Below are 57671 nucleotides of genomic sequence, written 5' to 3'. Positions count from 1 at the left end.
CGTAATCCAAAGAATACCAACGATTAGGTAGATAATGGTGATGCGCACCTCAGTTTTTCCCCTCACCTTGCGCTTTTCATTGGTTGGTTGCTGCATACATTCACTAAACTGGTTAAGACGTCTTTAACCCAACATTTAATTCCGGTTACCCAATCCGTTGATTCGCGTTTCCCCAATAGACTGCAAACCTGGAGTATTCGGGTAATATTGTTTGTTTAAAAGTTTATCGTCTTGACGCATTGAAATTTAGATGATCTGACAAAGACTAAAGTTTAACAGTCAGATGTGGCTAAATGTTTATCAGCCAACGGTAACAATGCTGAGGCGAAGTAAGGAAAACTTTTCTATTATAAATGATTTTGCTGTTAAAAAGATAAACAAAACTAAATTTTAGTTGTATTCTTAGAAACAACAATACAGCGATATCGAACGCTAATATTATCTGATTAAACCTGTTACTCATGTCGTTGATCTGGATTGTCGGTTTGGTTTTTTTCCTGGCATTTCTTGCCCCTTTTATCGACAAAAGGCTGGGTAAGGTCTCAGGCTACCTGTATGCCTTGCTACCGGCTGCCCTGTTTGTGTTATTAATCAGATTGCTTCCAGCTATCATCGATCGCCATTTCATTGTCCGGTCAATCGATTGGTTTCCATTGCTGCACGTCCGTTTATCCTTTTATCTCGATGGGCTCAGTTTGCTTTTCGGTTTACTGATAACCGGAATGGGAACATTGGTATTGATCTATTCGGGGTACTATATGCAACATTATCCCATGCGGGGAAGATTCTATTTCTACATTCTTCTTTTCATGGGAGCGATGCTGGGGCTGGTCCTTGCGAATAACCTGATAACGCTGTTTGTTTTCTGGGAAATTACCAGTTTTTCTTCGTTTCTGCTCATTGGTTTTAACCATGAGCGACCGGAAGCCCGGGCAGCGGCTTTGCAGGCATTGTTGATTACCGGCTTTGGTGGTTTGGCCATGTTGGCAGGATTTGTTTTGCTGGGCAATGTTGGCGGAAGTTACGAGTTGACGGACTTGTTGCAAAACGGTGCGGTGGTGAAGAGCAGTAAAATGTATGTGCCGCTGGTGCTTTTGATAATGGTAGGAGCTTTTACCAAATCGGCGCAGTTCCCGTTTCACTTTTGGCTTCCGGGTGCTATGGAAGCTCCGACGCCTGTGAGCGCTTACCTGCACTCGGCCACCATGGTGAAAGCCGGAATTTATCTGTTGGCCAGGCTTCAGCCGATTCTTGGCGGCACGGACTTGTGGCAATTTTCGCTTGGCCTCGCCGGAGCAATGACCATGTTGGTCGGAGCCTATTTCGCGTTTACGCAAACCGATTTGAAAAAGATATTGGCTTACACCACTATCAGTGCGCTTGGAATGTTGGTGTTGTTGGTCGGAATGGGAACAGAGCTCGCCATTACAGCAATGGTGATTTTTCTGATTGTCCACTCTTTGTATAAGGGGGCATTGTTCATGATAGCCGGCGCTATCGATAAAACCGTCGGTACGCGTGACATTCGTCACCTGGGAGGCATGTGGCCGGTGATGCCGATAGCGGCTGTCGCCACCTTTCTGACACTATTCTCAATGGCGGGACTTCCTCCTTTCCTCGGATTTATTGGAAAAGAAGTGATTTACGACGCCAAGGTGCAGGCCCCTCAGATTGCGGTGTACCTGGCCATCCTGGCGGTTACCGCGAATATATTTATGGTGGCGGTAGCCTTCCTTTTCGGTCATGGTGTATTCTTCGGTAAGCGAAAAGACCCGCCGAAAATTCCAAAGGAACCCGCTATTCCACTGCTGATTGGTCCGGCGGTTCTTTCGGTGACCAGTTTGTTTATGGGGATTTATCCGGCTATCATCACACAGCCGTTGGTGATGCCGGCAATTGATGCGGTGAATGCTAGTCCGGTTGACCTTCATATGAAATTGTGGCATGGCCTGAACCTGGTCTTCCTGCTAAGTGTAATCACCATTACGTTGGGACTGACGCTGTTTTTCTTCCGGAAACGGGCGACCAAAGCCTTACGGAAGTTTAACCAACGCTATTTCAAAATCGAGTTCACCGATCTGTTCCGCAGATTGGTGGAAAACTTTCTTTCATTTACGAAACGGCACACCGAAGTGGTTCAGCACGGCTACCACCGCTTCTACCTGATGTTGATTTTCATAGTCTCGTCGTTGCTGGTATGGTACCAGCTTTATCATACGCGTGGTTGGGGCTTTCAGGCCAACTGGGAAGAAATTCCGTTTTACCTTCTCGGAATCAGTTTGCTGATTATTACTTCCGCAATCGGAGCGGTATTTACGCGATCGCGGCTGGTGGCTATTGTACTTCTCGGCGTTATCGGCTATGCCATGGCTTTCATCTTTATTCTATACGGAGCCGTGGACGTGGCCATTACACTTATTCTGGTGGAAACCCTTATCCTGGTGCTGTTTGTGATGGTGATTTACCATCTGCCGGGTTACATGCCCAAATATTCCAGGCCGGCCAGCCGGATTCGTGACGGCGTGATTGCCATTGTTTTTGGTGGCTTTATGACCGCTCTGGTATTGAAAGCAGAGTTCATCAAACTCAGTCCGCCCATTAGTGATTACTTCCTAAAGGAGGCCTTCACGAAGGGCCATGGCCGGAACATCGTGAATGTGATTCTGGTCGATTTCCGTGGGTTGGATACAATGGGCGAAACCGTTGTACTCGTGATTGCTGCCATTGGCGTGATTTCGTTGTTGAAGTTGAAACCGAAAAAGAAGGAGGAGGAAGAATGAGCAATCCGTATTCAAATATCTTCCGCATGGCAGCCACGAAATTACGTCCGCTGTTGCTCATCCTTTCGCTGGTGGTGCTGTATCGCGGTCATCAGCAACCGGGTGGTGGGTTCATTGGCGGATTGATGGCGGCTTCGGCCTACATTCTTTACGCTTTGGCCTTCACTTCTGCGGAAGCAAGAAAGAAACTGCCGCTTTCCACTTCAGCTTTGCTGGCATCCGGATTGGCGGTTATTCTCGTTTCAGCTTTGCTGAGTGTTTTTTCCGGCGAGCCTTTTATGACCGGTATGTGGACGACCGTGCATCTGCCATTCGGGCAAGAGCTTCATCTGGGAACACCCGTGTTGTTTGACCTGGGCGTCTACCTGGCTGTTACCGGCGTATTGTTAACCATCATGTTTGATATCATTGAAATAGAATAATAATGGAAATCATACTGGCCATCGTAATCGGTGTTTTGTATGCGGCGGGCGTTTACCTCTTGTTGCGGCGAAGCATTGTGAAGTTAATTCTCGGGCTGATTTTCTTTAGTCATGCCACCAATTTGCTGGTTTTCCTGGCGGGAAGTTTGTCGAAAGTGAGTCCCCCGTTTGTGCAGGAAGGGCAGAAAGTGGCTCAGTCCACAGTCGCCGATCCATTGCCTCAGGCATTGGTGTTGACCTCTCTGGTGATTGGCTTCGGAATTACAGCATTTGCGCTGGTGTTGATTTATCGTTTTTACCAATCGTCAGGTACGGTTGATTTTGACCAACTAAAAGAAGATTAGCGGATGGAAAACCTGCTCATGTTACCTTTGGTTCTTCCTGTTTTGGCGGCCATTGTTAGTTTGTTCGCCAAAAACAGCCTGAACTTCCGAAAGGCTTCGGGAGTGTTTTTCACGCTGGCGCAGCTGGTTGTTGCGGTTGTCATCCTGGTCAAAGTGTACCGCGATGGCATTTTGGTTTTGCATGTGGGTAGTTGGCCGGCTCCGTTTGGTATCACGCTGGTGGCCGATATGTTTAGCGCTATCATGCTGTTCTTTGCCGGGCTCATTGGCTTTACCGTGTCAGTGTATGCATTGGGATTGATGGATGAGCGACGATTGAAGTTCCATTTCTATCTACTGTTCAATATTCTCCTGCTAGGCGTGAACGGGGCTTTCATCACCGGCGACGTATTTAATCTCTACGTCTGGTTCGAAGTGATGCTCATTGCGTCGTTCGTTTTGATTACGCTGGGCGGAGAACGCAAACAGCTGGAAGGAGCAGTCAAATACGTGACCATCAACATGGTGTCCTCGATGCTTTTTCTGGCGGCAGCCGGATTGCTGTACGGAAAAATGGGAACGCTGAACATGGCGGATTTGGCGATGAAATTGCAAAACGACCCTTCGTCTAACCTCGTGGCCAGCTCGGCTATGTTGTTCTTCATCGCCTTCGGAATCAAAGCCGCGGTTTTTCCCTTCTTTTTCTGGTTGCCTGCATCGTATCATACGCCGCCGGTAGCGGTGACGGCCCTTTTTGCCGGGCTGTTGACCAAAGTGGGCGTGTATGCCATGATCCGGTTCTTCACCCTGTTTTTTATTCCGCTTGGCGGAATTTGGAAAGAGTTGTTTTTGATAACCGGCGGACTGACCATGTTGATTGGCGTATTCACTGCGGCATCGCAGTACGATATCCGGCGAATTCTGTCCTTCCATATCATTTCCCAGATCGGTTACATGATTATGGGACTTGGCTTTTTCACACCACTCGGGATTGCAGGAGCGATTTATTATATGGGGCACAACATCGTTGCCAAAACCAATACGTTTATGGTGGGAGGAATGGTGAGCAAGTTGAAAGGAACGTTTGAGCTAAAAAGCATTGGAGGTCTCTACAAAACAAAGCCGTACCTGGCATTGCTGTTTATCATTCCGGCATTTGCACTGGCCGGAGTTCCGCCGCTCTCCGGCTTCTTTGGAAAATTTATTCTGGTGAAGGCCGGTTTCGATTCGCACCACTTCTTCGTGACAGGCATCTCGTTGTTTGTGGGACTTATCACTTTGTTTTCAATGATAAAAATCTGGAATGAAGGATTCTGGAAAAAGCAGCCGGAAGAAGCTGACGAAGTCGTGAATTATGCGGAAAAGAAGGTGGGCTTTGCCTTGGTTTTTCCATCGGTTGTGCTGGCGCTGTTTTCTATTGGAATGGGAGTGGCCGTTGGCTTCTTCTTCGATTTTTGCATGACGGCAGCACAGCAATTGCTCGAGCCATCGGCTTACATCAATGCTGTTTTAGGAAAATAATACCGGAAAGCTATGAGGTATATCTTGGTGAAAATAGTTCAGATCATCGCGTTCGCAGGGTTCTATCTCTGGGAATTGATCAAGGCCAACCTGGTTCTGGCGTATGATATTTTAACGCCGACACACCACATGAAGCCGGGCATAGTGGAAATTCCTCTCGATATCAAGAGTGATTACGAGATCATGACATTGGTGAATCTAATTACTATGACTCCCGGCAGCTTAAGTCTTGATGTATCGGAGGATAAGAAAAGGTTGTATGTGCATGTTTTATATCTCGAAGATGCCGATGCCTACCGGGAAGAAGTCAAATCGGGCCTGGAAAGAAGAGTAAAGGAGGTGTGGTCATGATGTTGCTTTCGACCATTATTACCAGTGCGGCCAACATTGCCATGGGCATGTTGCTTTTGGCTTTCTTTTTGGCTTTTTGGCGATTGGTGAAAGGCCCCAGTTTGCCAGACAGGGTTGTGGTGCTGGACTTAATTGCTTCTCTTGTGATTGGCATTACGCTGGCCATTACCTTTTTAAGCGGAGAAAAAGTGTATCTGAATGTAGCCGTGATGATTGCGCTCATCACATTTATGGGAACCGTGGCTTTTGCCATCTATCTAAAGAAACGATACCATGATAAGTGAATGGATTTCGGCCGTATTGCTGGTTTTAGGTGCCTTCTTCATGTTGTTGGCGGCCATCGGAGTTTTGCGTTTTCCCGATTTGTATATCCGTATGCACTCCGCGACCAAAGCGTCGTCGTTTGGTGCTTTGTTGATGTTGGTGGCGGTTTCCATTTATTTTCCCGTTGCCTATGTGATTACCGAAGCGGTGCTGGTCATTCTTTTCATTTTCCTGACGGCTCCGATTGCTTCACACATGATTGGTCGGATTGCGCACCTGTTAAAGGTGCCAAAATGGGAGAAAACAACCACCGACGAACTGGAAAATCGAATTAATTATGATGAAAAGAATGATAAAAATAAAATTTAATCTTATACTTTAATATACAACACATAATCATCAGTATATTAATTCACTCGTTTTATTCCAGAGAAGTTTTCACGAAAGACAGAAGGCGTGCATCCTTCCATTTTCTTAAAGAATCGATTGAAGTTAGCCAGGTTATTGAAGCCAGACTTGTAGGCAATCTCCGAAACACTCATATTCGATTCGATTAACCACCTTGAGGCAAGGCTTATTCGGTAGTGATTCAGGTATTCTACAAACGTTTTTCCGGTTCGTTGCTTGATGAACCGGCTGAATGACACTTCCGTCATGTTCAGTAGCTGCGCCACATCTTCTACTTTGATTCTTTCGGCGTAATGTTGCTGAACGAAGTCGTGTACTTTCTTGATTTTTCCACTGTTATAAAAATCGTCGTTTTTGGCCATGACGGAAGATAGTATTTGCTGTCCGCGCGAATTGGCCAGGTCGAATAACAACGAAACCAACTCCATCAGTGCGTCGATGCCGCTTTTGTGTGCCAGGTTCATGATGCGAGGCTGCAGCGTTTGAATCTTTTCTTCGGAAAAGGCGATACCGCGCACCGATCGATCCAGCATGTCTTTCACCGGTTTCATGATGTTGCGGTCGAGCAAAGTTTGATGAAACAGATCGCGGTGAAACTGGATAGTGATTTCGTGTATATCAGGTGAGTGACATTCGCCCTGTTCCCATACGTGCATCAGATTGGGTCCGGTCAATACCAATTCCCATTTCCCGATAGGTGCGCGGTGTTCGCCGACAACCCGCACTGCATCTTCCGCATTGTAAATGAAGTTGATTTCGTATTCCGGGTGGAAATGTAACGGAAAGTCGAAGTTGAGCTTCTTTCGATCGAAAACCAGCAGGCAATCTCCTTCAGTTAGTGGGGTGATCTCGCGTTGAGGATTGGCCGTTTCCATATTCATAGCAATGTATGTTTAAGAAAAGTATAGGATTTTGATGAAATAGTATTTGAAGAATGCAAGTATAGCAAATACTTTTGAGACTCGATATTCTTATAAAAACAAGAATGTTGATAGCGGATTATTTGGTTTTGGCTTTTGGTATATGCTATTTGTTGGCTTGATGAAGTCGAAATAGTATTTGCTTTAGGAAAGGAAATGGTCAAGCCGGTCAAACCAGCTATTTTTAGAAACTAACGATTCAAACCCTGTAAATGAAGCTTGGAATTATTGATATATCCGTCATTTTCGGATATCTGATGCTGACCGTGGTTATCGGGCTGGTACTGCGGAAGCGTGCGCAAAAAGACAAGTCAGCTTATCTGCTTGGCGGAAACCGCCTCCCCTGGTACATGCTGGGCCTCTCGAATGCTTCCGGGATGTTCGATATCTCCGGAACGATGTGGCTGGTGACCATCACCTTTGTTTATGGTCTGAAAAGTGTTTGGATTCCCTGGCTGTGGCCGGTTTTCAACCAGATTTTCCTGATGGTATTCCTTTCCGTTTGGGTAAGACGTTCGAATGTGACTACCGGAGCCGAATGGATTGGTACCCGGTTTGGGAAAGGCCGCGATGCAGCTATGTCGCATGCGGTGGTCGTTGTATTTGCATTGATTACCTGTTTGGGCTACCTGGCCTATGGTTTTATCGGGCTTGGGAAATTTGTACAGATATTCATCCCGTGGAGTGTCGTGCAACCCTACATTCCCTTTCATATTCCGGCTGAATACGTACCGCACATTTATGGAATCATCTTCACCTTCTTTGCTGTATTCTATTCGGTTTTAGGCGGAATGTCGGGAATCGTCTGGGCCGATGTGCTGCAATATCTTATCATGACGGTTTCGGCTATCGTAATTGCCATCATAGCGATGAGTGCGTTGGGAAACAGTACCCTGAATGTGCCGGATGGCTGGATGAACCCATTCTTTGGATGGAAGCTTCACATGGACTGGTCGCATATCATCGCGGAGGTGAATGAAAAAATTGCTTCGGACGGCTACTCACTTTTCAGCATCTTCTTTTCCATGATGTTGTTCAAAGGTGTGCTGGTCAGTTTGGCCGGACCTGCCCCGAACTACGATTTACAGAAGATACTTTCTACTAAGTCGCCAAAGGAAGCAGCCATGATGAGTGGTTTTGTCAGTGTGGTTTTGATGCCGGTTCGTTACCTGATGATTGCCGGGTTTGCTGTGCTGGCTCTTCTTTACTATAACAAATTAAATTTGGTTGTGGCCGGTCACATCGACTTTGAACAAATTCTTCCGTCGGCTATCAATCAATTTGTTCCGGTAGGATTTACCGGACTGTTGCTGGCCGGATTGTTGGCAGCTTTCATGTCGACTTTTGCGGGAACTTTGAATGCAGCACAAGCATACATTGTCAACGATATTTACCTGAAATACCTGAATCCAAAAGCATCCCGAAGACAAATTAATGTAACGACATATACAACAGGAGTGCTGGTGGTGATTGTCAGTATCTTCTTCGGAATTTTCGCCACCGATGTTAACTCGATTTTGCAATGGATTGTATCGGCGTTGTACGGAAGTTACGTGGCTTCCAACGTGCTGAAATGGTACTGGTGGCGTTTCAATGGACACGGTTTCTTTTGGGGCATGGTGGCCGGCATGGTTCCCGCGCTGGTCTTCCCGTACATCTTCACCGAAACCCTCGATCTCTATTACTTCCCGCTCATTCTCATCATATCAGTAGCCGGAAGTATTATCGGAACTTATATGGCGCCGCCCACCGACGAAGAGACGTTGAAAAGCTTTTACAAAAGTGTCCGTCCGTGGGGATTCTGGAAACCGGTTCATGAGCTGGTCATGGCAGACGATCCGGGCTTCCGCAAGAATAAAAATTTCTATCGCGACATGTTCAATGTGGTGCTTGGTATCATTGCGCAAACCGGACTGGTGCTGGCTCCTATCTATTTGGTATTGAAGAAAAATCTGGCACTGGGAATTTCACTGGCCATCGTGGCGGTGATTGCCATTATCATGAAGAAAACCTGGTGGGACAAGCTGGTAGAAGAGGAAGCGCAGATGAAATAGTTGATTGTGAAATAACCTAATAGCAAATTACATCAAACGAAAGATGACTCAGTATTTCGAAAACAGATTAACCCAACTGAAGGAGAAGCACGAGGAACTGCTGACCCGGAAGAATATAGCCGAATTCTCTGTCAACGGCATTTTCGAACGGTACCGTTACCCGGTTTTGACGGGAGCACATGCTCCGTTGCATTGGCGTTTCGATTTATCGCCCGAACGCAATCCGTATCTATTGGAGCGTATAGGGGTGAATGCCACCTTTAATGCCGGTGCCCTGAAGTTCAACGGCAAATACTTGTTGGTTGCCCGGGTGGAAGGCTGGGACCGAAAATCTTATTTCGCGGTAGCGGAAAGCCCGAATGGCGTGGACAATTTCCGTTTTTGGGAACGGCCCATTTCCATTCCACAGCTGGAAGATCCCGATATTAATGTTTATGATATGCGCCTGGTGGCTCACGAAGATGGCTGGATTTACGGCATCTACTGCACGGAGCGGAAAGATCCCAGCGCACCCGAAGGGGATACCAGCGCTGCGGTTGCCAATGCCGGAATCGTGCGCAGCAAAGACCTCATCAACTGGGAACGCCTGCCCGACCTGATTTCCAATACAGGTCAACAAAGGAACGTCGTGTTGCATCCCGAATTTGTCAATGGGAAATACGCGGTCTACACCCGACCGCAGGACGGTTTCATCGATGTGGGAAGCGGCGGAGGAATTGGTTTCGGTTACATCGATGACATGAAAAATCCGGTGGTTCAAAACGAAACCATCATTCACCAGAAAGCCTATCACACGGTTTACGAGTTGAAAAACGGACTTGGTCCGGCACCGATCAAAACCGAAAAAGGCTGGTTGCAGTTGGCTCACGGAGTACGAAATACCGCCGCCGGCTTGCGCTATGTCCTGTACCTCTTCATGACCGATTTGCACGATTTGACGAAAGTAATCCATCTTCCGGGAGGTTATTTTATGGCGCCCGAAGAAGATGAACGCATCGGTGATGTTTCGAATGTGCTGTTTGCCAACGGCTGGATTGCTGATGACGACGGGACGGTGTTTATCTACTACGCATCATCCGATACACGAATGCATGTAGCTACAACTACTATTGATAAATTGGTTGATTATGTGATGAATACACCGGAAGATCGACTGGTATCCCATCACTCGGTCGAAAACATCAACGCACTCATCGATTCCAATAAAGGCTTGTACTGATGCCTATTTCTGTCGAAACATATTTGGGAGAATTGAGCCGGGAGCTGAAAGATATCCTGAGCTACTGGCAAACTTACATGCCTGACGAAAAGCACGGTGGTTTCTACGGTCAGGTAGATGGACAAAACCGGCCAGTAGAGGAAGCGCCCAAAGGTGTTATTCTGAATGCCAGGATTTTGTGGACTTTCTCGGCGGCCTGTTCACAAACCTTTTCAGAAAATAAAAAGGCGATGGCCGACCGGGCGTATCAATACCTGGAAAGTCATTTCCGCGACAAGCGATATGGCGGAGTGTATTGGGAACTCGATTATTTGGGGAAGCCGCTGAATCCGCGGAAGCAGATTTACGCCCAGGCATTTGCCGTGTATGCATTGTCCGAATATTATAGGCTCACATCGGATCCGACAGTACTTGACTGGATTCTGGAGCTTTTCGATTTGCTGGAAGAAAAGGCGGCTGACCACGAAAACGGGGGATACATTGAGGCTTTCGCCGAAGACTGGAGTGAGCTGGACGATTTGCGCCTGAGCGAAAAAGATGCCAACGAGAAAAAGGGCATGAATACCCACATCCATTTACTGGAAGCGTACACCAACTTGTGCCGTATTCACCGAACGGAAGAAGTGGAAGCTGCATTGCGGCAACTCATCATGTTGATGAAAGAGCATTTTGTTGGCGATGATTATCATTTGAAGCTGTTCTTCGACGAAAAGTGGGAGGTAAGAAGTTCGGTCATCTCCTACGGTCACGATATTGAAACCTCCTGGTTGATATATGAAGCAGCCGAAGTGCTGGGCGAGGAAGCGTTGTTGGAGGAACTGAAGCCGATGTTACTGGGCATGGTGGACACATTTCTGAAGGAAGGAGTGGACAGTGCCGGTGGCGTGATGAATGAGCTGGACGCGGAAACCGGCCATCTCGATACCGATCGCCATTGGTGGCCACAGGCTGAAGCGATGGTTGGATTGGTTTATGCCTACCGGATGAGCGGCGATGATCGATATCTCGGAAAGGCGCTGAGAATATGGACATTCATTAAGGAGTTCATCATTGATCACCGGAAAGGCGAATGGTTCTGGAAGGTCGATCGGTATGGCAATCCCGACCTGACCGATGAAAAAGCGGGTTTCTGGAAATGCCCTTATCACAATTCCCGGGCCTGTTTGGAAATCGAGCGCATACTGAGGTGAATCAACCTATTTAAATACAAACCATGAAACAAAAACTAACGCTATTGTTCCTTTTTTCAGTCTTTCTGGTCACTTCGTGCCAGGAAAAAGGCACGGAGGGAAATGGAATCACGGCCGATCCACAGACGACACCTGAAACACAAAATTTACTGGTCAATCTGAAAAAACTCACTTCCAAAGGTATCATGTTTGGTCATCAGGATGATTTGCTGTACGGCCACGATTGGAAATACGAAGATGGTCGCTCGGATGTAAAAGAGGTTTGTGGCGATTATCCGGCTGTATATGGCTGGGAATTGGGTCATATTGAACTGGGAAACGAGATGAGCCTCGACTCGGTACATTTTGACAAAATCCGGCAACTCATCAAAGTAGCATATAGGCGGGGAGGAGTGAATACTATCAGCTGGCATGCGGACAACCCGCTGACTGGAGGCAGTGCCTGGGATGTTTCATCGAATCAGGTGGTAAAAAGCATTCTTCCGGGAGGAGAAAAACACGAGTTGTTCAATACCTGGCTGACACGACTGGGAAATTTCTTCCTGAGCCTGAAAGACGACGACGGACAACCCATCCCGGTTATTTTCCGGCCGTTCCACGAACATACCGGCAGCTGGTTCTGGTGGGGACAGAAACTTTGCACCACCGACCAATATGTCGCCCTGTGGAAATACACACAAAGCTTTTTGGAAAAGATGGGTGTTCACAACTTACTGTACGCATATTCTGCCGGAAGCGAATTTTCTACGGTTGCACAATATCTCGAACGCTATCCGGGAGATGACGTAATTGATGTGATGGGCTTTGACACTTACGAACGGAACGGCGACAATGGCCGCGAACAATACATGAAAACATTGAGCTCTTGCCTGAATGTGCTGGTGAAAGCCGGTGAAGCTCATCACAAGTTAATCGCCCTAACAGAAACCGGATTTGGCGGAATACCTGATTCAACCTGGTGGACGAAGACGTTATGGCCAACCATCGAAAAAAAACCGATATCATATGTATTGGTCTGGCGGAATGCCTGGAATATGAAAGAGCAATATTTTGCGCCGTTTGAGGGACAACAGAGTGCTGATGATTTTGCGGAATTTTGTCGTTTGCCTCGCACGCTTTTTCAACAGGATATAAGTGGGGTGGAGTTATATCAGAAGGATCAAGAATAAGTTCATATTCTTTTACATAGGTTTGTAATTTTGAAAAAGGGTGACCTGTTTGTGGGTCACCCTTTTCGTTTCTATAGCTAATCTCTTGCGAAAGCAGGCCTGGGCGTTTTGATTCGATTTATGAGAATGAAAACCAACAGAGCTGCAATGATACCAAAGAAGATGGGATCGAGACCGTATGGTAAATCTTTTTTAATGAGTGTGAGCGTAATTGTCAATGTTCCTCCGGTAACCATTGACCAGAAAGCTGCTCCGGGATCTTTTCGTTTGAAATACAGAATTCCGAGTACAGGAATCAGCAAGCCCGAAACCATGAAAGCGTAGGAGTAGAGCATCAGTTGCAGTACATTTTGCATGCTGGAAGCCAGCAGAATGGCAAACACACCTACGACAATGGTCACTATCTGAGGGATGACCATCTTACCACGGCCCGATTTTCCTTTGAATCTGAAGATATCAGTGAGAATGTTTCCGGAGGCAGCCATCAAACAACTGTCGGCGGTAGACATAACAGCCGAAAAGTAAGCGGACAGCATGAGTCCCATGACACCGGCTGGGAGTACATATTTCAACAGCAATGGAAGCCCCAGTTCAGGGTCAATGCTATTGACATCGGCGAAACCAGCATCGGCAAACATTCCCTGAGTAGTGGCTACGCGGGCGAACATTCCCAGAAGAACCCCCATGAACGACATCAATGGATATTCGAACAAGCCGGCAATATACCAGGCACGTTTGGCGGTCTTCTCATCCTTACAGGCATAAATTCGCTGGTAAAGCGTCATCCCGATAAACCAGATGGGAATAATAGTAATACTCCAATTGATAATTTTCGCGATGGAAATATTTTGTAGCGAGAAGAAATGGTCAGGCAGAGCTGCTGAAATGCCATCCATTCCGCCTATGCCAATAAATCCCAGCGGAATACCAATAAATACCAGTCCAAACATCAGGATGGCCCACTGGAAACTGTCGGTATAAATCACCGCTTTCAAGCCACCCAATCCGGTGTAAGCAACAGCAACCACACCCATCACAATCAGGGCAATTTTGGTATCAATTTCAGGGAATGTTGCTGTAGCAAGTTTGGCACCGGCCAGCAGCTGTGAGCTGGTAAAGCCAATGTAGCCAATGGCTGAGATAATTCCGGCGACAAAAGCAACGCGCTTGTCGTAATGGGTGCCTAAAAGTTGAGGGAAAGTAAGCAGATTTTGGTCACGGGCTGATTGGAAAATCTTCGGAATAAGTATGACTGCACTCAGCCAGGCACCTATCAGGCCGGTAAATAGCATCCAACTTCCCGAAAGGCCCATCACAAATCCCAGTCCGCCAAGCCCGATGGAAAATCCTCCACCTACGTCGGTCGCAACAACCGAAAGACCGATGTGAAAGCTTCCCATTTGGCGTCCGCCCACGTAATAATCTTCTTCACTTTCATTCTTCCGGTGGTGATAAATACCAATAGCTAAAACAACAATGAAATAAATAATCAGAACGACTGCGTCAATCAATGTCATATGAATTCGATATTTTGATTAGGCAAAAAAAAGGTTTCGGTATGAATATTTTTTTGACAATACCCGGATGTATTTCCCGAAAGGGGTAGACGGAATGGGGATCGTGATTTACCCCGGATTTCCGGCGACAGGTACCTTTTATTCATCTGTCTCAGCGATGAACATAAAAAAAGGGAGAGTCATACCGAACTGGCTCACCCTTCTGTGAAATTTCCTTAAAATTAATCAATCGAAGGCAAGTCACCAAAAGCAATCGGGCCGGTTGGTTGCTGCCTTTGTCGCTACCCTTCTTACAGTAAAAGCCTTACGGCAGAAATAAGAAAGGCCCGAAAATCTGGGCACGCCTTCGTTTCTGCCGGCAAAATGAACGAAATCCGGCGCTCGGCGGTTATTATGAGCAGCAACTTAACCTGAACAAATAGCAACCATGGACAAAAAGATTAAGCCGAATATCCCCGCGTATTTCTACTGGAGCGCCACTATTGCCTTGATAATCGTATTCCTGATTGTCGGCCGCAGTATTTTGGTGCCGCTGGCGTGGGCGGTTCTGTTTTCATTTCTTCTGGTTCCGCTGGTCATTTTCCTGGAAAAGCATGGCTGGAAAAGGCCATTGGCCATTCTTACTTCGCTGATATTGTTTCTCATCATTATCGGAGCACTTTTCTATTTTCTCGGTTCGCAGGTAGTGGCTATTAGCAGTGAGTTGCCCTCCATCACCGGTAAGTTGTCGGTGTACATCAACGATGTGAAGGATTTTGTTGAGTCGCACTTAAATATCATTCCGCAGGGAAGTGATTTGCAAAAAATACTGGTCGGACAGGCCGAGAAAATGGCGTCTTTCTTCTTGAAACATGTAACCACCATTGGGCAAACATTGATGTACGTGTTCCTGATGCCGGTATTCGTCTATTTCCTGTTGTACTACCGTGAATTACCTGCCAAATTTGTGCGCGAGCGTTACCGAGATCGGGAAAACCGCGAATCGGTGAGTCATGTCTTCTTCAAAATACAGAAGATGATTGAGAAATACCTGGTGGGCGTTCTCTGGTTAACGGCAACAACAGCGGTGATGGATTTCATTGTTCTTATCAGTTTGGGCGTCAACTATGCCCTATTCTTCGCAGTAATGATTGCCCTGTTGAACCTGATTCCTTACGTGGGAAACCTGATTGCCATGATCGTGGTGGTGGGTTATGCCTTGCTCACTTCCGATTCGTTACTTGTTCCGCTCCTTACGCTTGGTCTGCTTTGGGTAGCCAATATCCTGCAGGAGAATATGGTGCGTCCGTGGTTGGTAGGCTCTTCCACCAAAATCAATGCCTTTATCGTACTCATTTCCGTCATTGTCGGCGGAATGGTCTGGGGAGTATCCGGTATGGTGTTGTTCATCCCGATTGTTGGCGTGGTAAAAATTATTTTGGAAGAAGTTCCGACACTACGGCCTTTCGCTGTTTTTCTTAGCGATACAGGCAAAGTTACCGAAGAAGAGGAACCGGAAAAACCGGATACTGGAAACGAAGAATCATAGCTTTTTATCTTCAGCCCTCTTTATTTCCCGTCGGAGGATTGCTGAAAATGCTTTATCTTGCCATCTGAATCAAAAATTAAAACCAAATTGAACAATGAGTAAATTAGTTATTGGCAGCTACGAAGAGTTTGCGGCGTATGATGGTAAGGATTTGGGAACGTCAGACTACCTGAAAATTACCCAGGATCAAATCAATCTGTTCGCCGATGCCACCCTCGATCACCAGTGGATTCACACCGATCCGGAAAGGGCAAAAACCGAAAGCCCGTTCAAAAGCACCATCGCGCACGGATACCTGACCCTCTCGGTTTTGCCTTACTTGTGGGAGCAGATTGCCGAGTTCCACAACGTGAAAATGCTCGTGAACTATGGAATCGATAAGCTGAAATTTATGGAAGCAGTCCGTGTCGACAGCGAAGTACGGCTGCACGCCAAAGTGAATTCCATCATGAACCTCCGGGGCATCACCAAAGCACAGCTCGACGTAACGCTGGAAATTAAAGACAGCAAAAAGCCGGCACTCACTGCCACGCTGATTTTTCTCTACCATTTCGAATAACCATCCGGTATCCTGTAAGCCGGGTTGACGGAAATTACCATGAAACATGTTTTCCGCATGCTCGTCTTATTGGCAGGATTCATCATATCAATGCTCGTCGCCGGCTTACCGGCGGCGTTTGTTTTATCGGTACTTTCCTGTTGTACCAGTCGTGGGGGGTGCTCTTGAAATTAGAGAAAACGGCTGGTTAGAGTTTTCGTTCATCCGGGGTTGGTAATTTTAGTCTTTTGGGCGGGGTGTCGAACTCCCGCATCCGGGAAAGTTTGCCACGGATCGATTTCACGGTTTCCCATACCGGGAAAGTTTGCCACGGATCGATTTCACGGTTTCCCATACCGGGAAAGTTTGCCACGGATTGATTTCACGGTTTCCCATGTCCGGGAAAGTTTGCCACAGATCGGTTTCATGGTTTCCCATACCGGGAAAGTTTGCCACAGATCGGTTTCATGGTTTCCCATACCGGGAAAGTCTGCCACCGATCGATTTCACGGTTTCCCGCATTCGCAGTGTATCAGGATGTCATCCTTAACCAAAGTCGTAGGCAATTTAGGAATACAAATGGTCTCTGATTAAGGCATTCAATTGGGAGATGCTCTAATTTCGGGCACATTTGTTTTTTTAGCGTGCAATAGCCGCAAATGAAAAACCCCGGCATCAGCCAGGGTCTTTAAAATTTATAATGATAAAGTGGATTAATCCGTTAGTAGAATTTCCGGAAACCGATGATTTCACGCACTTCCTTCAGTGTTTGAGAAGCCGATGCACGGGCCTTTTCAGCGCCCATTTGGGCTACTTTTCCCAGATAGGCATCATCCTTCACGATGTCCTCAATTCGTTCACGTATGGGCGTTGTAAAGTTGATAATATCCTCGGCCAGCTGCTTCTTCATATCGCCATAACGGATGGAGCAGTTGTTGTAAGCATCGTCGAAATGTTTCACGGTGTCAGGCGTCGAAACCACGTCCATCAGGGTAAACAGGTTCTGAATGGGTTCCGGCTTTTTCTGGTTCATCTCGGTCGGACCAGCGTCAGTTACAGCGCGCATCACTTTCTTGCGAATGCTTTTCGGATCTTCCGCTAAACCAATGGCATTACCTTCCGATTTACCCATTTTTCCTGAACCGTCCAGTCCGGGTATTTTGATCATATCCTTTCCGTCGAATGTGAAAGGTTTGGGAATCGGGAACTCTTCCACCTTGTACATCCGGTTGAAACGGCGGGCAAATGTACGCGCCATTTCCAGGTTTTGCTCCTGATCTTTTCCTACCGGGACAAAATGTGCTTTGTGGATGATAATGTCGGTCGCCATCAGCACCGGGTAAGTCAACAGGCCGGCATTCACGTTATCGGGTTGCTTCCGCGCCTTATCTTTAAATGAAGTCGTTCTTTCCAACTCGCCCAGGTACGCATTCATGTTCATGAAAGTGTACATTTCGGTAATTTCCGGAACATCGCTTTGTATAAACAGTGTGGCTTTTTCCGGATCGAGTCCGCAGGCCAGGTATTCCGAAAGTACCTGCCGTACATTTTGGTACAGGTGATCGGGGTGTGGGTGCGTGGTCAGCGAGTGAATATCGGCAATGAAAAAATAGCAGTTCATGTCATGCTGCATCTGCACGAAATTCTTTACCGCCCCGAAATAGTTTCCCAGGTGAAGATTCCCGGTTGAGCGGATTCCGCTAACAACTGTAGGCACTTTGGTGGTCATATCGTTGTGTTGTTATGATTTGCTTATGAATAAAACAGATGCAAAAATAGCAAATGTTCCCGAAAGGGGAAGGATGAATCGGCTCCGGCTTAGGCAATTGTTTCCGGTTTGAATCATTGTGAGTAAGAAATCCGTAAACGGGAAATGTTTTCAGACGGATTTACTTTTATAATTTTTAGTCTATTCTGGAACTTTCGGTATTTTTATCAGTGAATTTTTATCCTATTTGTAAAACAAACTTTTGTGACCAATGATTCGTAACATTCTTCCTTTACTTACCGGGATTATGTTGTTGGCAGTGGCTTGCCAACCAACAAAGAAGACAGTGCAGCAGCCGGAACGGTTGACCGATTTTGTCAACCCGTTTATCGGAACCGCCGGCCACGGACACACCTATCCGGGAGCGGCTTATCCTTTCGGACAGATACAGTTGAGCCCAGACAACGGTGTTTCGGGCTGGGACTGGTGTTCCGGTTACCACTATTCCGACAGCATCATTTCCGGATTTTCGAATTTGCATCTGAGTGGAACCGGCATCGGCGATTTGGCCGATCTCTCTTTCCTTCCGGTGAATGAGCCTGTAACATACAAGCCGGGTGAAAAGAACGCCGACTTTACCAAAAAGTATGCGGCTACTTTCTCGCACGACGAAGAGATGGCTTCGCCGGGATATTATGCCGTAACATTACAGGATCGCGATGTGCGGGCCGAAATGACGGTAACCGAGCGCTCCGGATGGCAGCGGTACACGTTCCCTGACGAGGGCGAGCACAACATTATGCTGAACCTGGGATTTGCCATCAACTGGGATAAACCCTACGAAACTGCCATCACGGTAGTGGATGATCATACCATCACCGGAAAACGTTTTTCGCATGGATGGGCGGCCGACCAGCACGTTTTCTTCGTAGCCCGGTTCAGTGCGCCAATTCAGAAATCGAAAATTTTTGATGCGCCGACGGATACCGAGAAAGTGGGCGTATTCACGTTCGGTGAAAACCAGGTGATGGTGAAAGTGGCGGTTTCCTCCGTTTCGGTGGACAATGCCATGGCCAATCTCGCATCGGCGCCGGATAACTGGGATTTCGATGCAGTACACCAGGCAGCCAGCGATGCATGGGAAAAAGAGCTCGATAAAGTTCGCATCAAGTCAAGCGATCCCGACCAGAAAACTACTTTCTACACCGCACTGTATCACACCATGGTAGCGCCGGCACTTTTCTCCGACCGGAACGGCGATTTCAAAGGCGTCGATGGCAGCACGATGAGAGCGGACGGTTACAAGCGTTACACCGTTTTCTCGTTGTGGGACACGTACCGTGCCTTGCATCCGCTGTTTACGTTTATGCACCGCGACCGTGTGAACGATATGGTAAAAACCATGCTCGACCATTACAGGCAGACCGGCCTGTTACCCGTTTGGGAACTGGAAGGCAACGAAACGTTCTGTATGGTAGGCAACAGTTGCGTACCGGTTGTTGGGGAAGCCATCCTGAAAAATATTGGCGATTTCAATCGCGAAGAGGCCTACGAGGCGATGAAAAATACCATGATGTCGGATCGTGACGGACTGGATTACTATAAAAAACTGGGTTACATACCAGCTGATAAAGTGAATGAATCAGTTTCCAAACTACTCGAATATGCCATTGACGATTACAGTGTTGCTCTTGTAGCGAAGAAACTGGGCAAAACCGATGATTACAATTACTTCCTGAAACGGTCACGGAATTTCAAGAATATTTTCGACCCGAAGACTGGTTTCTTCCGTGGGAAAAAGCTCGATGGAAGCTGGACAGGCGATTTTGATCCGGCCTATTCCAAGCATCGTCAGAGTGATTATACCGAAGGAAATGCCTGGCAGTATCTGTGGGAAGTTCCGCAGGATGTGCCCGGTCTGATTGATTTGCTGGGTGGCAAAAAAGCTTTCGCTGACAAGCTCGACACTTTGTTTGCTTTGAAACAAGGCGTAAAAGGTGCCGAAGCTTCACCTGACATTTCGGGCCTGATTGGCGGTTATGCACAGGGTAACGAGCCTGGTCACCATATCACTTATCTGTTCAACTATGCAGGTGAGCCATGGCGGACGCAGGAATTGAACCGTCAGATTCAAACCGAAATGTACTACAACGCACCCGACGGTCTTTGTGGAAATGAAGACTGTGGCCAAATGTCGGCCTGGTACGTGTTCAGTGCTCTTGGCTTCTACCCGGTCAGTCCTTCTGATCAGCAATATCAGTTAGGTTCTCCGATTGTGCAGGAAGCCCAGATTACCGTCGCTCCCGGCAAGGTGTTCACGGTAAAGGCACCGAACGCATCGGAGGACAACTTGTATGTGCAGTCGGTGAAACTGAACGGACAGGAGTTGCATCGTTCGTACATTACGCAGGACGAAATTATGAACGGCGACACACTGGTCTTCGATATGGGACCGGAACCCAACAAGCAACTTTTTCAGTAAAGATATTATCAGGGAGTTCGTTCCCCGTGCTCAACCCGTCAGGCTTCCAGAACCTGACGGGTTTTCTTATTATTGCAAAGGCAAATTCAGCAGGAAACTATTCTGCCGGAATCTTGTTCTCTATTCTGATTTGGACAAAAGTGTAATCTAATCAATTTAAATCATCATGGAATCAGGAAATTCTATCTGGTCGGCAGCCGTTTTATTGTTTTTGCTCATGGACCCGATTGGTAACATACCAATACTCCTGGCAGTGCTGAAAGGAATTGAACTGAAACGTCAGCGGACCATCATCATCCGGGAGCTGCTGATTGCCCTGGGGATCTTGGTATTTTTCATTTTTACCGGAAGGCCAATGCTGAATTTTATGCACCTGCAAAAAGAGGCGGTGACCATCGCCGGAGGAATTATCCTGCTGATTATTGGTCTGCGGATGATCTTCCCGAAACCGGAAGGAGTGATGGGACAAACGCCGGGCGGTGAACCTTTTCTTGTTCCCATTGCCATCCCGATGATCGCTGGACCGTCCGTCCTGTCCATGTTAATCCTGATGACGCAGGGGAGCCCCGCGAACCGTGTCAGTTTGGTACTTTCCCTGGTGATTGCCTGGATCATGTCCTTCATTATCCTGTTGGTGGCACCAGCCCTCATTAAGGTATTGAAACAGCGCGGACTGATCGCTCTCGAGCGCTTCATGGGAATGATTCTGGTGATGATGGCTGTACAGATGCTGTTGGACGGTTTCAAGCAGATACTTTGATAGTTAGCTTATTGTTGATTTTTCATCCGTAACTTCAAATTACCCCTTTCTCTTCCAGCGAAGCCTTCATTTCCCGGTGATGCTTTTGGAAGTTGATGTCGATGGTATGAAGAAGTTTCCGGACTTCAGGATGGTCCTTCATATTATCGAGCAGTGGATCGATTTTGAGGAAAAGAATCACCCAGTAGTAGTAGTCCTGTTGCTCTGAAAAAAGCTTCAACTGCTCAATTGCTTTGGTCGTTTGGTTTTCGTAGGCATAATACATCGCCAGGCTCAAGTGCTTGTAAATGGATTGGTCGCCTTCAGCGAAAGCTTTGTATTTCTGCAAATATTCAGCTGATTTTTCGGTTTGTCCGACCTGGGCTAATACCAATCCAATTTTGGCATCTTCGCCCGGAAAAATCGCCAGGTGATACTTTTCTTTGGCGGCGATGAACGGTTGGTAATAGCGATACGCGCTTTCGTAATCGCGCTGGTAGTAACAGATTTTTCCCACCTCCTGCAAAACATCCAACCGGCTGGTATCCTTTTTCAGCACAGCAATCAAACGAGTCCGTAATTTTTGCAGGTCTGGATTACGGGCATACTGAATGTACGCTTTCACATATTGAGAGTAGAGATTATCGGGATGATAGGCCAGCGATTGATTGATGTACTTTGCGGCTTCATCAACAAAACCGCTTTGAATAAAGGCATTGCTGATGTGCAGGAAGATGAAACTGGCGGTCACCGAGTCATTGGCGGCAATATCCAGTTGCGCACCTTTCAGCGCATATTCCAGGTACTTCTCCGCATTGGGTGAGTAAGTCGAATAAAAATCAGACAGAAGATTGATGACCATGGCGGAATTGGGGTGATATTCCAGCGCTTTCAGCAGGTAGGGTTCCGCCAGTTTGTACTCCCTACTGTGCATATAGAACAGCGCTTTGGCCATTAAACTCTGTGGCAACTGCGAATCGTACAGCAGTGCTTTGTCGGCATTCTCATTGATTTCGGCACCGTATTGTTTTTCGGTTTGACTAATGTCCAGATAATAGTACGCAATGGCAATATCGGCGTAGGCGCGGGCAAATGTCGGGTCGTGTTCCACCGCTTTTTGGAACAAGGGGAGGGCTTTTTTGAGTCCTTCGCCGGTGCCTTTGTGGAAATATTCCTGTGCTTTCAGAAAATAGTCATAAGCAACCAAATTCCGGGTTGGCACTTTGTCTATGCGCTTTTGCTCTTCCGGTGTGATGATGACCTCAATCTTCTCAGCGATGTTTTTAGCGATTTCGTTTTGCAACGAGAAGATATCCTTCGTTTGGCGGTTGTACTGTTCCGCCCATAGGTGTTTGTCGCCATCTGCTTCAATCAGCTGCACATTCAGCCGGATATGATCCCCGATTTTCTGTCCGCTGCCTTCCACCACATAAGTTACGTTGAGCTCTTTGGCAATTTCGGAGATGAGCTCAGGATGCTGCCGGTATTTTTCCACGGAAGTGCGACTAATCACCCGCAAATGCTGGATGTTTTGAAGATTGTTGAGGATGGATTCCATCACACCGTTGATGATGTAGACATTGGTGGAGTCGTTGCTATCGTTGATGAAAGGCAGCACGGCAATGGATTTCTCCTGTGTTTTGGGCTTTTCGGCCATCGGGCCAACGATGAGATAGATGATGTTGGCGGTAATAACAACCAGGATAATAGCCCACAGCCAAACCAGACTTCTCTTTTTTTTCGGAAGTTCTTCCGGAACCGGTTCTTCTTCGGCGGAAGCCTTGTTTTTTGCTTCGCCGGGCGGATAGCCGTAGTGGTCGCGGAAGCATTTGATGAAGTAGGAAGTGCTGCCAAATCCAACCCGGTACGATATTTCCGATGTGGTCAGTGATGTTTCTTTCAGCAGCTCCATGGAAGCTTCGAGGCGTATCTGCCGAATAAACTGACTGGCCGAAAGGTTGGTTAGCTTTTTCACCTTGCGGAGAAGATTGGAGCGGCTCATGCCCATTTCGTGGGCCAGCTCCGATACGCCGAACTGCTCGTTCGACAAATTTTCTTCAATGGCGGCGGTCGCTTTGCTTAAAAAATCGTTCTCGATGGTTCCGGATTCAGGCATGATTCAGTCAGGCATCAGGTAATTTTTGCAAAAGTTACGCATAAAGTTTGACACCCCCATTTCAGGCCGTTTCGTCGTCGTTTGCGTCATAATTGATATACCTGCGTCATAATTTTCGCGTGCTCGTCAAACTTGATACGATTGACGGCATGGTTGATAGGCTTTGCGTCAGCGTGTGACGGAACTTTACACTGTCAATCAAAAGTCGAAATTTAAACGATGCGGTCATGAAAACACGAATCTATTTTTTGGACAATCTGAGGACCTTCCTCATCTTCCTGGTGGTGCTGTTGCACGCTGGATTGGTTTATGAACAAGCCCTCGAAGGCAACTGGATTGTTGTCGACCCGGTGAAAAATAATTCCATTGGCTTAATCAGAATGTATCTGGACCTCTTTGTCATGTTCAGTATCTTCTTCATCTCCGGATACTTTATTCCTTATTCTTTAAAAAGCAAAAATACGTGGGGTTTCGTGAAGTCGAAACTGAAGCGGATTATGCTTCCCTGGCTGATTGCTGTGTTAACCTTGATTCCCGCTTACAAAGCGATCTTTCTTTTCTCAAGAGGCCTGCCGCAGGAAGCCTGGTACACCTATTTTCACGTGTTCCAACGTGCCGGAACCGACCTGTACTTCTTTGCCAATAATCCGACTCAGAACTGGCTGTGGTTCTTACCCATCCTGTTTTTGTTTCAGATGATTTACCTGGCACTGTACAAACTCAACCTCTTATCGTTCAAAATTTCACTGAAAACGGGTGTGGTTTTGACCTTCGTCTTCGGGGTACTTTACGGTATGGTTATTTCCGAATCCGGCTTGATGGGCTGGACGCATACAGCGCTTTTCGATTTTCAGCGGGAAAGGTTGTTGATCTATTTTATGTCCTTCCTGTTGGGAACCCTTTGTAACAAGCAGAAGGTGTTTGAATCGGGCACAAAAAATAAAAAGCTGTATATACAAGTAAATGTGGTATTAACCTTCTCATTGCTGGTTTTCACGGCAGTAGCGCTGAACCTGTTCTTCAATATCATCAATCCCGGAAGGAACTTCTACTTTGTTGACCCGTTTGTCGACAGGCTTTTTTACCATATGTCGGCTGTGATTTCGATGTTGAGTTTCCTGTACGTATTGATTTATGCGTTCCGCTTTAGCCTGAATAAAACCAACTGGTTGATGGACGAACTGAATAAAAGCTCTTACTCGGTGTACATTATTCACGTTATCGTGATGGGCTTGATCGCCGTTGGACTCATGTATGCACCGGTTCCGGCTTTGGTGAAATATGCCGTATTGACCATTTTGACGTACGCGGTGAGTAACCTGCTGGTGATTGTCTATCGCCGGGTTTTCCAACCGAATGTTCCCTTAAAACTGGCGACAGGTGCTGTTATGGTGGGCGCATTGTTTGCCTTCATAGTAATAGGAAGTCAGAAATCAGCTACTGCTGAGCCGGAGCAACCGGCAAAACCGGTCGAAGCGAAAGCGAATCCAAAAGTCAGCTTGCACGAAGCCATCGTCCTCGGTGATATGGAAGCGGTACAGCAGCACATTGCATCCGGTTCCGATCTGAATATGAAAGAATCCTCGGGTGGTTCCAGTCCGTTGATGACGGCTGCTACTTTTGGAAGGAACGAAATGGCACTGGCCTTGATTGAAGCGGGAGCCGATGTCAACTTCCGGAACAACGATGGTTCCACGCCTTTACACACGGCTGCTTTCTTCTGCCGGACGGAAATAGTGAAGGCACTGCTGGAGCATGGCGCTGATGCATCCATTAAAAACAACGCCGGCTCTACAGCCCTCGAATCCGTACAGGTTCCCTTCGAAGCGGTGAAAGGTATTTACGATTATTTCGGGAAGGTATTTGGTCCGCTTGGGCTGAAACTGGACTACGAACGGCTCAAAACCACGCGTCCTGAAATTGCAAAACTGCTGCAACAGTCATAACTTTAATTATCTAACAGGCTAACTTAATGAAGGCTATTGTCTGCACAAAGTATGGACCTCCTGAAGTGTTACAGTTTCAGGAGGTCGCCAAGCCCTCCCCCCGCGATCACGAAGTACTGGTAAAAGTACATGCTACAACGGTTACCGCCGGCGATGTCCGGATTCGGGGATTTGTTGTACATCTTCTGTTTTGGATACCATCCCGTTATATGTTGGGTTGGAGGAAACCCAAAAGTTCCATTCTGGGCGTTGAGTTTGCCGGTGAAATAGAATCGGTTGGCAAAGGAGTGACCCGCTTTCAGCCTGGCGACCGGGTGTATGGGGCGCCGTCATGGTTGCAGTTGGGTTGCTATGCCGAATACCTTACAATACCGGAAGATGGCATCATCACCCAAATACCTGCCGGGAAAACTTACCAGGAAGTGGCTTCCATTCCGTTTATGGGCATTGGCGCCCTCTATTTTCTGCGGAAAGCGAATCTGCAGAAAGGTCAGAAGATTCTCATTTACGGAGCATCAGGTGCGGTGGGTACCTATGCGGTACAATTGGCCAAATACTTCGGGTCAGTGGTAACGGGCGTGTGCAGCACGGCCAATCTCGAAATGGTGAAATCCATTGGTGCCGACAAAGTGGTCGATTACACACAAGAAGATTTTTCGAAGATTGGCGAAACCTACGACATTGTTTTCGATACGGTCGGAAGAAGTCCTTTTACGAAATGCATTCGTTCACTGAAAAAAGACGGTGTTTACATCCTGGCCGATCAGCGGTTCATGCAGACCATCCGGGGAATCTGGACCTCGCTGACCAGTCGCAAAAAAATCATCACCCAAACAGCTATAGCTAAAGAAGGTGATCTGAAGTTTCTCAATGAGTTGCTGGAGAGCGGAGCTGTTCGTCCCGTGATCGACCGGGTATATCCGTTCGACGAAATGGTAGAGGCGCACCGGTATGTCGATAAAGGCCACAAAAAAGGAAACGTAATCATCAACGTGGTATCATGACCAAAAAAATAAGTACTCAATTAATCTTAATAAACCGAAAACGGAGGAATTCAAATTGAATTTAGATAAAACAACAAGTCAAATCGTCGATTCATCACAACAAAAGGCTGCAAAAATAGCAGGCTTTATGTTCCTGTTGGCCTTTATCGTTCCTACGCTTAATTGGACTCTGATACTTTCCAGATTTAGTATTGGAACAAATGCCTCGGCGACAGCTAATAATATTTTGGAAAGTGAGCTACTATTCCGTCTGGGTATGACAATTGAACTGCTCATGCCGGTAGGTTTGATCATACTGGGGTGGACTCTCTATCGGATACTCAAACCGGAAGGCCGGAATCTTGCTTTGCTTGCGCTTCTTTTGAAGCTGGTCGAGGCCATTATCTCGGCAGTTATTGTACTGGTCGTTTTCATTGCTTTGCATCTTTTAGATGGAGAAGCATATTTGAAAGTGTTTACGCCTGAACAGTTGCAGGTTCCGTTAACTCTAATTATCAAATCGCATATGGCCATATTTTCAGTTCCTATGGTATTTCTGGGGCTGGACATGATGATATTTTCTTATTTGTTTTTCAAGTCAGGATATATCCCCCGGATATTGGCAGCTTTTGGAATCTTTTCATTTGCCCTCATTTTCATTCACTCCCTGATGTATCTTCTGGCTCCCCAATATGCTGCCATGGCGATAAATCAAATAATCTTCTGGTTTCCGAGCGGTCTTTTTGAATTAGTTGTTGGCTTCTGGCTTTTGTTCAGGGGGTTGAATATCAATCATCAAGAGATATATACTTCCACATCTAATATTCAGATATAACAAAACAAAACGGAGGATCTAAAAATGGACGAAAAAGTAAAAATTGAAGACAAAAGTACCTGGGCAACTGGTGGTGGTTTACTGCTGGGCTTAGGCGTAGGATTCTTTTTCCTGCAAACATCTGCATTGGCCTTTGTTGGTTGCCTTTTAGGAGGTTTGGGCCTGGGCTTGATTCTTACCGCCATCATTGGAGGACGGAAGTGAACAGACAACTAACCAAGCCATGAAAAAAGCGATTCTCATCTTATCCATGCTGGCACTGTTTGTTGGTTGCCAGAGCCAGGTTTCCAGTCGGTACACCTACCAGCCTCCCGGGCAAATCAACGATGGATTTGTCACCGGGTCGCTGGATGAGGTGAACATGGATAAACGCTTAATCAAGCGGGCTGTTGAGCGGATTCGGGATGGTCGCCATGGCGAAGTACACTCGATGCTGATTTACCGCGACGGTAAGTTGGTGGTGGAGGAATATTTCCCGGGACACCAATACCAGTGGGATGCACCGAAACATTACGGAGAATGGGTGAACTGGGACCGCGATATGGCACATTGCGTGCACTCGGTAACCAAAAGCATCACATCCCTGTGCATCGGGATTGCTATCGAAAAAGGATTTATCGATAGCGTGCAGCAGTCGATATTCGATTATCTGCCGGAATACCAACATCTGAAAAGGGCCGGCCGGGAGTACATCACCATCGAGCACCTGCTGACCATGACTTCGGGCCTGGCGTGGGACGAATGGGGCGCTCCGCTGACTAGCATCAAAAACGATCAGATTGCCATCTACTTTTCCGGGATGACTCCGGTGGAATATAGCCTGGGAGCGCCGCTGTTTGCACCGCCCGGGGCGCACTTCAACTATTCCGGCGGAAACATGGAAATTCTGAATGCCATCCTGAAGAATGCAACCGGCGGGATGACGCTGGATCAGTTCTCGGCTGAGTACCTGTTCAAGCCGTTGAACATCGAAACCTTTGACTGGTGGTTGAAATATCAGACGGGCGAAGTGCACGCAGCCGGAGGTGTGAAGATGATTCCGCGCGATATGGTGAAAATTGGCGTAGCGATGCTCGATCATCTGAACGGAAACGGGCATAAGTTACTCTCCGACGACTGGGTGAGCCATTGTGCGGAGCCTTACGGCGGAAACCACAGCATCAAAGTACCCGGAGAGGATTTGGGTAGAGTCGGTTACGGCTACACGTGGTGGACCAAGCAATACTCGGCTACCGGCCTGATGTTTTCGGCCCTGGGCTGGGGCGGACAGAAAATTGTTGTTATTCCTGAATTCAATGCCGTGGTGGTGTTCACCGGGGGAAATTACACCTCGAAGGTGAAGCAGTACCGGATTCTGAAAAACTACATCCTGGCTGCGATGGGATGAGCAAAGCGTTTGAACCAACTAACCAATGAATAACCATGATCCGAGTGTTTCGTAAAATGCGATTCGAATTTCTTTCCGGTGAGCGATTCAGCAAATACCTGCTGTATGCAGTGGGCGAGATTGTCTTGCTGGTCATCGGAATCCTGATTGCCCTGCAAATTAACAACTGGAATACCCGCCGCATTGAGAAGGCGAATGAGAAGAAAATCTATCAGAATATCCGGCGGCAGGTAGTTGATGACCGGAACGAGCTACTTCGAGTACAGGCGTTCAACAACTTCTACTCGGGGCAGTACGAGTATGCGAACCGGCTGATGCTCGCCAACGACCGCAGTCAAATAGACACACTGGCTATCATCGTCATGAACCTGTCGCGGTATTCCGATTTCCAACGCAGCGGCAACATCTATGAGACACTGGTGAACAGTGGAGAATTGAAGCTACTGAAGAACCGGGGGATTACCAGCCAGCTGCAAAAGCTGGAGGTGACCTACAATTACATGAACATGTTGGAGAAAATCCATTGGGAAATCATCATCAACGAGCTGTCGCCCGAAGTGAAAGGTGTTATCAACTATGCCACGCTGAAAATCATAAAACCCGAAAAACTCTATTCTGTCGAGCTGCAAAACATTCTCATCGAGAGCCTCTTCCTGACCAAAGGCAAAGAAGGCGCCTACAACCAGGCTTTGGAGGATATCAAAGCGCTAATTGGGTTGATTGATGAGGAGTTGGGGGTAGAGAAATGAACATTAGCCACTTTTATTTTGCTTCCTCATTTTCTTTGGACATTACTTATTAAATGCTTTTGCGGCGAATATAGTAACTAATCACCGCAAAATATGCGACAAATAAGTTAAGTCATTACACGCAATAAAATAAAAAAGTCCCCGAAACCTCAGGGACTTTAATTTTCTCCCGAAATTTCGGGACTTCATTATCAATTTTCTTTTCATTTCTGATCTTCCGTCCGGTACTCCGGCTGTTCCTTCTGGTCTTTCACCATGTCATCCGGGTCGTCGAGTTGGGGACCTTTGTTGAGGGCAGCCCAGTCGAAGTTTTCGTCCAGCGGGTCGAGTGCTTTCTTCGGGTCGAAGATGCGTTGGTCTACCGGAACGGCTTCGTACGGTGTGAAGTCCGGCTTGTCGGTGAACATATCGGCCAGGTCGGTAGCGCCGGCATCGTACTGGTTCAGGTAAGGCAGTCCCAGCACATTCCAGAACGTTTTGAAAATACTTCCAAAGCTGTAGTGCACATGGCCTACGTAATGATGTTTCGCGTAAGGCGAAATCACCATCAGCACGCTGCGGTGTGCGTCCACATGATCGACACCGTTCTGCGCGTCATCCTCGGTAATTACAATCGCCATGCTCTTCCAATATGGCGTGTGCGACAGAAATTCCACAATGCGCCCTACCGCCAGGTCGTTGTCGGCCATGTAACTTTCGCGGAAAGGATACCCTTCGGTTGGCCGCTCACCGGCTCCGTGATCGTTGGGAATGATAACCGTCAGCACGCTCGGCATCGTATCGGTGCTGTTAATCCATTTCTGATTGAATTCCTTGATGAACTGGCTGATGCGGAACTGGTCCGGGATGTTCATGTTGAACGTCGGGTATGCCTTCGACGAGCGGGTGAAGATGGGCTGCGGCACCGGGAAGTTGGCAAACTGCTTAATGCCGGTGTACTTGTACGATTTGTCGTAGAATGCAGGCTCGAACATCACGCTGAACCCGAAATTGTAAAAGTCGATTTTGTTGCGCTCCAGGTGATCCCAAAGCGAACCGGCTTCGTTGTAATCTTCGGGGTAGATGGCTCCTGCCGCGCCGTTCATGGCCAAAGCACCGGGTGCCGTAGATTCCGGATTGTAACGGCGGTTGCCGCCGTAGCTGGCCGGCGTACAGGTTTCCACCCACTCGTTGGGATAGGTATTCACCAGCCAGCGGTGTCCGTCAGCTGACACATCCGAATCCACATAAAAGTTATCGCCAAAGCCGAATTGCCGGGCCAGTCTCAGGTGGTTGGGCATCACGGTGGCGTGCTCCACCTTCATGGTTCCCTCATGGTTGGTGAACCTTACATCGCTTCCGTAACGGGCAATGGTCGGGTCGCCGTTGGCGTTCTTCAACTGACCGAAAATTTCGTCGTACGTCCGGTTCTCTTTCGAGATGAAAACAATGTGCCTGATGGGTGACTCCTTTTGTCCGCCGTAAAGCGGAATCGGGTTGTTCTCCCGTCCTTTCATCGCATCCGTCACCGCCTGGATTTTAAAATTGTTATGGATAACCTTGTCGGTGAGTGAGGTCAATTCCCAGTCATCGGGAATGTCCATCACAGTAACGGTTCCTTTCATCAGATTGCCGATGTAGGTTCCTTCGGGGCCTTCCTTGAAGTCTCTGCCGCCATTGGGGCCGGCACCGTAACCTTTCGCATTGGCCACAATCAGCTTTTTCCCGTCAGGCGTTACTTTCAGTTTCGAGGGGAACCAGCCTACCGGGATGTGGCCGAGCACTTTTAACGAGGGAATATCAATCACACCTACGGCATTGATGCCCGATTCAGCTACGTACAGCCTTTTCTGGTTCGGCGAAACGGCCAGACCGAACGGAATAACGCCCCGGAAATGCTTCAAGGGGTCAGCCGGCTTCAGGGCTATCTCCTTGATGATGGTATCTCTCTTTGCATCGATGACGGAGATGTTATCGTTGTTTCCGTTGCTCACGAAAACGTATTGGTCAGTTGCTACCACCGAGTTCGGGCTCGAGCCACCCACGGCCGGGATGCCTTCCACTTTGGCGCCCACCAGCGTTCCGGTTTTAATTTTGGCCGTTACATGTGGCGTGTCTTTCAGCGATACGGCCCACACCGAGAAAGACTCGGGAACGTTCGGGTCGCCGAGGCCCGGCACTTTCATGCTGTCGATAACCGTTCCGTCCTTCATCTCCTTCGAGCCGTAAGCAAACGCCGGAAACTTCAACGCTTTGTCAATCTTGTGTTCCGACTCGATGTGGTCAATCTTCTTGTACTCGAACATACCCACGTTGGCCACGTACGCCTTGCTTTCGTCAGGCGAAAGGGTGACTCCGAAAGGATATCTTCCGGTAGGAACCGAATACAGCACTTTTTTCGTTTGCGTGTCTGCGATGATGAGCCTAAAGTTCATCTGGTCGACCGCATAAAGGGTTTTTCCATCCTTGCTCAGGACCATATCACCGATGTAACCGAAAGGAGTTTTTTCGCCATCGGCCATCACGTTGCAATCAATGGAATCCAGTTTTTCCCCGGTGTTGATGTCGAACAAATAAATCTGGTTGGTTTGTCCGCCGGCTACGTACACTACTTTATTGTCCGGTGAAATAGCCAGTCCCATAAAAACCGAAGCCAGCACACCGCGGTCGGTCGATGGACCGGGAGGTACCTGTCGGATGTCCGGATTTTTCGACGTGATGTTTTTCAAAATGGAAATGGAGAGTGGCGATATGCCCGAGTTAGCAGTTACGGCCACCGTTCCGTCGTGGCTGAGTGTCAAACCAAACGGGTGTGGCGCCACCGTAAAGGTATTCCCGAAAGGCGTAATGAGCCGTCCGTTGGGAAGTACGGTTTCGCCGCCCGGCACAATCTTCGTGAACCGATCGCCGGCTGGTGCCGTTAGCACAACGGCCTCTTTCTTTTGCGGCTGGCAGGACCAAAGAATCAGCCCGAAAGCGAGTACCGCAAAAGCAGTGAAAAGCTTTTTCATAGTATCTAATTGTCAGTTGTCAAGTCTGTTTTGAACCAGTCTAAGTTATACGATTGGAAAGGGATAACCAACGAGTTACAAAAGGGTTTTCGAAGGATTACAAAAACATTGCTTAGGTAACCCCAAAACAGTGAGATGGATAGCTATTGTGCCAGCTGGAGCTGTCGCCGTTTTGCAACAGAAAAATCACGAAAGGATAATGGAGGAGCGATAGGGAGAGAGCAATTGAACGGGATGCCCCAAATACCCCAGAGGGGTGTAATCTTCATAGCCCGGGGTTAAGAAACCGTAGGTTTTGCCACCCCGGGATTATAGTGCAGGTGCCTTCAGTGGTCGCGAGTGGGTTAAGATTGAAACACTTGGGCCGTTTCGACCGCAATAGCGGTGTTGTCGATTGGAGCACAACAACAGTAACCATAGGAACGACAGGAACCTGAAATGTCTTCTGTCTAGCGTCTGGGGTCTTTCGTCTCATCATAAAAAAACTCCTTTCATTATGTCTGAACATAGAAAGGAGTTTTTCCCCCGAAAGGGGTATCTAATTGGAAGTTACTTTCTCTTGTAGAATAATTTTCCGGTAATCAACAAGCCGGCAAAAACGAAGATGCCAAATACCAGGCTGCTCACGGCTAATTGCATGCCTCCGGAGAGAATGTGCCCGCTGGTACATCCGCCGGCCATGCGTGCGCCGAAAATGAGAATGAAGCCACCAATGAAAGCGGTCACCAATCGTTTGCTAACCGATTTGCCTTTGTAATGCTCCCAGCGACGGTGAATGGCTGTAATTTTGAATTCTTTCGACAGCAGAGAGAAGACCAGTCCGGCCAGCAGTGCTCCGAAAAGAAAAACCAGTTCCCAGTGTCCCGGAGTAGCAATCTTACCAAAATAACCGTTGTTGGTCATCCCGGTGAGCTGGTCAGCTACATACGGATAACTCGTCGAGGCACCAATGGGCCGGTTGGAAGTCACTTTCAGAAATACCATCGCGTTGAGAACAGCCAAAGCCAAACCGGCAAACAGCCAGCGATAATTCGGAGCTTTGTGTTTTTTATCGAAATAGAAGGCGAGCAGAATCATTGCGGCGCCAAATAAAATCGTCAGAAAGTAAAACCAGTAAGTGGTTTGCTCACCCATGATGGTAAAGAGGGAAATCTTGCCTAAGTTGGGACCCAGAATGGGTTCGATGGCAGGCAGGACTGCAGTGAAGATGAGCCCTCCCAGCAAGCCGCCTACGATACCGACCAAAGCGTCGATGGAGCCTTCGCCAAGTGAGACAGCCATGGTTCCGGGGCAGTAACCCAGAATGGCCATGCCGGCTCCGAAAATCAATCCGCCCAGCATAATGCCGCCAACAATGAACGGTTTTACATGGTAGATTGCTTGCCCGGTTCCGATTTCGAAGTTGATGAGCATAATGCCCAGTCCGATGGCGACGAGGATGGCTTTGACTACGGTGTAGTCTTCCAGCGTTGCCATTCCGCTGATGGTGTTGTATTTGTTCAGCTGCGCCCGCTGAAGAATGGCTCCGAAAAGGAAGCCGAATACTAAAATCTGAAGGCTCATAGTTGTCTTATTTAATCGTTTCGGTTATGTTTTTTCCGATAGGAAAGACGTTAAGTACCAACATGAGTTTGAGTGTTGGTTTTCGATGGTAAAGTAAGTGGTAATCAATCGTGTGTGCAAATACAATTCCATTATACTCAATAACGACAGGTTATTGATATATCGTGACAACGATAGCCGGAATGAGGGTTGTTGACTACTGATCTTTCCGGTAGAAGAGTTGAATCAGACCGGTATCGAAGCGTTTGGTTTCACTCAATTTCCAGTTTCGGCGCCTGTTCAGCAAACGGAACAAGGATTTTCCATTGCCAATAAACAGGGGATGAACCGCCAGCTGCATCTCGTCGACCAAACCCAGATCGAGGCACTGTCCGGCGATGTCGGCACCGCCAAACAACCAGATGTCTTTTCCGGGCTGGACTTTCAACTGCGTCACCGTATGTTTCAGGTTTCCCTGATGAAGTCGTGCAGGAGGTTCGAGATTACGGAGCCTTCGGGAGAAAACGACCAACTCTTTGCCGGGAAATGGGTCAGTGGAAGAGGAAGTGAGCACTTCGTAACTTTTCCGTCCCATCAACAACGTGTCAATCTGCTTCATGAATTGGGTCATCCCGTAGTCCTGGTCGGTGAAACACCAGTCAAACTCACCGTTCGGTCCTTCAATACAGCCATCGAGGCTAATAGCAATATTCAGAATGAGCTTTCGCATGGACCCATTAGCGTAGGGTTAATAATCGAGATTCTTACAAATTCATTTCAGTGTAAAAAGATACAACTATTTAGGCAACAGTCGGTTCAGTAATGTCGACTTTTTCGGGGTATTAAATCACTAAATCGGTCATGTATCCCCAAACAGCATAACGGGCCAGCTTGCCGAATGTCATGAACAGGAAGCTCCAGAATGGAGCAATGCGAAAGAAACCAAGCCCGAGGATGATAACATTACCGAGTCCGGGAACAAACGAAAGCGTTGCAGCTGTGGGCCCGTACCGGTTGAGTTGCGGTTGTATTTGCACCAGCTTTTCATGTTTCACCTTGCCGTATTTTTCCAGCCATTCCGGTTTCCCGATGTGTCCCATGTAATAGGTCACCAGTCCCCCCAATGAATTACCGATGGTTGCCACAACGAGTGCGGTCATCAAATCGGCACCGGCGATCAGAACGGCACTCAACACGATTTCCGAATTAAACGGAATGAGGGTTCCCGCCACAAAGGCAGCGACAAAGAGACCAATTAAACCGTATGTTGCCAGCGCTTCCATTCGTAATTTCTATGTTTAAACATGAATAGGTTAGTGATGTCGGTAACCGAAGATATAACAACAAAGAAGAGAAAATTCCGTCTTGGTTTTGACGAGAAAGCTTAAACGTCTGGGTAGACAACCTGGTTGTGCTGAATCTCAATGTTGTAGGCGTATTTGTAAGCGTTGTAAAAGCTGGTGGTGTATTCTACCGGCTGGTTGTCGGTATCATAAACGTAGCGTTCACGAACCAGTACCGGATCGATGGTAGTGATGCCCAGTCGCTTGGCAGTGATAGTCGATGCCGGCCGGGCTTCTACCTTTTCCTTTGAAAGTGAGAGAACTACCGATAAATCGTTGGTTAGAATGTGGTTCATGGACCCCGAAAAATCCATGTCTTCGTGTAATCCGAGGCGGGGATGAAAGTAACTTTCCAGGTACACTACCGGTTCGTCGTCATTTCCTTCCAACCGGGTGATTTTCAAAACGGGTGTTCCTTCCGGAATTTGCATAAACCGGGCGACTGTTTCGTTGGCATCTTCCCGCACCGCATTCGTCTGAAGAGTAAGCAGCGGTTCTTCATCTACCGGAACCTGTCGGGCAACGGCTTTTCCGTCAACCGGTGGCGTGTGATTTGTTTTTGGGGCGACAGTCGTTCCTTGTCCCTTTTTCCTGATAAGCAATCCTTCAAATACCAGCTTGTTGATCGCTTGTCTGACGGTGTTTCGCGATATGCCTAACTTTTTAGCTAAATCAACCTCTTTGGGCAAATAGGCACCTTCCTGATATTCGGGTTTTTCGATCAGTTTGCGCAGTAGAATTTCTACCTGGGCATGCAGGGGCTTTGAACTGTTGTGGTCGATTTTGAGTTTCATACGGTAATGATGTCGATTGGATGGTTACATCCGGAACACAATCAATAATTAGTTGTTTATCCGCAGTTCATAAGCAGTTTGCATATTATGTCTGCACATATAAATATACGGCGATTCAGTGAAAAGTCAAGGCTCAAACGAAAAACGAGAGTCATTTTTTGATAAATGAGCAGCAGTAATTGGGCAATGAATTATCTTCCGTCATAATTATTTACCTTTGCGCTTAAATATCATGACATATAGGTTCCTGTTTTATACCATTCGTGGAGAGTTTCGAAGGGACCGTTATTTATAGCAAAAGAAAAAAGACAGAGAATGAAAGAATATAGTACCCGGCAGAATAAAATTGGCCGGTTGATACAGAAGGAACTGAGCGAATTGTTTCGACGCGAAACCCAGATGCTTTTTCAGGGAAAGATGATTACCGTAACGACTGTGAGGGTGACCCGCGATATGTCACTGGCTCGCTGTTATCTCAGCATTTTCCCGTCGGACAATGCGCAGGAAATTCTGGATCACATCAACAACAGGAAAGGGCATTTGCGCGGTGAATTGGGACGGATTGTGCGTCATCAGTTGCGGGTAATTCCCGATTTGGAGTTCTTCCTGGATGACAGTCTCGACTACATCGAAAACATTGACAACCTGTTGAAATAAATTACAAACGCTCGATTTTAAACGATTTCAGGCACATGCAATACGATCCGATTAAACGCGTTCTGGGAAAAGCTTTCAACCGGACGCCTTTTCTACGCAAAGTTTTCTATTCACTGCTCGATATGCTTTTGTTGCGTGCCTGGCACGTCAGTCGGGAGCTGAAAAAGTGGGGCAAGTCACATACCGGCAAGGAATTGAAAATCCTGGACGCCGGTTCCGGCTTTGGTCAGTACACTTACCGGATGAGCCAGCTTTTTCCGAAGGCACAAATCAAAGGTGTCGACGTAAAAGAAGAACAGATAGCTGATTGCAACCAGTTTTTTAGCCGTATTGGGAAAGGCGAACGGGTGCATTTCGCGGAAGCGGATTTGACCAAATTTGATGAGCCGGAAACTTACGACCTGATTCTTTCGGTGGACGTAATGGAACATATCCTGGAAGACGAGCAGGTTTTCCGGAATTTTAATGCATCACTGAAGCCAGGCGGCGTACTGTTCATTTCCACTCCGTCCGATCAGGGCGGTTCAGATAGCCACGATCACGACCACGAGGAAGATGCCCACGGATTTATCGATGAACACGTGCGCGACGGCTATGGTGTGACGGATATTCGCGAAAAGCTGGAAAGAGCCGGATTTACCAACATCGATGTGCGATATACATACGGTGCCCCGGGAAAAATCTCCTGGCGTCTTTCGATGAAATATCCAATTCAGATGCTGGGCGCTTCCAAAATCTTTTTTGTGGTGCTGCCTTTCTATTACCTGGTGGCTTATCCTGTTTCTGCTTTGCTGAACTATTTCGATGTGCACGGAAAGCATGAAACCGGAACCGGACTGATGGTGAAAGCCGAAAAACCAGCCTAAAGAAGATACGCGATGAACCTGCCGTTATACATAGCCAAGCGTTACCTGCTTTCGCGGAAGAAGACCAACATCATTAACATCATCTCCGGAATTTCCATCGTGGGGATGTCGGTGGGGACGATGGCACTGGTGGTGGTTTTGTCGGTATTCAATGGCTTCGACGGCTTGATCAAATCGCTCTTTTCATCGTTTGACCCTGACCTGAAAATCACCGTTGCCGAAGGAAAAAGTTTCCAGGACAGCACGGCGGTATTTCAAAAGATACGCAATTTGCCCGAGGTGGCGGATTACGCACAGATTATCGAGGAGAATGCACTGCTCCGGTACAGCAATCAACAATACATTGCCACCATCATGGGCGTGAGTCCATCGTTTCAGCAGATGACCGGTATCGATACGATGTTGGTAGATGGCAAATTCAAGCTGGAAGACGCGGACAACTACTACGCTGTCATTGGGCAGGGAGTGGCTTATTACCTTTCGGTCGGGCTCAATTTTATCAATCCCATTCAGGTGTATGTTCCGCAAAGGGGCCGAACCATGGGTATGGGACTGGTCGGGAATTTCAACCACGATATTATTTTTCCTACCGGGATATTCAGTATCCAGCAGGAAATCGATTCGAAGTACGTGATTGTTCCCATGGCATTTGCCCGCCGGTTGTTCGAAATGCCTACCGGCGTCAGCGCTGTTGAGTTAAAACTGAAGAAAGATGCGTCCGTCAAAGAAACACAACAAAAAATACAGGAACTCGTGGGCAACCGGTTTGTGGTGAAAAACCGCTATCAGCAGCACGATTACTTGTACAAGATTATGAAAAGCGAAAAGTGGGCCGTTTACCTCATCCTGGTCTTCATTTTGCTCATTGCATCGTTCAATATTGTTGGCTCACTCACCATGTTGATTCTCGATAAGAAGGAAGACATTAACATCCTGAAAAGTATGGGAGCCAATCACAGTCTTATCCGAAAAATTTTCCTCTTCGAAGGTTGGTCAATTTCCATCATTGGTGCCGTTGTGGGTACCTCACTTGGACTGGTTGTCAGTTGGCTTCAGCAAACATACGGATTGCTAAAACTTACTGGCGGCACCTCCTTCATTATCGATGCTTATCCGGTTAAAATCATTCCCATGGATGTGACGGCCATCTTTATTTCCGTTCTGGTCATCGGATTTTTTGCGGCCTGGTTCCCGGTTCGCTTTATTTCCGGCAAGTACCTCACCAACGAGTCATACTAATCACATTTTTTCTGAGAAAAGTATCGGTCTGTAAGAATATTTACGGAGCGGAGACGTTATTGCTTTTAGGGAATAACCCGACTTGTTTGACGCCGGAGGAAGAAGTGTTCTCTGTTCTAGTCGCTTGGTTATGTGTGGGTTGATGGTATGTGCTTTAAAAAGAAAGGATGAGACAAAAGGGACCACTATATATTTTCTTTTTGCTGATAATTTGGAGCTGTTTGCCCGGTCATTCAAAAGCCGAGCTCGTTTCGAAGGGTGTCGTGAACATCCCTTTAGAGAAGCTGCAGCAGGGGGAGCCCGTCAAACTGGACGGCACCTGGGAATTCTACTGGAAACAGCTGGTCAGTCCCGATAGTCTTTCTTCGGGACGCTCTTTTCGCGAAAAGCCTCAAACGGTCAGAATTCCTGCCTACTGGACCGAATATTCCATTGATGGAGAGTCTCTTCCTGGAAGCGGGTATGCTACGTATCATGCCCGTTTGACCATCCCGGGAGCCCATGGTGACACATTAAGCCTGGCGGTTCCCGTTTTCGATTCTGCCTTCAAACTTTTTATCGATGGTAAACTCCGTTACAAGAATGGAAAAGTAGGGACTTCTACTGATTCGTCGGTTCCGTGTTACCGTCCCGGACATATCCAGTTTGTAGCAGGTGAGCAACCTGTTGATATTGTCATTCAGGTATCCAATTTTCATCATCGAAGAGGTGGCTTTTGGAAGCCTGTATATTTGGGAACGCCGGCATCGGTCAGCCGACAGATGCGGCACGACAACTACTTTGTTTTCTCGGCGCTGATATTCCTTGTTACGTTTGGAATCTTCTATTCCATTTTTGCTTTTTACTACCGTGAAGAGAAATCCCTTTTGTATTTCAGTCTTTCGCTCTGGTTTGTCGTCGTGCGTAGCCTGGTCAACGACAATTTCCTGATCAACGACCTGTTTACACTATCGTGGACCTGGCTCATCAGGATTGAATATCTGTCTACGTTCCTGGCGTTGATGTTCTTCAACTGGTACTACTATTATTTCTACCGAAATCAGGCATTTTATGCATGGAATCGGCTGGTAACTTACATAACCGTTTTCTGTGGTCTGGGGATACTGTTTCTGCCGGTCAGGATATTCGCGTATTCGTTGTTCATTTTTTATGCGCTTGTTTTCCTCTCAGGCATATTGATCTTCTATTTCTCGTTGAAGATGGCCGGTCGGAAAGTTTTGTTCGCCCGTTACCATTTGATTGGGATTAGCCTAATCCTGGTCATCATTTTACATGACATACTGGTCGCCAATGCCTTCGAGATTCATTACGGTGAGTACCTGATGAAGTACGGTTTTGTGGTGTTTATTTACATCGAGACAGCCATCATGTTAAAGCGGTTTGTCATGACCATCCGGAACGAAAGAAAATTGACGAGTGAGTTGGAACTGGTAAATGCCAACCTCGAGTCGCTGGTGAACGAACGTACGGAAGAGATTAACCAGAAAAGAGAAGAGATTGAGAACAAGAACCGGTCGATATCAGAACAAAACAAACGTTTGAAGGAGGATGTGGTAAGCCGGAATCGACTGTTCTCTATCATTGCGCACGATTTGCGTTCGCCGTTGGCTGTATTCGTTCAGGTGATGGAGTTGATGGATGGCGATGAATTGGATGACGCCAGTCGCCGCGAATTAAGAAAGGAAATGAAGGTTTCAGCCCGTTCGCTCGTTGGTTTGGTCGATAACCTGTTGGTGTGGGGCCGAAGCCGGAACAACCAGGTGCAATACGAATTGAAAAGGCATAGCCTGAACAAGATATTGAAGAACAGTATTGAGCAACTGGAGCAAACAGCTCAGTCAAAATCAATCGCACTCACACTTGATTTGAATCAGGAATATGAAGCCGTTATTGATTCGAACTCGATACAGTTGGCCGTTCGCAACCTGGTTTCCAATGCCATAAAATTCACCCCTGAAGGTGGCAGCATCAAGGTGTTTGTTCGCTCGGTGGCAGATAACCGACTTGAAATTCATGTGAAGGATGACGGTATAGGGATTAACGAGGAAGACCTGCAGAAACTTCGCCAGGGAATTGAGTTCACCTCTGCCGGAACCAATAACGAAAAGGGAACCGGTTTGGGATTGCAGTTGTGTCGCGAGATAGCCCATCAGAACAAAGGAGAGCTTGAGATTTGGAGTAAGCCCGGCGAAGGAAGTGATTTTGTTATGTCGGTACATAGCTATGCGAAGCATTCAATTTGAGCATTATAGCTATTTAGAGGTACAGGCTGATGTTCGATTCCATTCCTGTTTAAAAATTCATAACTTTATTTGTGCTTTTCCAAATCTGACTTAGGAAGACCAGAGCCTCCGATATTTCCACCAACGAAGCAGGAATTTTTTGCGCAATCAGAATACTGGTGTGCTCATTATTCCGGGTACGACCAGTCGCTTTTTTTGAAAATCCATTAAAAAATGACCGTGGTTATGAAAAGACGAAATTTTATCAAAACAACGGCAGGTGCCGTTCCTCTTCTCAGTCTTTTTCCAGCCGATCTGGCTGGTATGATTAGGGAGACTCCTCCCGGGAAAATTGAGAGACGCTCATTGGGGAAAACCGGTGAAAAATTATCGATGCTCGGCTTTGGCGGAATTGTGGTGATGGATGCAACACCGCAGCAAGCGTCTTCCAGGGTGAGCGAAGCCATCGATTATGGAATCAATTACTTTGATGTTGCTCCCAGTTACGGCGATGCTGAAATCAAATTGGGACCGGCATTGCAGCCTTACCGGAAAGATGTTTTCCTGGCATGTAAAACAACCGAGCGTTCGAAAGATGGAGCGCGGAAAGAGTTGGAGCAATCGCTGAAAAGGCTGAAAACCGATCATTTGGATTTGTACCAGTTGCATGCTGTGACCACCCTCGACGATGTGAAACAAATTTTTGCTCCGGGTGGTGCCATGGAAACCTTCCTCGCTGCCCGAAATGAAGGGAAGGTTCGCTTTCTCGGTTTTTCTGCGCACTCCGTCGAAGCGGCCAACGCTCTGATGGATCAGTATGATTTTGATACCATTCTGTTCCCCGTCAACTATACGACGTGGTATGCCGGAAATTTTGGTCCACAGGTTCTGGAAAGGGCACACAGCAAACAAATGGGCATTCTGGCTTTGAAAGCCATGGCCAAGAGTCCGTATCCGGAAGGAACGACCAATAAAGTTCCCAAGTGCTGGTATCAACCATTAACCGATCCGGAAGAGGCGCTGATGGGGCTTCGTTTTACACTTTCTCATCCGGTCACTGCCGCACTTCCTCCGGGGAATGAAGACTTGTTTAAAATGGCGCTGGAGCTTTCTTCCCGGATTAAACCTTTGTCGGCTGAGGAGATAAAAATGATGAAAGAGAAAGGAAAAGCGGGGACTCCTATTTTTCAGTATCCAATGGCATAAAAAGGGTGGCACCACGGTGCCACTTTTTTTTGTGCTAAACTTTGCTTTTCCAGGGAAGACTGACCATCGTACCGGCATATTTTTCAGCACCTCCGTAATGAAATGATAAGCAACTGGTAAAATATTCTTATATTCGTTTTACATATTCCTATTCTTAATTTTGTACTTATGAAAATTCTCAAAATCTTCTTTATACTCAGCCTGGCTTTCGTTTTCGGTTGTAAAACCCAACACTTAATGCCGGAAACCACCACTCCCGAGCAGATGAAAGAACCGGAAACGACGAAAATTGATAATGCACCGAAAATTGTGGTGAAGGAAGAAAAGGTGAGTGTGCCGGACGGAGAAGAGAAATCGCTGGATAGCAAACGGTTTTACGTTATCCTGGGTAGTTTTGGTGTGTATCAGAATGCTCAGAAGTTCAAAAATCAATTGATGCACGAAGGTTTTTATCCGGGAATTCTGGTAAACGAAAACGGCCTGTACCGGGTTTGTGTCGACAGCTACGATGACGAGAATACCGCCCGGCAAAAGGTGACGGATATTCGCGATAAGTACAAGCAATTCCGTGATGCCTGGTTACTGATTAAAAAGGAAAATTAAGAACATACAAAGAGAGCCTTGACGCTCTCTTTTTTTATACCTTTCCCCCCGCAAAATTTGCAACGATTTGTAAAATGGGGTTATGCGGTTGATTCTTCTTCTGGTTTTATTTTCTTTTCTCTCCGTTTATGCCAGCGGACAGAGTTCGTTTCTAAAGAAATTGAACTCTCCTCCGGATAGCAGCTACATTGCCTCATACAAGAACGACCTTGTGGTCAGGTTGTATACCTCCCGTAAATACATGGGACAACAACTCATTGACGGCTCCTTAAACAAGAAGCTTAATTATCTGCCCAGCAACAACTACCTGGTTGGTTTTGGTATAAACTACAAGCTATTGGGAATTAACGCGGGTTTTAGTCTGCCATCGATGAGAATGCCGGTGGACAAATACGGCAAAACCACCTTCCTCGATTTTCAAACGCATCTTTACCTCAGGCGGGTTACCTTCGATCTGTTTTCGCATGTTTTCTGGGGGCAGTATCTCAACAACAGCCACGATATATTGAGGTCTCCTCCACCGGAAAGTTTCTATTATACACGACCCGATATTCGTGCTTATGCGGTTAATGCGGAAATGAATTACAACTTCAATTACTCCCGGTTCAGTTTCCGGGCGCCCTTTCTTCAGGATGAGTGGCAGAAAAAGAGCGCAGGAAGTTTCTTTGCCGGTGGCGGTGTATACTGGGATGGTTCCGACGCTGATTCGTCATTTGTTCCCTCGGGAATAGCAGTACCTGATTTTTACAACGGCATTAATTTTAAGCGCTGGGAGTGGCTGGCAGTAGCGGCAACCGGCGGCTATGCACATACCTTTGTCATCGATAAGCGGTTTTTTATCATGCTGTCCGCCATAGGTGGAATCGGTGTGGGGAGAAGCACGTTGACGGACATGGACAACCGGGATTATCATACCTACTCACCCTTTTATAAACTGACGGAACGTTTTGGAGCGGGTTATCAATTTGGGCGAGTGTATGTTGGAGCAACATGTGTGAACATGGATATGCTGATGGGATCACCACCGGATGGCACTAGAATTCATTATCGTTCCGGGAACATCAGGGCCAATGTGGCTTACCGTTTCAGTTTAAATAAGGAAATCAGGATTTTTCCCGGAAGGAAATAAAAAAGCGGAACGCCTGTCCCGCTTTTGGTAAGATTTTATTTCGAAGCGTAGTGTGCCGGATTCAACGCGTCTGGGCTCCAGTTTTTCAGGAAACCTGCCACCTTTTTAATGCTGTAACCTCCGTCTTGTTCCAGGTAAGCGGAGTTTTGCGTATGAATACGTTCCCCCTTGTCATTCAGGATGACCAGCACCGGGAAACCGAAACGTTGCGGATAGCCTAGTTTCGCCAAAACATCCAGGTTTTTGTTCGCCTTGCTGTAATTCACCATCACCCGGACATAATTTTTCTCCATCAATTGATGAATTTCCGGGGTATTGTCGCAAAATGCGTGAAATTTCACACACCAGGGACACCAGTTTCCTCCAATCTGCAGAAAAACGTTTTTTCCCTCAGCATGAGCTTTCTTCACTGCTGCTGCAATTTGTTCGGTGGCGTTGGCGTTCGGATCGTAAATGTGCACGCCCTGGGCAAAAGTCGGACTAGCGGAAAGACCGAGAACAAAAAGGAGCGCGAAAACAATTCTTTTCATATATGAATAAATTTGATTTATGAATGGATGATAGAATCACCATCTGATTTATCGGACGATAATATGTCAAAGTTTAACGTAATATGCAATGGTAAGTTTCATGGTGTGCTTATTCCATGAATACAATTTCGGGGAGTGCGAATTTCGTCAATACTTAAAATCTGAATTGAAATAGGCAGAGAGCGGGGGAAAGGAACGCGAAGAAGGTGGATTATTATGTATGAACATATGCTATTCGTCAACCAAATAAGGTGTAAAAATAATTTACAGAAACCTCTGTAAATAGTTAAAAAAGAGGAGGGAGGTTATCGATTGGTTTCGCTATTCAAATTACAAATATTTTGTTGATGGATCGGGATTAAAAATGGAAAGTTCTTAACAAAAAACGGTTGAAAACTCCCCTCAGGTAGTCATAATTTGGTATTGAAGAGGTATGGATTTGTATAAAAATCCGTATGGAAGGCCGGATGGAGTGGACAAATATTTTTATCTTTCATTATAGATTTGTTTTAGATAAAATCCGGAATTGTGAAGTTATCATTTAAACGAAAAGCCATTATCGGGATGGTCCATTTGGGAGCGTTGCCCGGTACACCTCGCCACAAAATGAGCATGGCCGAAATTATCGACACGGCTGTGAGAGAAGCCCTGATTTACAACAGTCACGAGCTCGATGCTGTGATGATTGAAAACATGCACGATGTGCCTTATTTAAACCGGAAGGTCGGCCCCGAAATTACAGCAGCTATGACGGCTGGGGCGCTTGCCGTACAGCGGGAGATCGAGTTGCCTGTCGGAATTCAGGTGTTGGCCGGAGCCAATACCGATGCCGTGGCCATTGCCAAAGCAGCCGGCCTTGATTTTGTCAGGGCCGAAGGATTTGTTTTCGGTCATGTGGCCGACGAAGGTTACATGGATTCTGACGCGGCCCTGGTCATGCGGTACCGGAAATCAATAGAGGCTGACAGTGTAGGGATTTTCACGGATATCCGGAAAAAACATGCCTCGCACAATATCACAGCCGATGTGAACCTGGAAGAAACGATTCAGGCGGCCGAATTTTTCCTTTCTGACGGAATTATTATCACAGGTGCAGCCACGGGAAAAAAAGCCGCTATTGAGGACGTAAAGATAGCTAAACGGGCTTCCAGCCTGCCGGTGCTGATCGGCTCCGGGATATCGGAAGAAAATATCGAGTCGTACTGGCCTTATGCTGATGGATTTATTATCGGTTCGTCGCTGAAAGAGGAAGGTTACTGGATGAACCCGGTAGATCGAGACCGTGTGGATTCATTAATGGAGAAAGTAAAGCAACTAAGGGAAGGATAATAGTACGCTACCACGAAATAAAAAAGGCTGCAATGATGAATATTGCAGCCTTTGTGTTTTTATAAACAGTCGGTTGTTATACCGTCATGATCTCTTTTTCCTTATTCTCCATTCCTTCATCAACTTTTTTGATATAGTCGTCGGTAATGGTTTGTACTTCGTCAATACCAATCTTCTCCATATCTTCTGAAATCTCTTTTGATTTCAACAATTTCTTGAGATAATCATTGGCATCTTTCCGGGCGTTACGGATACTAACCTTTGCATTCTCGCCTTCCCGGTGCGTGTCTTTCACTAGTGTTTTGCGTCGTTCTTCAGTTAACGGAGGAACATTAATACGGATGATGTCGCCATTGTTGTCTGGGTTGAAGCCAAGATTGGCGTTGATAATAGCTTTTTCGATCTCCGGGATCAGTTTCTTTTCCCAGGGTTGAATAGCGATCGTACGGGCATCCGGCGTGCTGACACTGGAAACCTGGTTCAGGGGAGTCTGCGAACCATAGTAGTCAACCATAACGCCGTCAAGCATGCGCGGATTGGCTTTACCGGCCCGAATATGAGCCAGTTCTTTTTCGAGATGCTCAAGCGCCTGTTCCATTCGGGTACGGGCGTCATCCAATATCATTTGAATTTCTTCGTTCATAGAGCGATTATTTTCCAAGATGTTGATTTAAACAAATTTAGAAAAAATTGAAAGATTTCAAAGTATTAAATATATACTTCAGATAATCAGCTGTTTCAGTTATGTACCAACGTGCCTATTTTTTCACCTTTCAATAATTTAAGCAAATTACCGGGCGTATCCATATCGAAGACCATGATCGGAAGATTGTTCTCTTTGCACATGGTGGTGGCTGTTAAATCCATAATTTTCAGTCCCCGGTTGTAGACTTCATCGTAGGTGATCTCATCGAATTTGGTCGCTGTCGGATCTTTTTCCGGGTCAGCTGAATAAATTCCATCTACCCGTGTTCCTTTCAACATGACATCTGCCTCGATTTCGATGCCGCGCAGCGAGGAACCGGTATCGGTCGTGAAATAGGGATTTCCGGTTCCCGCCGACAAGATAACCACCTCACCTTTCTCCAACGACTCGATAGCCTTCTCCTTGGCATAGAATTCACCCACCGGTTCCATGCGAATAGCTGTAAGAACGCGTGTTTTAACACCTATTGCCTGTAAGGCCGAGCTAAGCGCCAGGCTGTTGATGACCGTTGCCAGCATGCCCATCTGGTCGCCTTTTACCCGGTCGAAACCATTGGCCGCACCACTCAGTCCGCGGAAGATATTACCGCCGCCGATAACTATCCCGATTTGGGAGCCCAGTGCTACGGCTTCTTTTATTTCATTGGCATAATCTGTCAGGCGGTCCCTGTCGATACCATATTGCTGTTGGCCCATTAACGATTCACCGGACAACTTCAGCAATACACGTTTAAATTTTCCCATGAGTGCGTTGGATTTTATTTCGGTAAAGATACGATGAACAATAAAAATCGCCGAGTTTTCAAAATGGTTTTTCTGCGGTTTCCCGCATATTCTTTTGAAACCAGAAAGTTCTGAGGGGCGAAGGCATAAAAAAAGCTGCCTCTGTTGAAGCAGCTTTCCATGTATTCTTTACCGTGATTAGGCGTTCAGAGTGAAACGCTTGAAATCGGTTACGTTCAAATCCTTGTCGCTGGATGCGAGGAATTCGCGGATGGTCATTTTACCATCTTTTACGTAAACCTGGTTCAGCAGAGTGTTCTCTTTGAAGAATTTATTCAAAGCACCCTGAGCAATTTTATCAAGCATGTTTTCCGGCTTGCCTTCCTGACGGAATTTCTCTTTGGCAATTTTGAGCTCCTGCTCAACAACTTCAGCAGGAACATCGTCTTTGTCAACAGCCACCGGAGCCATCGCAGCAACCTGCATAGCGATGTCTTTAGCAACCTGCTCGTCGGCTACTTCTTTCGAGAAGCCAACTACAGTTGCCAGTTTGTTACCCGGGTGAATGTAAGCGATGGTATCCTCAGCCTGAACAGTTTCATAAGCTGAGAGCTCCAGTTTTTCACCAATGATACCGGTTTGCTCGGTAACATGAGCTTCAACTGAGCGGCCATCCATATCGAGAGCTTTCAGTGCATCGAGATCAGCTGGTTTGTTGGCGATAGCCAAATCCAGGATTTTCTCGGTGAAAGCAACAAAGCCTTCATTTTTAGCAACGAAGTCGGTTTCGCAATTCAGGACAACCAGAGCAGCGAATTTTTTATCGTCGGAAACCTTCGCGAGAACAGCACCTTCGGTTGCTTCGCGGTCGGCACGCTTGTTAGCTACCAGTTTTCCTTTTTCACGGATGATTTCAACAGCGCGGTCGAAATCACCTTCGGCTTCGGCGAGGGCTTTTTTACAGTCCATCATTCCGGCACCGGTTGCTTTACGCAACTTCATTACATCAGCAGCAGAAATAGCCATGTTGAAATGATTTATTTGATTTTTTGAATGCGATTATTTGTCAGCTTCTTCATCTTTTTTCTCATCGGCAGCAGGAGCTTCTTTAGCTTCTTCCTTTACAGGCTCAGCTTTCGGAGCTTCTTCTTTAGCCGGCTCAGCTTTTTTAGCTTCCTCTTTTACAGGTTCAGCTTCTTTTTCTTTAGCTGCAGCTTTACGGCTTCCGCGCTTTTGTTTGGCCGGCTTGTCGTCGCCACCTTCTTTCTCACGCTCTGCTTTGCGCTCTGAAAGACCTTCTTTGATGGCTTCGGCCATAACATCGATGATGAGATCGATAGACTGAGAAGCGTCGTCGTTTGCCGGGATCACAAAGTCGATTCCTTCCGGATTCGAGTTGGTATCAACCATTGCGAAAACAGGAATACCCAAACGCTGAGCTTCACGAACGGCGATTTTCTCTTTCATCACGTCAACTACAAACAGGGCAGCAGGCAAACGGGTCAGGTCGGCAATAGAACCGAGCACTTTGTCCAGCTTGGCACGCTGACGGGTAATCTGCAGTTTTTCACGTTTTGAGAGGTTGTCCCAGCTTGTGTCCTTCATCATTTTGTCGATGGAGGTCATTTTCTTAACGGCCTTACGGATGGTTGGGAAGTTGGTGAGTGTACCACCTGACCAACGCTCAGTAATGTAAGGCATATTGGTTTCCTTGATGCGCTCAGAAACGATTGATTTTGCCTGTTTTTTCGTTGCAACGAAAAGAACTTTACGTCCTGACTTGGCAATAGATTTCAACGCAGCAGCTGCTTCGTCGATTTTGACAATAGTTTTCTGAAGGTCGATAATGTGGATTCCGTTTTTCTCCATGAAGATGTACGGAGCCATGTTTGGGTTCCACTTACGTTTCAGGTGTCCAAAGTGAACACCGGCATCGAGCAATTGCTTGAATTCTGTTCTAGGCATAAAATTGTTTTTGTTTACGTTCTGTTCAGGCAACTATCCGGTAGTCGGGCTCACCGAGTCCGGACAGTTTAGATGCTAAACAAAATCTGTTAATGATTCGGCAAATAAGATTAACGTTTAGAGAACTGGAAGCGTTTACGTGCTTTCGGACGACCTGGCTTCTTACGTTCCACTTCGCGTGGGTCACGAGTCAGGAATCCGGCAGCTTTCAGCTTCGGACGATTCTCTTCGTCGATTTTGATCATTGCACGTGAAATAGCAAGACGAAGCGCTTCTGCTTGTCCTTTTACGCCGCCACCGTCAAGGCTCACCTTAACGTCGAACTGACCAGCTACTTCCAACAGGTTAAGCGGTTGCTTAACGATGTATTGCAGTGTATCAACCGGGAAATATTCGGTGATGTCCCGTTTGTTGATAGTGATATTACCTTTACCCTCGGTGATATAAACACGGGCAACAGCGGCTTTTCTCCTACCGATTGCGTTTGTGATTTCCATGTTTCTTATTTAATGTTATCAATGTTAATTACTTTCGGGCTCTGAGCTTGCTTGTCGTGCTCACTGCCCACAAATACATACAGGTTTGTAAAAAGCTTGCGTCCCAAACGGTTTTTAGGGAGCATACCTTTTACAGCTTTTTCAACCAGTCTCTCCGGATGTTTCGCCAGAATTTCCTTGGCGGTCTGCGAACGCTGACCACCCGGATATCCGGTGTGGCGGATATACTCTTTGGCATTCCACTTGTTTCCGGTTAGACGGATTTTCTCTGCATTGATAACAATTACATTGTCACCGCAATCTACGTGAGGGGTGAAGTTCGGTTTGTTCTTACCCCTAAGGATTTTGGCAACTTTGCTTGCAAACCGACCAAGGGTCTGATCGGCGGCATCAACCACAATCCATTCTTTATTTACCGTTGCACTATTTGCCGAAACGGTTTTGTAACTCAACGTATCCACTTGCTTCTTTAATTTAATGAATGAAACAACATATTAACGAACATGCATTTTCCCGGATTCCGAACAGCAGGTCGCCGGTTGTCCGGCACTGTTGCTAAGGCAGTTTTGCTGTCTTCATCCATGCATGTTTGCAAGTATGGATGATAATCGGGACTGCAAAAGTATTTGTTATTTTTCAATTTTACAACTGGGGTAGGAAAAAATAACTGCTACAAAATCAATACAAAAGATCTTGACAGACGGTGTTGAAGTGAAGGAAAACATTTCGGATTTAAAATTTTCGCAAAAATAACCGTTTGAAGCACGTATTTTTCGTTGTAATCGGGACTTAATGTGCTTTTTTTCGGGGAATAACGCCAAAATTAACAACCAGGTACAATCCGGCCGCATTCATCGATTTTTTTTCGATGGTATCATAATACAGGTCGAACATGAACCCCAGGTGTGTTTGCGGGGTAATCAATTTGTCGAAATGATATTTCAGGTTGACCAGTTCGCGGTTCTCAACCGCGGTTCCGGGATAACGGCTCGAAACGTTCTGGTACAATATTCCGCCGAAAGGCGCATAAAAATGATGTGCCCGCCAATAAGCCGCTGTAATATCACCCAAACGCGTATTGACGTAACCGGAAAGCAACACGGCACTTCCTTTCGAAAAAGGAGAGATGGTATCGTCTTTCGGGCCGGTGGTTATAAATAAGTTGTCGTTGGTCCCGATGTCTGTCAGGAAATGGCCACCGGTATTGTGGTTGTACATTATCCCGGGCGAAACGCTGATGTACGTCCGGACCATGGACGGGCCGGAATTGATTTGCCCACCAGCGTGAGTTCCGAAAAAGCTAAGCGGGACAGCAACCTGGTTGGTGTTGTTCTCCAGTAAAGTCCATTTATTCATGACCCCAAAGGAGAACTTTTCCTGAAACGGGTCACCCGGAAGAATCATCTGCCGCCAGTTGATCCACATGTCGGTGTACCATTTTACTGTTTCGTACTTCATCTGGATGCCGCCCTGTGGTTTGTCGGTGTAAAACCGCTGCGGGTCGTAAACTGGTTCGGGCAGCATGTGGTTCTCATCCTGGTCAAGGTTACCCATAATAACGGTGATGGCCGATGTTGGATGATAACGAACCGTAAACCAGGGGCTGATATTTTCGTAATCGGTGCGGCCGGTATATTTTAATACATGCACTCCCAGCTCAAGACGGAGTTGTTTGGTTGGGTAGTACACTGCTTTGGGACGGAACCAGGCGCCGAGAATAGTCGCCCCGGTGGCTATCGTTCCTCTGTATTCGTTATTCTTAAAGAAATTGGTATTGTCGAGTGCGAAATAAATGTTACCGGTCGTATCGGGGAGATAAGGCTCAGTATACTGGAAAAAGTGATAATCGTTTTGCGCGGAAGCAGACTTCGGGTTAACGAATGAAATCAGGATAAAAATAATCCCGGCCGGAATGAGGAAACGGGAAATACGAAATGAGAATAATTGTTTCATGAAATGCATTTCTGTTATAAGCTTCTCGCGAAAGTTGACAATAATAAATCCGGCTGAAAATACACTTATTTTTCCTGCTCTGAAAGTTTTTCGCGGTAGCGAACAAATAAAAAAATCCGGAACAGGAAGGGTAAATTCCAATGTTCCGGATGAATTCATTTTATATCGTAGGCTTATTGCTTTTTCAGTATGATTCGATCATAAAGGAACAGCAGGATGGTAGCTCCCAGACCAATCCCGAACACAACCATCCATATATTTGACGGATGGTATTTATCCCATAGGAACATCGTGAACTCATGCATGTTCATGTTTAGCTTGTGAGCAGCTGCCTCCAGAAAATCGTTTTGAGTAAACTTATCGCTGATGGCCGGCAGGTTGATGCCGCGAGTGACCATTTCGTTTCTGGCCAACTGCACTTTATCAGACATTTGCTGGTAAACATTACCGGAAATGATACCGGCGAAAAAGTTTCCGGCTGCAACCGGTAGAAACGAGGTACCCATGTACAGGGCTGTTTTGTCAGGCGGAGCAATGCGCCCGATGTACTCGGTGATTTTCGGTGAGCTTGACATTTCGCCAATGGAAAAAATGAAAAGAGCGAGTACCACAAACATGCCGCTGTGGGTCATCATCGATAAACCGATACCTATCGAAGCCACAAAGATTCCCGATATCATGGCATTCAAAGGACGCAAGCGCATCACGATAGAGGAGATAATAATCTGGAACAGAATAATGGAACCGGCATCCACATTAACCAGATATTCAGCCGGAATAGTTCCCTGTTCGGTTCCCAGTTTTTGTGCCAGCCAGGGCCACACGTTAGCCAGGAAATCATAAACGCGTGTTGTATCAACCCACTGATCGATGAATACCGGTAGCGTGAAGAACAACTGGTTGTACATGGTCCAGAAGCCGGCAATAATGACCAGGAAGATGACGAATTTGACGTCGCTAAGCGCCACCCCAATATTTTTAAATGCTCCGACGATGTTTTTTCCAAGAGGTTCTTTTACTTTTTCCGGCTCGTCATCGTGTCGGGGTTCTTTGTAGAAGAATGTCAGCAAAACAAAATTGAAGGCGATCACCAACGCAGAGGAAATAAAAACATATTCCCAGGAAATTTCCCGAAAGTGACCGGTGACGAACGGGCCGACAAATGCCCCGATATTCACCATCATGTAAAAAATACCGAAACCGATGGAAGAAGTGGTTTTATCGGTGGTTTTGGCCACAGTAGCCGAAACAATGGGTTTAAACAGGGCCGCACCGAGTGCGAGGTACAGGAAAATAATAAATACGGAAACAAAAGAGTGGAAGAACGGCATAGCTAGAAATGCCGTGGTATAAATTGTGTAAGCAATATAGAGGGTCTTTTTGTAACCGATTTTATCGGAAATGGCTCCAGTAATGAGGGGAAGGAAATATAAGATGGCGGTACCGACTCCCATGATCCAACCTTTTTGAACCTGGGTGAATCCTAATGCTCCTTCATCCGTAGAGTTGGTAAGATATAATGCAAAAAGAATATAGAAACCATACCACGCCCAACGCTCAAATAACTCCATCGTATTCGCAACCCAAAATGTGCGTGGAAATTTTTTAAAAACCTGAAGTGCCTTCATTTGTTTTGTGTTTTTTGAGAGAACAATGGAGCCAAAATTATAAAAATATGCCAGATAAGTACCAAAACAGGCTTTGTTGTAAAATGCTTATCTTGCGCAACTTTTAAAAAGTAGATTCGCTATGGAGACTAGAAGAAAGCCCGATTGGCTGAAAATTAAGGTGCCGATTGGGACGAATTACCGTCACGTAAAAGGTGTCGTTCGTGATCACCATCTACATACCATTTGTACCAGCGGACAGTGCCCGAATATGGGGGAATGCTGGGGAGCCGGAACCGCAACCTTCATGATTTTGGGAGAAATCTGTACCCGTTCCTGTAAGTTTTGTGCGACCAAAACTGGTCGGCCGAAACCGCTTGACCCGAATGAGCCGGCCAATGTAGCCCGCTCAGTGCAGTTGATGAATTTGAAACACGCCGTAATTACCTCGGTCGATCGTGATGACCTGCCCGATGGAGGTGCAGCACACTGGGTGGAAACCATCAATAAAATCAAAGAAGTGAATCCGGATACGACCATGGAGGTGTTGATTCCCGATTTTGATGGAAAGCCCGAGTTGGTGAAGCAGATCATCGATGCCAGGCCTGATATTATTTCGCATAACCTGGAAACCATCGAGCGCTTGACGCCGCAGGTGCGTAGCAAAGCACAGTACGATATCAGCCTGAAAGTGCTTAAGACGATTTCTGATTCGGGAACCGTTTCCAAATCGGGCTTGATGCTCGGATTGGGAGAAACCCTCGACGAGATATACAAAACAATGGATGACCTGGTGGCTAATGGTTGCGAAATCCTGACGATGGGACAGTATCTGCAGCCGACGAAGATTCACCTTCCGGTAGAGGAATACGTTCACCCCGATAAATTCCGTGCGTTAAAAGAAGAAGGTTTACGCCGCGGATTCCGTATTGTGGAAAGTGGACCGTTGGTACGTTCGTCCTACCATGCCGAACGTCATATCAGACCCCGGGTGAATTAATTTTACCGAATACAAAACACAAAATATATAGTCCCTAAGTCCCCTTCAGGGGATTTAGGGCTGTTTTTAACTGGCCTGATTTAGGAGTACAACTCAAATGAATCGAAAAGTTCAGTATCTCGATTTCGGTGTAGCCGAATACAAACATACCTGGGACCGCCAGGAGGAATTAATGGGGGCAACCATCCAGATGAAACTGGATAATAAAAATGCAGAACCCTCTTCCCGGAAGGAAACACCCAATTACTTGATTTTTGTTGAGCATCCACATGTGTATACGCTGGGGAAAAGTGGCGATGAGCACAATCTCCTGCTCAATTATATACAGCTACAGGCAGAGGATGCAACCTTTTTCCGCACCAACCGTGGAGGTGATATCACGTATCACGGTCCCGGACAGATTGTGGGATATCCCATCATCGACCTGGAGAATTTCGACATGGGCTTGCGGCAGTATATCTATAACCTCGAAGAAACCATCATCAAAACCATTGCCGAGTTTGGCCTCGAAGGTTCGCGCGACGAAAGTGCTACCGGTGTCTGGCTCGATGTAGGAAAACCAACCGCACGAAAAATTTGTGCCATTGGAGTGAAGAGCTCTCGCCACGTGACCATGCACGGTTTTGCTTTTAATGTGAACACGAATCTGAACTACTTTCAGCACATCAATCCGTGCGGATTTGTAGACAAAGGAGTGACTTCATTGCAAAAAGAACTGGGCAAAGAGCAGGATTTCGAAGCCATCAAAGCACTGACCCGACAGAAATTCGCCGAGGTGTTTGGTGCCGAGTTGGTGTAAGCTTACTGATGGTTCAGTAGCGGCTCGATATAATCCCCCAGTTTTTCCGGCTTAAAATAAGGAGCAAAACGTTTCACCGGTTTTCCGTTGCGGTCAACCAGAAATTTCGTGAAGTTCCATTTGATTCGCTTTCCCGGGAAACCGGGTTTTTCTTTTTTCAGATATTGATATAAAGGATGGGCACTCTTCCCGTTCACGTCAATTTTCGAAAACATTGGGAAAGTAACACCGTAATTCACCCGGCACGTTTGTTCGATGCTCTCTTTCCCACCGGGCTCCTGGTTGGCGAACTGGTTGCACGGAAACCCCAAAATCACCAATCCGTCATCTTTATACTGCTCGTATAATTTCTCGAGTCCTTCGTATTGAGGTGTGAATCCGCACTTGCTGGCAGTATTGACTATCAACACCACTTTTCCGCGAAAAGCGTCCAGTGTTACTTTTTCTCCTTCCAGTGTTTCGGCTTCGAAACCGTAAATATCTTTCATTGCGTTCTGTTTTGCTGTGAATTCAAAAACGCAGTCGATACCTCAAAGTTCAATGAGCTCTCTTTATGGTAAATAACTTATTCAGAAATAAAACAGATAAATTTTTATCAGCAGCCGACAATGTTTTGATAGGTAGCTGGATGTGAGGATTGTCTGGATTGTTGGTTGACCGTCTTAAATTATCGGGACAAGGCATCGAATTGATTCCAAGATGAAAAATGAGCATCTTTGAAGCCACCAAACCGAAACATACGCATAATGGCAATTGAAGTGGTCGAAGTCAGGTCAACTGATGAGTTAAAAGAATTTGTTGAACTTCCTTTTGAACTTTACCGTAATAATCCGTACTGGGTTCCTCCCGTCAAAAGTGAGGAGCGGAATGCCCTGTTGCCAGAGAAAAATCCTGCAATGCGTGGCTGTGACACACTTTTGTGGATTGCACGCAAGGATGGAAAATGCGTAGGTCGGTTGGCTGGAATCATTCATCACAGGCATAACGAGAAAACCGGCGAGCTGATGGCTCGTTTTTCCCGGGCCGAGTTCATCGACAACGTAGAGGTGGTTGATGCGCTTTTCGCGAAAGCCGAACAATGGGCAAAAGAGCATGACGCCAACGGTATCCATGGTCCGTTGGGCTTTTCCAATCTCGATCACCAGGGGATGCTCGTCGAAGGTTTCGATTACCTTCCGTCGGTTGTTTCCGAGTACCATTTGCCCTACTACCAGAAGCACATGGAGCGGCTGGGCTATGCCAAGGAGATGGACTGGATTGAATTTCGGTTGTCGCTGGCTGGATTCTCGCTTCCTGAGAAGGCGGTTCGCATTAACGACATGGTAAAGCGCCGTTACGGCCTCAAGGTCGTTAACTTCAAAACCCGAAAAGAACTTCACGAATATGGCCAGCGGGTGTTCCAGATCCTGAATTCTGCGTTCAAGGATCTTTTTAGTGTCGTCGAATTCAACGAGGAGACCAGTCGTTATTACCTGAACAAGTACATTCCGTTGCTCAAACCTAAATTTGTGAAAATGATTGAGGACGGCGAGGGGAACATTGCCGGTTTCATTATTGCGCTGCCGTCGCTTTCCAAAGCCCTGCAAAAAGCCAATGGCAAGTTGTTTCCTTTCGGGATTTTCCATATTCGGAAAGCATTGAAAAAACCGGACGAGTGCGATCTGTTGCTCACCGGTGTGCATCCCGACTGGCAGGGAAAGGGAATGGTTTCACTGCTCTTCTCCGAACTGTTGCAGGAGCTTATCGGTAGCGGTGTCAAAAATCTCGAAACCACCGGCATGCTCGAAACCAACAACAAAGCCATCCAAAACTGGAAAAACTTCGATCACATTCAACACAAGCGCAAACGCTGTTACCGTAAAGAAATTTAATTCTGGGCGGCTTCACGGTCTGCGGCCAGTAGCGTACTTGCAGGCCCGGGTTCTCACCAGTCGTTCCGGGGGCTCATTTCAATCGCCCCGGCACTCCCGTTCGTCCAACCGGCCCTGCTTCGTCCGGCTGTCGGCCTCCGCCCGGCCACGGGAGACGGTTTCAGGTTTCAACATTTCAAGTTTCAGGTTGCGCTTCGCGGTTTCTGTCGTTCTGCGTCAAGGGTAAACTTTTCAAACATGCTTCGTCCTTCACTTCGCCGTCAGGCGAAAGATGTGCTGGCCGGTTAAAGAATTTCCCGCCAGGGAAAGATGTTCATCACCTCCGGCGAAGCCGGAGGATTGGCAACCTGAATAGAAAACAACTCCAACGAAGTTGAGCGAAAAAGACGGAGTTGCCACATAATTTCCTGAAGCATGCCCGCAACGGAAAAGCAGACCCAAAGTATATTTTAAGTACAGGTAAAGTAGGGATAGAGTACTAAACAGTCTTCATTTGCGCACCGGTTGAAGAGGGGTGTCCCGGGTTTTGAATCCGTTCGTTTCTGTAGGCCGTTTTCCCCACCACCTTCCCCCGTGCAACATCATTTAAGTATTTTTTGAAATAAATTGGTCCATCTAATCAGGCACTTGAATCTTTATGTCAAAAAAGACTGGAAAAAGGTTTGGAGTAATACGAAAAAATACGCTTTCTTTGCATCCGCTTTCCGAAAGGGGAGCAGCGTTCAGTGGGAGGTTAAAAAGGGAAGAGAAGAGGCCGGAGTCGTCCGGTTTTAACCTGAAAAAATCACCCCGCAAATTTTTTGAAAAAGTATTTGGAAAGTCGGGATAAAAGGTTTTATCTTTGCCGCCACGTTTGAAAAAAACGGGCGTTGATTTCCGGGTACTGAAGCTTTGAGAAAAAGGCGAAAAAAGATTTGGAGATAACGCGAAAAGATTTCTATCTTTGCAACGC

54 protein-coding genes (1 of these 54 running past the window's edge) are annotated in these 57671 nt (G+C 46.8%); 32 read left to right on the top strand and 22 right to left on the bottom strand.

The genetic code is table 11. The annotated features are described in order from the left end of the window. Positions 1-96: the 5' portion of a PAS domain-containing hybrid sensor histidine kinase/response regulator gene (locus CLV93_RS03935; RefSeq protein ID WP_106540877.1), read on the bottom strand. It extends 1722 nt beyond the left edge of the window; 96 of the gene's 1818 nt are visible here — the first part of the coding sequence; its start codon is at positions 94-96; the stop codon falls past the left edge of the window. A 365-nt stretch (positions 97-461) separates the two neighbouring features. On the opposite strand from CLV93_RS03935, the gene CLV93_RS03930 reads away from it, so the two are divergent. The 7 genes from CLV93_RS03930 to mnhG are packed head-to-tail and all read left to right on the top strand — an operon-like array spanning position 462 to position 6030. Further along, a complete protein-coding gene (locus CLV93_RS03930; RefSeq protein ID WP_106540876.1) occupies positions 462-2780 on the top strand; it encodes a putative monovalent cation/H+ antiporter subunit A in 2319 nt (772 codons plus the stop codon). A 26-nt stretch (positions 2781-2806) separates the two neighbouring features. Further along, positions 2807-3202, top strand: a complete 396-nt coding sequence (locus CLV93_RS03925) for an MnhB domain-containing protein (RefSeq protein ID WP_211297743.1) — start codon at positions 2807-2809, stop codon at positions 3200-3202. 2 nt (positions 3203-3204) lie between these two features. Then, complete coding sequence (locus CLV93_RS03920) at positions 3205-3546, top strand: Na+/H+ antiporter subunit C (RefSeq protein ID WP_106540874.1); 342 nt, start codon at positions 3205-3207, stop codon at positions 3544-3546. Between the two features lie 3 nt (positions 3547-3549). Beyond that, positions 3550-5046, top strand: coding sequence for a Na+/H+ antiporter subunit D (locus tag CLV93_RS03915; protein WP_106540873.1), 1497 nt, complete (start codon positions 3550-3552; stop codon positions 5044-5046). 12 nt (positions 5047-5058) lie between these two features. Then, on the top strand, positions 5059-5397 hold the full coding sequence (locus CLV93_RS03910; protein WP_106540872.1) for a Na+/H+ antiporter subunit E: 339 nt from the start codon (positions 5059-5061) through the stop codon (positions 5395-5397). Next, positions 5394-5681 carry an MrpF/PhaF family protein gene (locus tag CLV93_RS03905; protein WP_211297742.1) on the top strand — a complete coding sequence of 96 codons (288 nt, stop codon included), beginning with the start codon at positions 5394-5396 and terminating at the stop codon, positions 5679-5681. The genes CLV93_RS03910 and CLV93_RS03905 overlap by 4 nt, the downstream gene beginning before the upstream one ends. Continuing rightward, complete coding sequence (mnhG, locus tag CLV93_RS03900) at positions 5671-6030, top strand: monovalent cation/H(+) antiporter subunit G (protein ID WP_106540871.1); 360 nt, start codon at positions 5671-5673, stop codon at positions 6028-6030. Before CLV93_RS03905 ends, mnhG begins: the two co-directional genes overlap by 11 nt. A 38-nt stretch (positions 6031-6068) precedes the next feature. On the opposite strand, the gene CLV93_RS03895 is transcribed toward mnhG, so the two are convergent. Beyond that, positions 6069-6950 carry a helix-turn-helix domain-containing protein gene (locus CLV93_RS03895; RefSeq protein ID WP_211297741.1) on the bottom strand — a complete coding sequence of 294 codons (882 nt, stop codon included), beginning with the start codon at positions 6948-6950 and terminating at the stop codon, positions 6069-6071. Between the two features lie 251 nt (positions 6951-7201). On the opposite strand from CLV93_RS03895, the gene CLV93_RS03890 reads away from it, so the two are divergent. From CLV93_RS03890 to CLV93_RS03875, 4 genes are read left to right on the top strand one after another with little or no spacing between them, the layout of a single operon-like run. Then, positions 7202-9043, top strand: coding sequence for a sodium:solute symporter family protein (locus CLV93_RS03890; RefSeq protein WP_106540870.1), 1842 nt, complete (start codon positions 7202-7204; stop codon positions 9041-9043). A 43-nt stretch (positions 9044-9086) separates the two neighbouring features. Then, positions 9087-10262 (top strand): glycoside hydrolase family 130 protein, encoded by a 1176-nt coding sequence (locus CLV93_RS03885; protein WP_106540869.1) that lies wholly within the window; start codon positions 9087-9089, stop codon positions 10260-10262. Then, positions 10262-11452, top strand: coding sequence for an AGE family epimerase/isomerase (locus CLV93_RS03880; protein WP_106540868.1), 1191 nt, complete (start codon positions 10262-10264; stop codon positions 11450-11452). The genes CLV93_RS03885 and CLV93_RS03880 overlap by 1 nt, the downstream gene beginning before the upstream one ends. A 23-nt stretch (positions 11453-11475) precedes the next feature. Further along, positions 11476-12621: a glycoside hydrolase family 26 protein gene (locus CLV93_RS03875; protein ID WP_106540867.1), complete on the top strand. Its 1146-nt coding sequence runs from the start codon at positions 11476-11478 to the stop codon at positions 12619-12621. A gap of 77 nt (positions 12622-12698) precedes the next feature. On the opposite strand, the gene CLV93_RS03870 is transcribed toward CLV93_RS03875, so the two are convergent. Further along, the gene (locus CLV93_RS03870; RefSeq protein WP_106540866.1) at positions 12699-14138 is read right to left on the bottom strand and encodes a sodium:solute symporter family protein; all 1440 of its coding nucleotides are present in this window, start codon (positions 14136-14138) and stop codon (positions 12699-12701) included. Positions 14139-14565: 427 nt separating this feature from the next. Between CLV93_RS03870 and CLV93_RS03865 the strand changes: the two genes are divergently transcribed. Both CLV93_RS03865 and CLV93_RS03860 read left to right on the top strand, forming a co-directional pair. Then, positions 14566-15666 (top strand): AI-2E family transporter, encoded by a 1101-nt coding sequence (locus tag CLV93_RS03865; protein WP_106540865.1) that lies wholly within the window; start codon positions 14566-14568, stop codon positions 15664-15666. Between the two features lie 94 nt (positions 15667-15760). Then, positions 15761-16225 carry a MaoC family dehydratase gene (locus tag CLV93_RS03860; protein ID WP_106540864.1) on the top strand — a complete coding sequence of 155 codons (465 nt, stop codon included), beginning with the start codon at positions 15761-15763 and terminating at the stop codon, positions 16223-16225. A 279-nt stretch (positions 16226-16504) separates the two neighbouring features. Here the strand turns inward: CLV93_RS03860 and CLV93_RS20205 are convergent, their stop codons facing one another. Together CLV93_RS20205 and trpS are read right to left on the bottom strand one after the other, a co-directional pair. Next, on the bottom strand, positions 16505-16642 hold the full coding sequence (locus CLV93_RS20205; protein ID WP_153637026.1) for a hypothetical protein: 138 nt from the start codon (positions 16640-16642) through the stop codon (positions 16505-16507). Between the two features lie 283 nt (positions 16643-16925). Continuing rightward, on the bottom strand, positions 16926-17933 hold the full coding sequence (trpS, locus tag CLV93_RS03855) for a tryptophan--tRNA ligase (RefSeq protein WP_246187189.1): 1008 nt from the start codon (positions 17931-17933) through the stop codon (positions 16926-16928). Between the two features lie 250 nt (positions 17934-18183). On the opposite strand from trpS, the gene CLV93_RS03850 reads away from it, so the two are divergent. Together CLV93_RS03850 and CLV93_RS03845 are read left to right on the top strand one after the other, a co-directional pair. Next, complete coding sequence (locus CLV93_RS03850) at positions 18184-20394, top strand: GH92 family glycosyl hydrolase (RefSeq protein ID WP_106540863.1); 2211 nt, start codon at positions 18184-18186, stop codon at positions 20392-20394. Positions 20395-20560: 166 nt separating this feature from the next. Continuing rightward, on the top strand, positions 20561-21154 hold the full coding sequence (locus CLV93_RS03845) for a MarC family protein (RefSeq protein WP_106540862.1): 594 nt from the start codon (positions 20561-20563) through the stop codon (positions 21152-21154). A 34-nt stretch (positions 21155-21188) separates the two neighbouring features. Here the strand turns inward: CLV93_RS03845 and CLV93_RS03840 are convergent, their stop codons facing one another. Then, entirely contained in the window at positions 21189-23249 is a 2061-nt protein-coding gene (locus tag CLV93_RS03840; RefSeq protein ID WP_106540861.1) for a helix-turn-helix domain-containing protein, read from the bottom strand. A 227-nt stretch (positions 23250-23476) separates the two neighbouring features. Between CLV93_RS03840 and CLV93_RS03835 the strand changes: the two genes are divergently transcribed. From CLV93_RS03835 to CLV93_RS03810, 6 genes are read left to right on the top strand one after another with little or no spacing between them, the layout of a single operon-like run. Next, entirely contained in the window at positions 23477-25195 is a 1719-nt protein-coding gene (locus CLV93_RS03835; RefSeq protein ID WP_106540860.1) for an acyltransferase family protein, read from the top strand. A 26-nt stretch (positions 25196-25221) separates the two neighbouring features. Next, complete coding sequence (locus CLV93_RS03830; RefSeq protein ID WP_106540859.1) at positions 25222-26199, top strand: NAD(P)-dependent alcohol dehydrogenase; 978 nt, start codon at positions 25222-25224, stop codon at positions 26197-26199. Positions 26200-26254: 55 nt separating this feature from the next. Continuing rightward, positions 26255-27013, top strand: a complete 759-nt coding sequence (locus CLV93_RS03825) for a DUF4386 domain-containing protein (RefSeq protein ID WP_106540858.1) — start codon at positions 26255-26257, stop codon at positions 27011-27013. 24 nt (positions 27014-27037) lie between these two features. Next, the gene (locus CLV93_RS03820) at positions 27038-27217 is read left to right on the top strand and encodes a hypothetical protein (protein WP_106540857.1); all 180 of its coding nucleotides are present in this window, start codon (positions 27038-27040) and stop codon (positions 27215-27217) included. Between the two features lie 19 nt (positions 27218-27236). Beyond that, entirely contained in the window at positions 27237-28400 is a 1164-nt protein-coding gene (locus CLV93_RS03815) for a serine hydrolase domain-containing protein (protein WP_106540856.1), read from the top strand. A 35-nt stretch (positions 28401-28435) separates the two neighbouring features. After that, positions 28436-29149, top strand: coding sequence for a DUF6090 family protein (locus tag CLV93_RS03810; RefSeq protein ID WP_146141945.1), 714 nt, complete (start codon positions 28436-28438; stop codon positions 29147-29149). Between the two features lie 203 nt (positions 29150-29352). On the opposite strand, the gene CLV93_RS03805 is transcribed toward CLV93_RS03810, so the two are convergent. From CLV93_RS03805 to CLV93_RS03780, 5 genes are all read right to left on the bottom strand, one after another. Then, complete coding sequence (locus CLV93_RS03805) at positions 29353-32139, bottom strand: hypothetical protein (protein WP_106540854.1); 2787 nt, start codon at positions 32137-32139, stop codon at positions 29353-29355. A gap of 549 nt (positions 32140-32688) precedes the next feature. Next, a complete protein-coding gene (locus CLV93_RS03795; protein WP_106540852.1) occupies positions 32689-33702 on the bottom strand; it encodes a YeeE/YedE thiosulfate transporter family protein in 1014 nt (337 codons plus the stop codon). A 196-nt stretch (positions 33703-33898) separates the two neighbouring features. After that, the gene (locus CLV93_RS03790) at positions 33899-34411 is read right to left on the bottom strand and encodes a dihydrofolate reductase family protein (RefSeq protein ID WP_106540851.1); all 513 of its coding nucleotides are present in this window, start codon (positions 34409-34411) and stop codon (positions 33899-33901) included. 112 nt (positions 34412-34523) lie between these two features. Beyond that, positions 34524-34964, bottom strand: coding sequence for a YqaA family protein (locus tag CLV93_RS03785; protein ID WP_106540850.1), 441 nt, complete (start codon positions 34962-34964; stop codon positions 34524-34526). Positions 34965-35065: 101 nt separating this feature from the next. Then, positions 35066-35818: a GntR family transcriptional regulator gene (locus CLV93_RS03780; protein WP_106540849.1), complete on the bottom strand. Its 753-nt coding sequence runs from the start codon at positions 35816-35818 to the stop codon at positions 35066-35068. Positions 35819-36133: 315 nt separating this feature from the next. Between CLV93_RS03780 and rbfA the strand changes: the two genes are divergently transcribed. The 7 genes from rbfA (at position 36134) to CLV93_RS03745 (ending at position 43740) form a co-directional block, all read left to right on the top strand. Continuing rightward, positions 36134-36475, top strand: a complete 342-nt coding sequence (rbfA, locus tag CLV93_RS03775; protein ID WP_106540848.1) for a 30S ribosome-binding factor RbfA — start codon at positions 36134-36136, stop codon at positions 36473-36475. A gap of 35 nt (positions 36476-36510) precedes the next feature. Further along, on the top strand, positions 36511-37341 hold the full coding sequence (locus CLV93_RS03770; RefSeq protein WP_106540847.1) for a class I SAM-dependent methyltransferase: 831 nt from the start codon (positions 36511-36513) through the stop codon (positions 37339-37341). A 12-nt stretch (positions 37342-37353) separates the two neighbouring features. After that, positions 37354-38580 carry an ABC transporter permease gene (locus CLV93_RS03765; protein WP_106540846.1) on the top strand — a complete coding sequence of 409 codons (1227 nt, stop codon included), beginning with the start codon at positions 37354-37356 and terminating at the stop codon, positions 38578-38580. Between the two features lie 167 nt (positions 38581-38747). After that, positions 38748-40823: a sensor histidine kinase gene (locus CLV93_RS03760; protein WP_106540845.1), complete on the top strand. Its 2076-nt coding sequence runs from the start codon at positions 38748-38750 to the stop codon at positions 40821-40823. A gap of 225 nt (positions 40824-41048) precedes the next feature. After that, positions 41049-42008 (top strand): aldo/keto reductase, encoded by a 960-nt coding sequence (locus tag CLV93_RS03755; RefSeq protein ID WP_106541401.1) that lies wholly within the window; start codon positions 41049-41051, stop codon positions 42006-42008. Between the two features lie 168 nt (positions 42009-42176). After that, positions 42177-42611: an SPOR domain-containing protein gene (locus tag CLV93_RS03750; protein ID WP_106540844.1), complete on the top strand. Its 435-nt coding sequence runs from the start codon at positions 42177-42179 to the stop codon at positions 42609-42611. A gap of 82 nt (positions 42612-42693) precedes the next feature. Beyond that, on the top strand, positions 42694-43740 hold the full coding sequence (locus CLV93_RS03745) for a DUF4421 family protein (RefSeq protein WP_106540843.1): 1047 nt from the start codon (positions 42694-42696) through the stop codon (positions 43738-43740). Between the two features lie 35 nt (positions 43741-43775). Here CLV93_RS03745 and CLV93_RS03740 read toward each other — a convergent pair whose 3' ends face one another. Beyond that, entirely contained in the window at positions 43776-44270 is a 495-nt protein-coding gene (locus tag CLV93_RS03740) for a thioredoxin family protein (protein WP_106540842.1), read from the bottom strand. A 528-nt stretch (positions 44271-44798) separates the two neighbouring features. Here CLV93_RS03740 and CLV93_RS03735 point away from each other — a divergent pair. Further along, positions 44799-45599: a BtpA/SgcQ family protein gene (locus CLV93_RS03735; protein ID WP_146141944.1), complete on the top strand. Its 801-nt coding sequence runs from the start codon at positions 44799-44801 to the stop codon at positions 45597-45599. A gap of 76 nt (positions 45600-45675) precedes the next feature. On the opposite strand, the gene frr is transcribed toward CLV93_RS03735, so the two are convergent. The 8 genes from frr to CLV93_RS03695 form a co-directional block, all read right to left on the bottom strand. After that, entirely contained in the window at positions 45676-46242 is a 567-nt protein-coding gene (gene frr / locus CLV93_RS03730; protein WP_106540840.1) for a ribosome recycling factor, read from the bottom strand. A 95-nt stretch (positions 46243-46337) separates the two neighbouring features. Next, positions 46338-47048 carry a UMP kinase gene (pyrH, locus tag CLV93_RS03725; RefSeq protein ID WP_106540839.1) on the bottom strand — a complete coding sequence of 237 codons (711 nt, stop codon included), beginning with the start codon at positions 47046-47048 and terminating at the stop codon, positions 46338-46340. Positions 47049-47225: 177 nt separating this feature from the next. Beyond that, positions 47226-48053, bottom strand: a complete 828-nt coding sequence (tsf, locus tag CLV93_RS03720; protein ID WP_106540838.1) for a translation elongation factor Ts — start codon at positions 48051-48053, stop codon at positions 47226-47228. Between the two features lie 33 nt (positions 48054-48086). Continuing rightward, entirely contained in the window at positions 48087-48992 is a 906-nt protein-coding gene (rpsB, locus tag CLV93_RS03715) for a 30S ribosomal protein S2 (protein WP_106540837.1), read from the bottom strand. A gap of 110 nt (positions 48993-49102) precedes the next feature. Next, a complete protein-coding gene (gene rpsI, locus CLV93_RS03710; protein ID WP_106540836.1) occupies positions 49103-49489 on the bottom strand; it encodes a 30S ribosomal protein S9 in 387 nt (128 codons plus the stop codon). A 5-nt stretch (positions 49490-49494) separates the two neighbouring features. Further along, the gene (rplM, locus tag CLV93_RS03705; RefSeq protein WP_106540835.1) at positions 49495-49950 is read right to left on the bottom strand and encodes a 50S ribosomal protein L13; all 456 of its coding nucleotides are present in this window, start codon (positions 49948-49950) and stop codon (positions 49495-49497) included. Positions 49951-50278: 328 nt separating this feature from the next. Beyond that, on the bottom strand, positions 50279-51442 hold the full coding sequence (locus tag CLV93_RS03700) for a hypothetical protein (protein ID WP_146141943.1): 1164 nt from the start codon (positions 51440-51442) through the stop codon (positions 50279-50281). 173 nt (positions 51443-51615) lie between these two features. Continuing rightward, positions 51616-53070 (bottom strand): MFS transporter, encoded by a 1455-nt coding sequence (locus tag CLV93_RS03695; RefSeq protein ID WP_106540833.1) that lies wholly within the window; start codon positions 53068-53070, stop codon positions 51616-51618. A gap of 121 nt (positions 53071-53191) precedes the next feature. On the opposite strand from CLV93_RS03695, the gene lipA reads away from it, so the two are divergent. After that, positions 53192-54049: a lipoyl synthase gene (gene lipA / locus CLV93_RS03690; protein WP_106540832.1), complete on the top strand. Its 858-nt coding sequence runs from the start codon at positions 53192-53194 to the stop codon at positions 54047-54049. A 97-nt stretch (positions 54050-54146) separates the two neighbouring features. Then, complete coding sequence (gene lipB / locus CLV93_RS03685) at positions 54147-54848, top strand: lipoyl(octanoyl) transferase LipB (RefSeq protein WP_106540831.1); 702 nt, start codon at positions 54147-54149, stop codon at positions 54846-54848. A gap of 2 nt (positions 54849-54850) precedes the next feature. Here lipB and CLV93_RS03680 read toward each other — a convergent pair whose 3' ends face one another. Beyond that, a complete protein-coding gene (locus CLV93_RS03680) occupies positions 54851-55336 on the bottom strand; it encodes a glutathione peroxidase (protein ID WP_106540830.1) in 486 nt (161 codons plus the stop codon). Between the two features lie 258 nt (positions 55337-55594). Between CLV93_RS03680 and CLV93_RS03675 the strand changes: the two genes are divergently transcribed. Beyond that, positions 55595-56719 (top strand): GNAT family N-acetyltransferase, encoded by a 1125-nt coding sequence (locus tag CLV93_RS03675; RefSeq protein ID WP_106540829.1) that lies wholly within the window; start codon positions 55595-55597, stop codon positions 56717-56719. A 615-nt stretch (positions 56720-57334) separates the two neighbouring features. On the opposite strand, the gene CLV93_RS20360 is transcribed toward CLV93_RS03675, so the two are convergent. Beyond that, positions 57335-57671: hypothetical protein (locus CLV93_RS20360; protein WP_211297740.1), on the bottom strand; the 337-nt coding region annotated here is incomplete at its 5' end.

Origin of the sequence: Prolixibacter denitrificans (assembly GCF_003014495.1) — a bacterium.
Lineage (GTDB): Bacteria > Bacteroidota > Bacteroidia > Bacteroidales > Prolixibacteraceae > Prolixibacter > Prolixibacter denitrificans.
Note: the sequence above shows the minus strand (reverse complement) of the source record. Positions and strands in the feature narration are given on the sequence as shown.

Bases quoted from the DNA above. Each gene is read 5' to 3' on its own strand.
- CLV93_RS03930 (WP_106540876.1), top strand. From the start codon at position 462: ATGTCGTTGATCTGGATTGTCGGTTTGGTTTTTTTCCTGGCATTTCTT.
- CLV93_RS03925 (WP_211297743.1), top strand. From the start codon at position 2,807: ATGGCAGCCACGAAATTACGTCCGCTGTTGCTCATCCTTTCGCTGGTG.
- CLV93_RS03920 (WP_106540874.1), top strand. From the start codon at position 3,205: ATGGAAATCATACTGGCCATCGTAATCGGTGTTTTGTATGCGGCGGGC.
- CLV93_RS03915 (WP_106540873.1), top strand. From the start codon at position 3,550: ATGGAAAACCTGCTCATGTTACCTTTGGTTCTTCCTGTTTTGGCGGCC.
- CLV93_RS03910 (WP_106540872.1), top strand. From the start codon at position 5,059: ATGAGGTATATCTTGGTGAAAATAGTTCAGATCATCGCGTTCGCAGGG.
- CLV93_RS03905 (WP_211297742.1), top strand. From the start codon at position 5,394: ATGATGTTGCTTTCGACCATTATTACCAGTGCGGCCAACATTGCCATG.
- mnhG (WP_106540871.1), top strand. From the start codon at position 5,671: ATGATAAGTGAATGGATTTCGGCCGTATTGCTGGTTTTAGGTGCCTTC.
- CLV93_RS03895 (WP_211297741.1), bottom strand. From the start codon at position 6,950: ATGAATATGGAAACGGCCAATCCTCAACGCGAGATCACCCCACTAACT.
- CLV93_RS03890 (WP_106540870.1), top strand. From the start codon at position 7,202: ATGAAGCTTGGAATTATTGATATATCCGTCATTTTCGGATATCTGATG.
- CLV93_RS03885 (WP_106540869.1), top strand. From the start codon at position 9,087: ATGACTCAGTATTTCGAAAACAGATTAACCCAACTGAAGGAGAAGCAC.
- CLV93_RS03880 (WP_106540868.1), top strand. From the start codon at position 10,262: ATGCCTATTTCTGTCGAAACATATTTGGGAGAATTGAGCCGGGAGCTG.
- CLV93_RS03875 (WP_106540867.1), top strand. From the start codon at position 11,476: ATGAAACAAAAACTAACGCTATTGTTCCTTTTTTCAGTCTTTCTGGTC.
- CLV93_RS03870 (WP_106540866.1), bottom strand. From the start codon at position 14,138: ATGACATTGATTGACGCAGTCGTTCTGATTATTTATTTCATTGTTGTT.
- CLV93_RS03865 (WP_106540865.1), top strand. From the start codon at position 14,566: ATGGACAAAAAGATTAAGCCGAATATCCCCGCGTATTTCTACTGGAGC.
- CLV93_RS03860 (WP_106540864.1), top strand. From the start codon at position 15,761: ATGAGTAAATTAGTTATTGGCAGCTACGAAGAGTTTGCGGCGTATGAT.
- CLV93_RS20205 (WP_153637026.1), bottom strand. From the start codon at position 16,642: ATGGGAAACCATGAAACCGATCTGTGGCAAACTTTCCCGGACATGGGA.
- trpS (WP_246187189.1), bottom strand. From the start codon at position 17,933: ATGACCACCAAAGTGCCTACAGTTGTTAGCGGAATCCGCTCAACCGGG.
- CLV93_RS03850 (WP_106540863.1), top strand. From the start codon at position 18,184: ATGATTCGTAACATTCTTCCTTTACTTACCGGGATTATGTTGTTGGCA.
- CLV93_RS03845 (WP_106540862.1), top strand. From the start codon at position 20,561: ATGGAATCAGGAAATTCTATCTGGTCGGCAGCCGTTTTATTGTTTTTG.
- CLV93_RS03840 (WP_106540861.1), bottom strand. From the start codon at position 23,249: ATGCCTGAATCCGGAACCATCGAGAACGATTTTTTAAGCAAAGCGACC.
- CLV93_RS03835 (WP_106540860.1), top strand. From the start codon at position 23,477: ATGAAAACACGAATCTATTTTTTGGACAATCTGAGGACCTTCCTCATC.
- CLV93_RS03830 (WP_106540859.1), top strand. From the start codon at position 25,222: ATGAAGGCTATTGTCTGCACAAAGTATGGACCTCCTGAAGTGTTACAG.
- CLV93_RS03820 (WP_106540857.1), top strand. From the start codon at position 27,038: ATGGACGAAAAAGTAAAAATTGAAGACAAAAGTACCTGGGCAACTGGT.
- CLV93_RS03815 (WP_106540856.1), top strand. From the start codon at position 27,237: ATGAAAAAAGCGATTCTCATCTTATCCATGCTGGCACTGTTTGTTGGT.
- CLV93_RS03810 (WP_146141945.1), top strand. From the start codon at position 28,436: ATGATCCGAGTGTTTCGTAAAATGCGATTCGAATTTCTTTCCGGTGAG.
- CLV93_RS03805 (WP_106540854.1), bottom strand. From the start codon at position 32,139: ATGAAAAAGCTTTTCACTGCTTTTGCGGTACTCGCTTTCGGGCTGATT.
- CLV93_RS03795 (WP_106540852.1), bottom strand. From the start codon at position 33,702: ATGAGCCTTCAGATTTTAGTATTCGGCTTCCTTTTCGGAGCCATTCTT.
- CLV93_RS03790 (WP_106540851.1), bottom strand. From the start codon at position 34,411: ATGCGAAAGCTCATTCTGAATATTGCTATTAGCCTCGATGGCTGTATT.
- CLV93_RS03785 (WP_106540850.1), bottom strand. From the start codon at position 34,964: ATGGAAGCGCTGGCAACATACGGTTTAATTGGTCTCTTTGTCGCTGCC.
- CLV93_RS03780 (WP_106540849.1), bottom strand. From the start codon at position 35,818: ATGAAACTCAAAATCGACCACAACAGTTCAAAGCCCCTGCATGCCCAG.
- rbfA (WP_106540848.1), top strand. From the start codon at position 36,134: ATGAAAGAATATAGTACCCGGCAGAATAAAATTGGCCGGTTGATACAG.
- CLV93_RS03770 (WP_106540847.1), top strand. From the start codon at position 36,511: ATGCAATACGATCCGATTAAACGCGTTCTGGGAAAAGCTTTCAACCGG.
- CLV93_RS03765 (WP_106540846.1), top strand. From the start codon at position 37,354: ATGAACCTGCCGTTATACATAGCCAAGCGTTACCTGCTTTCGCGGAAG.
- CLV93_RS03760 (WP_106540845.1), top strand. From the start codon at position 38,748: ATGAGACAAAAGGGACCACTATATATTTTCTTTTTGCTGATAATTTGG.
- CLV93_RS03755 (WP_106541401.1), top strand. From the start codon at position 41,049: ATGAAAAGACGAAATTTTATCAAAACAACGGCAGGTGCCGTTCCTCTT.
- CLV93_RS03750 (WP_106540844.1), top strand. From the start codon at position 42,177: ATGAAAATTCTCAAAATCTTCTTTATACTCAGCCTGGCTTTCGTTTTC.
- CLV93_RS03745 (WP_106540843.1), top strand. From the start codon at position 42,694: ATGCGGTTGATTCTTCTTCTGGTTTTATTTTCTTTTCTCTCCGTTTAT.
- CLV93_RS03740 (WP_106540842.1), bottom strand. From the start codon at position 44,270: ATGAAAAGAATTGTTTTCGCGCTCCTTTTTGTTCTCGGTCTTTCCGCT.
- frr (WP_106540840.1), bottom strand. From the start codon at position 46,242: ATGAACGAAGAAATTCAAATGATATTGGATGACGCCCGTACCCGAATG.
- pyrH (WP_106540839.1), bottom strand. From the start codon at position 47,048: ATGGGAAAATTTAAACGTGTATTGCTGAAGTTGTCCGGTGAATCGTTA.
- tsf (WP_106540838.1), bottom strand. From the start codon at position 48,053: ATGGCTATTTCTGCTGCTGATGTAATGAAGTTGCGTAAAGCAACCGGT.
- rpsB (WP_106540837.1), bottom strand. From the start codon at position 48,992: ATGCCTAGAACAGAATTCAAGCAATTGCTCGATGCCGGTGTTCACTTT.
- rpsI (WP_106540836.1), bottom strand. From the start codon at position 49,489: ATGGAAATCACAAACGCAATCGGTAGGAGAAAAGCCGCTGTTGCCCGT.
- CLV93_RS03700 (WP_146141943.1), bottom strand. From the start codon at position 51,442: ATGAAACAATTATTCTCATTTCGTATTTCCCGTTTCCTCATTCCGGCC.
- CLV93_RS03695 (WP_106540833.1), bottom strand. From the start codon at position 53,070: ATGAAGGCACTTCAGGTTTTTAAAAAATTTCCACGCACATTTTGGGTT.
- lipA (WP_106540832.1), top strand. From the start codon at position 53,192: ATGGAGACTAGAAGAAAGCCCGATTGGCTGAAAATTAAGGTGCCGATT.
- lipB (WP_106540831.1), top strand. From the start codon at position 54,147: ATGAATCGAAAAGTTCAGTATCTCGATTTCGGTGTAGCCGAATACAAA.
- CLV93_RS03680 (WP_106540830.1), bottom strand. From the start codon at position 55,336: ATGAAAGATATTTACGGTTTCGAAGCCGAAACACTGGAAGGAGAAAAA.
- CLV93_RS03675 (WP_106540829.1), top strand. From the start codon at position 55,595: ATGGCAATTGAAGTGGTCGAAGTCAGGTCAACTGATGAGTTAAAAGAA.